We start from the raw sequence: 40,600 nt of genomic DNA, 5'->3' as shown, positions 1-40,600 counted from the left end.
CGGAAGTGCAGGCTCCACCACCGACTGCAGCGTCCCCAGAGCCAACGCCAGGAAACCCAGCACGATGACTGGGAGCCTCCCGATCCGCGGCGGGGCAACTCTTGGTTGCGAGACAGACACAGACACAGACGTCCCCTTCGAAGGGCTCGGGGAAGCCGGCCCCACGCCGGCTTCCGATGCCCTCCACCCTCCTTCGCGAGCACCCCGGTCGGCATCGTTCGCCGCAACCGCATTGCTCTGGTGCATCTGCACCAGAGCAATGCTCCCGCTGCACCAGACGCCGCTTCTCTGTACGGATCTCAGGTACCGGTGCGCTACCCAACTGGCCGAAGTCACTGCCGGCTCGACCGAGGTGCCGGGCCGGGTTCCGGCGGGCGCTTCAGCTGTCCAAGCAGCGGCCGGTAGCTCTGTCCATTAGTGGCGGGGCACGTGTCGTGGAGCTTCCGCGCCAGACTGTTCGGCGTCACTGCAGCACTCATCCAGTGCTGGCCCGTCTGTACATGCCCCGCCCGCACCCACTTGGCCACATGTGAGCCGAACTGCGCGCGTTCGAACGAACCGGCCGTGCGCACGACGAATCCTTCGCTGCGCCGGGTGTCATGCTGTTTCTGCCACAACCGCAGCAGATCTCGTTCATCACCATCCGGAAAGCGACCGCGGTACAGCACCGGCACACACGTCAGCCCCAGCAGCTGCACCCACTCCAGCGTGCTGTCCCAGTCCAGGCACACATCGTCCTGCCAGATGTTGAAGACCAGGAAGAACGAGGGAAGTTCGTCGTATACGATCGAATGCCGGGCGTACAGGTTCTCACCGCAGACCCTCATTCCGGCCGGCAGTTCGGGCCAGAGCCGGCCGGCCAGCGCCCGAACCCAGGTGCGCGAAGGATGGGACGGCGAGTCCACCGAGCGCGCGTGCACGTAACCCTTGCCGATGGTGATGTTCTCGCCGTCCATCTTCTCGGTCACGACCACCTCCCCTGCCCTCAGGGCACCCAGGTCGGACAGGTACTCGTCGTCCGCGCTCGCCCCCGGGCTGCTGGGGAGGTGCCGGGTTCGCGGGTATTTGACTCGTACTGTCATCTCACGTTCCAACCGCCGAAGAACAATGGACGGGTGCCGCCGGGTGAGCGGCAACGGCCGCCTTTGCGTCCAGCCACCTCGAGCGGGCGTTGTACGCCCACGCCGCGCGGTTCGGCTCGACGACGGTGAGGCTCTGGTACTCGTCCGGGGTGGGCCAGCGCAGCTTGGCCGCCATGGAGCGGATCGCCGCGGCAGGAACGGCGTCGGCACCGGGACGGGTGGTCTGACGTTGCAGGGAGAGGGCCAGTGGCGCATCGAAGTAGACCGCGTGCAGGTCGGCTCCGTAGCGGCCGGCGTAGGTGACCAGGACGTCCCGGGTCTCACGCAACCGGTGGGTGGCATCCACACAGATGTCCCGCCCGGCCGCCAGGTGTTCTGGGATCTGCTGCAGCACAGCCGCTTGCGCGGCCCGCCGATCCCTGCGGCGTCCGCCCTCACTGGAAAGCACCACCCCACCCGTGGCGGGCGCCCAGACCTCCCGCGCCCAGGTGGATTTACCCACGCCCGGCAGACCGACCGTGTAGGTGATCGACCCACCGGTGCTGTGCCGTTCAGCCGCTGCCAGATGAGCTGCCACCGCACCCGCATTCGTCAGCGAGCCGTCGACCAGAGCGCGGAACGTTTCCCGCCAGGCGCGGGGGCTGACGGTGGCCTGATCAGCCACCTGATCGAGGAGCCCGAAACTGCCGGGCCGGGCCGCGTCCAGTTCGTGCAGCATCAGCTCCGCGAAGTCGACGCGCTCGCGCACCTCAGCCGGGTCGTCGCAGATCCGGCCCCGGGAGTCGCTGTCCCACAACGCCATCAGGGCCACGGGTCGGTGACGTGCGTCAGTCGCAGCGCCGCTCCCGCAGCGATCCGCTCGCCCGCATACGTCCACATGTGGGCCCGGACCAGCGCGTGCACGCTCACGTACACCCCAAGGGGCAGTTCCAGCAGCACCGGGTGCGAGGCGAACAGCGTCGAGACCAGCTCGGCGCCCTCCAGGTCGTGCCCGCGAGCCCACCACCGACCCGGTCCTTCCGGCCTGGTGGTGGCCGGTTTACCCACGTCGTGCAGCAGGCCCGCGAGACGCAGGGCCACCGCGCCCGACGTCCCCATACGTTCAGCGTGTTCGGCGGTCAGGTCGTAGACCCATCGCGAGTGCTCGGCCACGTCGCCCTCGGCATGGAAGGCCGGCGTCTGCGGGCAGCCTCGCAACTGCGCCAGCTCCGGCCGGGACTCCAGCGCCAGATCGACGCCGGTCCCCCGCACCGCACTCTCGATGGCGTCCATGCCCGCTTCCACCCAACCCTGCCGCCGTGACCTCGCTTCACGGTTGCGGATCCGGCGCCGGCGATCAACCCATATTTCCCGGCGCGGCCGCACGTCTGGGCACGGCTGCACAGGCCTGGTCCCGGGCCGGGCGCTCACCGGAGAGCAGGAACGCCGTGGTGATGTCCTCGGCGCAGGTGTTGCCCAGGTAGAGGTAGTTCAGATGCCCACCCTGGTCGGCGGTCACCAGCCGGGCCCGGTCACCGAAAGCCTCCCGCAACTGCCGGGCACCGGCCAGTGGGGTGGCCGGGTCGCGGAGGTTCTGCAGGATGAGCACGTTCGAGGGGCCCTCGGCGCTGATCTGCACCGGCGGCTCGACCGGATCGCTCGGCCAGAACGCACACGGCGTGATGTTGGCCCCTGCTGCCCCGAACATCGGGAATTGCTTCCGGTCGGCCTCGACGTTGCGTTGGTAGGACTGCACGTCTTCCGGCCAGTCCGAGTCGTTGCAGATCACGTGCAACTGGCTGGCCAGGTAGTTGTCCGCCGGAACGTCACCGGCCGGGGCGGGCGTGGAGGTCGGGCCGGTCGAGGGCTGCGGCACCGGGGTGCCCTGGTCCAGGGCCTGCCACATCTTCGCCAGCTCCTCGAACTTCCAGTCGTAGTAGAGGTTGGCGAAGGTGAGCTGGCGGAACAGGTCACCGTTGAACCCCTCGGCGCTGGGCCTGCGGTCCAGATCCCCGGCCAGCTCGGAGTACTTCTTCTCCACCTGCTCGGGGGTGCGGCCCAGACCGTACTTCGGGTGCTCCGCTGCGTAGCCGGCGAAGTCCGGGAACCGGTCCTGGAAACCCTGCCCGTACAACCGGGAGAACTCGGCGTCCCAGCCACCTGGGCCAGTGGCGCTGTCCAGCATCACCCGGTCGGTGGTCTCGGGGAACAGGCTGGTGTACACCGAGCCCAGGTACGTGCCGTAAGAGATGCCGAAGTAGGAGGCCTTCTCCTCTCCCAGCGACTGCCGGATCAAGTCCAGGTCGCGGGCCGTGTTGGCGGTGGTGATGTGCGGCAACAGGCCGGCTGTCCCGGAGTCGCCGCACTTGGCAGCGATCGTCTCGGCCGCCTGCGCGGCCTCGGTGACCTCGGCCGCGTCCGCCGCGTAGGGCGGCACGTTGGAGATCCATTCCTCCGCCTTCAGCCCGCAGGTGACGGGGGTGCTGTGCCCGACCCCGCGCGGGTCCATACCGATCACGTCATAGGTCTCCAGCACGCGCTCCGGCATCCCCAACTGCTTGAGGATCGCCGGGTAGGAGAGGCTCGCGCCGCCTGGTCCGCCCGCATTGGTCAACAGGATCCCCCGGCGCTTGCCCGGGTCGGCGCTCTTCAGCCGGGACACCGCGATCTCGATCGTCTCGCCGTCGGGGTCGCGGTAGTCCAGAGGAGCCTCGAGAGTCGCGCACTGCAGGCCGTCACCGGTCGAGTCCGCCGGGCACTCACCCCACTGCAGGGGCTGCGGCTTGGCCGGCTCCGTCTCCTGGCCCGAATCGCTGCAGGCCGAGCCCAGCAGCAGTGCGGCGGCAACCATGGCTGTCGCTCTCACCTTGAGCATTCTTCGTCCCTCCGGCAGAACCGTCAGCGTTCACACGTGCCGAGGGGTCGGGCGGTTCACAACGCCCAGGGAGTGATCCAGGTCACAGCAAGCCGTGCACCCGGCCACAGACCTGCCATCGTCTAGCTGGTTGTGAGTCAGAGCCCCGACGAGGAACACCTCGTCCGCCGCATCGCCGCAGGCGACCGGCGCGCATTCGACGAGCTGTACCGGCGCACCTCGCCGTGGCTGCTCGCCCGGCTGCGCCGCCGGTGCGCCGACGACGACGTGGTCGCCGACGTCATGCAGGAGACCTACCTGGCGGTGTGGCGGGCCGCGGACAGCTTCGCCGGTTCGGCGACCTCCGGCAGCGCGCTGGGCTGGTTGTGGACCATCGCGGCCCACCGCCTGATCGATGCGCTGCGCCGCCGGGCCCGGGTCGGGCGGATGCCCGCCGTACCGGTGGCCGAGACGGTCGCCCCAGCAGCCGAGGACGAGGTCCTGGCGGGTCTGGTCGGTCACGAGATGGAGCAGGCGCTGCTGGAGCTGCCCGCCGAGGCCCGCGAGGTGCTGCGCGCGATGGTGCTCGACGGGTTCTCCGTACGGGAGACGTCGGTGCTGCTGGGCGTGCCCGAGAACACCATCAAGTCCCGGGCCCGGCGGGCCCGGAACGCCCTTCGGGAGGCCCTGTCATGACGCCCCACCCCAGTCCCGCAGTGTTGGCCCGGTACGCCGACCGGGAAGCCGAACTGCCCGAGGTCACCTCCTGGGCGGTCGAGGTGCACCTGGAGACCTGCGCCGACTGCCGGGCCGAACTGGCCACCAGCAGCGACGACCTGCTGGCGCGGATCGCCGTCAACCTGGACGCGGCCATCGCCGCAGGCCCGGCGCCCGCCCCGCAGCGCCACTGGTCGCTGGCCCTGAACCGCTGGTTCGTCTGGGCCCTGCTGCCCTGGCTGACCATGGCCCTGGTCCTTCTCGGCTGCGCGGTCCTGATCCAGCGGCTGATACCCGACTTCCCACAACCGGTGTTGCTCCTGGCACCGATAGCTCCGCTGCCCGCGGTGGCCGGAGCCTGGAGCCAGCGCTTCGACCCCGCCTGGGAACTGATCGCCGCCACCCCGACCGCCGGCCTGACCATGCTGCTGCGCCGTACGGCCACAGCGCTTGCCGTGATCGTGCCGGCATTGGCCCTGACCGGTGCTCCCCTCGCTCTGGCCCTGCTGCCGTGCCTGGCCTTCACCGCCGCCTCCCTCGTCCTCGGCGCCTTCGTCGGAGTGCGGCGGGCCGCCGCGGGGCTGGGCGCCCTCTGGACGCTGGCCGTCATCACCCCGACTGTCATGAACACCGACCTGCCCGGCGTGCTGCAGCCGGGCGCTGCACCCGGGTGGGCCCTGAGCACCCTCGCCCTGACCGGCCTGGCCGGGCTGCTCGCCACCCGGACCGACTACTTCCACCGGCTCTCCAGCACCCGCTGACCAGCCGGACATCCGCCGCTTACAAGGAGAAAACAGATGCGTACGGTGAGCGCGGCCGAAACGGCCCCCACGCTCCACCCCTGGGCCATCCACGCCGAAAAGCTGCAGGTGCGAACCGGCCGGCACCTGGCCGTGAACGAACTCGACCTGGCTCTGGGCGTCGGCGTGCACGGTCTGCTCGGGCCCAACGGCGCCGGCAAGACCACCCTCATCCGGGCCCTGGCCACGGTGCTCAAACCGGCCGGCGGGCGGCTCGAACTGCTGGGCCAGCCGGTGAACGCCAGTGCCGACCTGCGCGGCGTACGCCGCGGGCTGGGCTACCTGCCGCAGCAGTTCGGCTTCTACCCGCGCTTCACCGTGCGCGAGTTCGTCGAGTACATGGCCTGGCTGAAAGAGATGCCCAAGCAGGCCGTGCCGGGAGCCACCCAGCGGGCGATCGAGCGGGTCGGCCTGGCCGCCAAGGCCGATGCCCGGATGAAAACGCTGTCCGGCGGCATGTTACGCCGTGCCGGCATTGCCCAGGCCATCGTCAACGATCCGCAGGTGCTGCTGCTGGACGAGCCCACCGTGGGTCTGGACCCGGAGCAGCGTCTGGACTTCCGGGAACTGCTGCGTGACATCGGCAGTGACAACTGTGTGCTGGTCTCCACCCACCTGGTCGAGGACGTGGTGGCCGCCTGCACCGACGTCGTCATGATCAACGAGGGCCGCCTGGCCTTCCAGGGCACCCCGGCCGAACTGACCGCCCAGGGCGCCGAGGGTGACCCGGGCGACAGCCCGGCCGAACGTGGCTATTCCGCCCTGCTGCGACGTCACCGGGCGGCCGCCCGATGAGCCGCGTCCTGCGTATCGAACTGCGCCGCTCCGCCGCCGTCGGCTCGGCCCTCGGCCTGGCCGTGATCGGTTCGCTCGCCCTGTACTTCGCCGACGGGATCATGTTCTCCACCGGCTGGATGCACCTGGCCATGAGCCAGCGCCTGTACCTGGTGCTGTTGTGGCCGCTCATGCTGGCCGCCGGGGCCTGGCAGGCCCGCCGGGAGCACCGCTCGAACGTGAGCGAACTGTTCACCTCCACGCCCCGGCCCGTGGCCCAGCGGATACTGCCCACGCTCGGCGCGTTGGCCATCGCCGCGGTCGCCGGATACCTGGTGATGGGACTGGCCGGGGCCGCCTGGATCTTCGACACCGCGAGCTACCTACCGGCAACGGTTCTCGTGATCACCGTGATCGGCGCCCTGGCGCTGGTCGCCGCCGCCTGGCTCGGTCTGGCGATCGGCCGGTTGCTGCCCTCACCGGTCACCGCCCCGATCGCCGGCGTCACGGCTCTGGGCCTGCTGCTGGCGCTGCCGATGGCCACGGAATCATTCCGCTGGCTGGGTCTGATCATCTCACCGATGGCCGAGATGAACATGCCCGGCGACTACGCCACCGTTCCGGGCCGGGTCAGCGCCGCCCAGAGCAGCTGGCTGGTGGGACTGGCAGCCACCTCGGTCCTGCTGCTCGTCTCCCGCACCTCGCGCTCCCGGGTCGCGGCGGTGCTCCCGGTCGCCGCCGGTCTCGCGCTCTCCGTCGTCGTCATCCCGCACGAGAACCGTCTCGTGTACGACGCCGTGGACCCGGTGGCCCGCGAACTGGTCTGCGCCGAAGGAGAACCGCAGGTATGCCTCAGCCGCGCCCACGAGAGTCTGCTGCCCGAGGTCACCGCCCCCGCCCGTGAGGCCCTGGCCGTCCTGAAGAAGCTGCCCGGCGCCCCGGCCCAGGTGCACGAGGACACCTACGCCTACCCGGACACCTACCCCGAGTTCCGCACCGACACCGTCCTGCTGCACGTCGCCACCAATCGAGAAGGCCACCTGGCGAACCGGGCGAACGTGCTCACCGACGTCCTGACGGGAGCTTTCAGCGGCCCCCGCACCTGCGAGACCTACCCCTCCTCGGCCGATCAGCTGGCCGCCGCCCACTGGCTGATGGGCACCGAACCGGTTGCGCCGGAACCGGAAGGGCTGGGCCGGCCCGACCTCGGCTACGCCTTCGAGGACGTCAGCGTCGAGGCCACCAAGGTCTGGCAACACCTGAGCGCCCTGCCCGAGGAGGAAGCACTGTCCCGCGTGGCCGCCCTGCGGCAGGCCGCGGTCCAGTGCAAGCCCGCGGAAGGACTGCTGCGATGAGGGGACTGATCCTCTTCCTGCGAGCGCGCCGCGCTCCTATGGCCATGGGCACCTCCGTCTTCGTTCTCGTGGTGCTGTGGGTGCTGTGGGAGAGGAGTTCCGACAGCCCTCAGGCGGGCCTGCAGATGGTCGTCCTGAGCATCCTGCTGCTGGTGTCCGCCCTGACCATGACGCTGAGCGGCCCGGACGACGAACTGGACGAGACCGGCGCAGTGCCCTGGCCGGTCCGCCGGGCCGTGCACCTGCTCATCGTCGTGGTCCTGGTCGGTGGCCTGATGCTCATCACCCAGCTGACCGGCACCCGCTTCGGCCCGATGTCGCTGGTGCTGCGGGACACCGCCGGGCTTCTGGGCCTGAGTGCCCTGAGCGCCGCCGTCATCGGCACGGCCCGAGCCTGGTTCGTGCCGCTGGGCTGGACCATGGCCGCGGTCATCTTCCCCCGCTCCGACACCCTCCTGAGCCGCGTCCTGACCTGGCAGGCTCAGGAACCCACCAGCACGGCCGCGGCCGTCACCGCGACCGTCCTGGCCCTGGCCGGCCTGATCGCCTACACAGTGATGGGCCCGGCCCGAGGTGCACCCGCCGAAGCAGCCGCACAGTGAAGTAGACCCGTCACCGTCGAGGCGCCAACAGGACCGGCGCCGCGAGCAGGACCAGCAGACCCATCACCGCCGAGGCCAGGCCCGGGCTGCTCAGGTCGGCCAAGGGCCCGGCCAGCAGCGGCCCCAGCCCCTGCCCGGTCATCATGCCCAGCCCCAGCAACCCGAACCCCAGGGCCTGACGACCGGGCGGCAGGGCGTCCCGGAACGCTGCCTGCCCACCCACCTCGAAGGCCAGGCCGGCCCCGGCCACCGCCATCAGCAGGGCCGCCGCCCACGGCCCAGGAGCGGCGGCCAACGGCAGCAGTGATGCGCCGAGCACGACCACCAAGACCGGTACCAGCCGCTCGCGGGTGGTGGGCCGACACACCCGGCCCACCACGAACGTCCCCACCATCGCCCCGAACGGCGTTGCCCCCATCAACACGGCAGTGGCCAGTCCGCCTGCACCAGCATGGCCGGCGTAGGAAACAGCGAGCGATTCGACCCCCGCCAGCAGCGCGAACGGAGTCCACCACAGCAGCAACAGCGAACGAATCAGGCGGTCGCCGAACAGTTCTCGGTAACCGCGCAGGGTCTCGCCCGGCGACCAGGCCTCTCGAAGGCCGCTCGACCGGATCGACGGCAGTCCCAGCACGCCGACCAGGACGGCCACGCCGTGCATTCCCGCGGCCAGCACCAGCACCGCGAAAGTTCCCAGGGCCTGCAGCACCAGCCCACCCAAAGCCAGTCCGGCCAGTTGCGCCACCATCGACGTGACAGTGAACGACGATCGGCCCAGCACGTACTGATCACCCTCGAGAAGACGCAGCAACAGGGCCGATTGAGCAGCCGAGACCAGCGGATGCAGAAGGGCTCCCAGCGCCACCACCACGATTCCGGCCGCCACCGACGAGCGCGCCGCCAGAACCGCCAGCAACAGCCCCAGCAGCAGCCGGACCCCGCTGCCGGCCACGATCAGCGGCCGGGCCGACCACCGGTCAGCCAGCGAGGGCAGCAGCAGACCCCCCACGACACCCGGCAGGAAGCCCGCCGCGAAGGCTGCCGACGACCACGTCGAGGAGCCGGTGGCCTCGAAGACCACGACCGAGAAGGCCAGGATCTGCAGCGAGATGCCCAGCACGGTCAGGGTGCTGGTGGCGAAGAGCGCCGCAAAGCCCGGAGCTGAGAACACCTCTCGGTAGGTGGTGCGCTCGGCGACGGGGATGCTCATGACGCCAACCTGACAGCCGTCCGTCGACAGAGCTAATGTTTCGCCGGTGACCGAAACATCGCTGTGGATCACCGTCGGGGCCGAGGACATCGTCGCCTCCCGCTTCGCAGTCTCCCCCAGCGACGAAACCGTCCATCTGATCGCCCAGCTCGCTCGCCGGCGCACCACCGCCTCACCCCTGCTGGGCCGGTTCACGCACCGTTGGGAGACAATCCGCGACGATCCGGGGGTCCGGGCCCTGGCCGCCCTCCAGCGCGAACGCGAAGGCGTCGACTTCACCACGCCACCCCCGTCCGGGATGGGGCAGAGCATCCAGGACGATCTGGCGGCCGTGCGGGCCAGTTCTCTCACGGACGCCCGACGCGAGATTGCGTACATGACGGCCAGGGAGCCGGTGGCCGAGCAGGTAGGGGCCGTGCTGCATTCCCCCGACGTCCTGGACCGACTGGCCGATGCGATCGAACTGGCCTGGGACGTACTCCTGCGCCCCGACTGGCCGCGGGTTCTGGCCGTGCTGCAGCGCGACGTCCAGCACCGCGCCGGTCGGCTGGTGGCCCACGGCTGGAGCGCCGGCCTGGAAGACGTTCATCCGGAACTCAGGTGGGAGGGCGGCCGGATCCGGGTGCGCAACCGAGCGCAACAATCGATCGACCTGGCCGGTCGGGGGCTCCTTTTCGTGCCTTCGGTGTTCCTGGCCGAACGTCTGGCCATCAGCGTCGACGGGCCGCACCAGCCCTGGATCCGCTACCCCTCCCGCGGAACGGCGACTCTGGCCGAGACCGAGATCGCAGCCGCACCCGCAGCGGCCCTGGCCCCGCTGATCGGGCCCACCCGCGCCCGGCTGCTGCAACTCCTCGGTGACCCGGGCTCCACAACCCAACTGGCCGACGTCCTCAGATTGTCTCTGGGGGCCACCGGGGACCACCTCAAAGTGCTTTTGGACGCCGGTCTGCTCACTCGCGAGCGGGTGGGCCGCTCGGTCCTGTACCGCCGCACCGACCTCGGCGACCGACTCGCTGCAGGTACCGGGTCCGGCTGACCACCTCGACGCGGACACCGGCCTGTCCCCTTGGTGCAGCAAAACGGCCTGAAAGCTGGTTGCAGACCTGCCATCGTGGCCGCAGCACGTGTTTCGACGCTGCGTCGGAACGTGGCTCACGGGGAAGAGAATGCATCGATGCACGCCGAAACTCTGCAAAACCTCCGATATTGCGCGGAACTGTTCGGAGTCATGGCCTTCGCGTTCTGCGGGGCCTTCCAGGCGGTCAGCATGGCCGCAGCTTTCCTGCTCCGCGTCCTCGCCCTGCACGGCAACTGGCGCATTCCCAGATCCTTGCTCTGGAACGAACCGGCCCCACCGGTGACCGCCGACCACCGTCGGCGCCGCTCGCACCGTCTTCCGGTAGCGCACTGAGACCTCCTTCACCACTTCCCCCGCTTGAATAAATACAACGATCGTTTGTATAAATAGACCAGCGGGCGATCAGCCCGCACCCCTGGCCTTCGAGGAGAACGCCATGCTGTCTTCGGCCCACGAACCCGTCATCCGCGCCACCGCCCCGGTCGTGGCTGGGCACCTGGACGAGATCTCGTCCGAGTTCTACGACTCTCTGCTCAGCGAGAACCCGCAGCTGTGGAACGTTTTCAGCCGCAGCGCCCAGGCCAGCGGCGAGCAGAAGCGGGCCCTGGCCGGAGCCGTGGCCGGGTTCGCGCTCAGCCTGATCGGGGCCGGGCCGCCGATGAACACCATGTTCGAACGCGTGGCCAACCGGCACGCCTCGCTAGGCATCCAGCCGGAGCAGTACACCGTGGTCGGCCGCTACCTGATGCGCGCGGTGGGCAAGGTGCTCGGCGATGCGGTCACCCCGGAGGTGGCCGCGGCCTGGGACGAAGTCTACTGGCTGATGGCCTGCAAGTTCATCGGTATGGAGGCCCGCCTGTACGCCACGCAGGGGGTCGAACCGACCAGCAGCTTCCGCGACCACGAGGTCAGCGAGCGCATCGAAGAGGCCTTCGAGACGGTGTCTTTCGTGCTGACGCCGGTGGACGGAACCGCTGCACCGCACTTCCGGCCGGGCCAGTACGTGACCGTGGCCGTGGATCTGCCCGACGGCGGCCGGCAGCTACGGCAGTACTCCCTCTCGCAGGCCCCGGGCGCCGAATCGTTGCGCATCACGGTGCGACGGGTACGCGGAACAGACGGCAAGCCGGACGGTCTCGTCTCCGGGCACCTGATCGAGCACCTGCACGTGGGCAGCAAGCTGCCGGTCAGCCCGCCGTTCGGTAATCTCACCCCGCAACCCGGCCACGACCCGCTCCTCCTGATCAGCGCCGGGGTGGGGATCACGCCGATGGCCTCGATCCTCGGACACCTGGCCGAATCTCAGCCAGAGCGTCAGGTGGTGGCCGTGCACGCCGAGCGCAGCGCCGAACGTCATCCGCTGCGAGTGGAGATGCTGCAGCACGGTTCCCGGATCCAGGGATTCCAGCAGCAGGTCTGGTACGAGACCGGCGCAGCGGAGGGAGTGCCGAGTGCGGACGTACGTACGGGCCGGGTGCTGATCAGTGAGATCCCGCTGCCGGACAACGCGGAGGCCTATCTGTGCGGCCCGATCCCGTTCATGCGCGGGGTGCGAGCCGGCCTGCTGGAACGTGGGGTCACCGACGACCGGATCCGCTACGAGGTCTTCGGTTCCGACCACTGGCAGGAAGCCGACTGATCAGCTCAATGTTCCACCGGCGCGGGAGAGCCGGACCCGGCAGAGGTCCGGCTCGACGAAGGGATCCAGACCGTCCACACTCACCGAGGGGTCGAGTTCGGCCATCGCCCCGCGCACGATGCCCAGATGCAGCGGGCACACCACGCCGGAACGGTCGGTGGCCAGCTCCAGGAAGGGGCAGTGGTGCAGCCCGACCTGGTCTCCCGCGGCACTGAGCTCGGGCGCAAATCCCAGTTCGCCGAGCAGATCGACCAACTGCCCGACCCCGCCACCCACGTCGCCGGCCTCTTCCGCCTTCACCGCTCGCGAGCGTCCTAACTTGGAGCCCCAGGCGGCCCCCGCCTGAGCGGCCCGGCGGCTCGGCTCCGGATCGGCACCGATGTCGGCCACCAGCACCTCGGCCAGCAGCTGGTAATTGCGCGGCCCGGCCGGATCCATCCCCCGGTGCGCCTGGAACATCAGCGCCGGCCGCCCCGGACCCGAGCGGGGCACGGTGACCTGCTCGACCTGCCCGGTCGCGGTCAGCGCATCGAGGTGGAACCGCACGGTGTTCGGGTGGACCCCCAACTCGGCGGCCAGGGTGGTGATGCTCGCCGGTTCCTGACGGGCACGCAGCGAGGTCAGGACCTCGTTGCGACGGGTGCGGCTCTCGTCGGTGCGCTGCTTCTTCGACCCTGCTACGGAGCGCCCGGATGCCGTCATGAAGCGAGTTTATACAAGAATTTATTGTGATGAACCGGTTGCCTCATCGGCCTTCGCCAAGGTGCGCCGACCGGCTTCTGCGCACCTCAATGGACCATTTCGACCGAATGTTGCCATTTACTGATTTATGTTTACGCTTCAAGCAAGTCGCCGTCGACGAAAGGCATGCTCTTGCTGTCGAAGCAGAAGGTCACCGCCCTCGCCTCCGCCACTGTCCTGGCATCGCTGGCCCTGGGCACCGCAGGCGCCTCGCCGGCCTCGGCCGCGAGTGGGTGCGGCGGCTACTCCAACTCGACCACCGGCACCGTCTATCCCGGCGGGAACGCCTCACCCTGGTCGTACCTGTGGTCCCCCACCCCCGGCACCTACACGTTCTGCCTGGACGGGCCGGACGGCACCAACCTGGATCTGGTGCTCGAACAACAACCCGACCCCAGCGGTCCCTGGGTCACCGTGGCCTCGGCAACCAGTCCCGGCCCGGACGAGACGCTGACCTTCACCGACACCGCCTTCCCCAACACGATCTACCACGTCTCGGTGCGGGCGGTGCGAGGCAGCGGCCAGTACACCCTCGGCTTCGCCTTCGACCAGAACTGACCGAGCCGGGGGGTGCCTGCTGCAGCAGGCACCCCCCGGGAACTGGTGCTTCCGTGTGAACGTCATCAGCCCGCCTCCCCAGGCTGCCGATACTCCTGGGCAACATGACGACCGGCGACAGCAGTCCAGCCCAGGCGTCCCGCACCGCCGCGGCGACGTCTGCCGAGGCCGAGCGCCTGGCCGAACTGCATTCGCTGAACATTCTGGACACCCCGTCCGAGCCCGGTTTCGACGCGCTGGTGACACTGGCCTCCCAGGTCACCGGGTGCCCGATCTCGCTGGTGTCGCTGATCGACGAACAGCGGCAGTGGTTCAAGGCCAAGGTCGGCACCGACCTGTGCTCGACCGACCGGGACATCGCCTTCTGCGACCACGTGGTGCGTGACCGGGCCGAGCTCGAGGTACCCGACGCCCGCCTCGACCCGCGGTTCCGGGACAACCCCCTGGTCACCGGTCCCCCACACATCGCCTTCTACGCGGGCTTCCCGATCTCCACCAGCCAGGGCCGGATCCTGGGCACCCTCTGTCTGCTGGACACCGCCCCGCGCTCCCTGACTCCCCTGCAGCGCGACCAGATGCGCACCCTGGCCGGCCAGGTCTCCACCCAGCTGGAACTGCGGCGCGTCACGATCGAGCAGGCCGTAGAGATCACCGAACGCCGCCGGGCCGAGGCCGCGCTGGCCGACAGTCAGGCCAATCTCGCTGCGATCAGTGGGGTGACCCGCCAGATCCTGGCCGGCTCGGACGCCCGCTCGGCCATCGTGAGGGCGCTGGTCGACATCGGCGGCGCCCAGATGGCCAGCATGCTCGAACTGGGCCGGCCCGACGAGCTGGTGATCACCGGTTCCAGCGACGACGACCTGGTCGGGACCACGCATGCGTTCGGTGAGATGAAGATCGCGGCTGACGTGTGGCGCGAGGGCCGGCCCCGGTTCATCGAACGCGCCGCTGACCACCCCCTGATCAACCAGGACCTGGTGCACCGGATCGGGGCCCACTCGCTGCTGTTCCAGCCGATCAGGGCCGGTGAGCAAGTCGTCGGGCTGCTGGCGGTCAGCTGGGACCGGGTGCGCACCGACCTGAACGAGCGCCAGCTGGCGGCGGTCGCCCTGCTGGCCGACGAGTCCGCCTTCGCCCTGCAGCACGATGCCCTGCTACGCCGCTACGAGGACCTGGCCGGCACCGACCAGCTCACCGCCCTGCCCAACCGGCGTGCGTGGGAGGAACGCCTGACCGCCCTGGCCGCGAGCGCCCGCCGCACCCACACCCCCTTCGTCGTGGCCGTCGCCGACGTCGACCACTTCAAGGCCTACAACGACGCCCACGGTCACCTCGAGGGCGATGTCCTGCTGCGCGAGGTGGCCCAGGCGATCCGGACCCAACTGCGCACTGAGGACGTCGTTGCCCGCTGGGGTGGGGAGGAGTTCGCGATCGCCCTGCCCGGCTGCCAGGACGCTGCCGCCCAGATGGTCCTGGACCGGGTGCGCCGGGCCATGCCCCACGACCAGACCATCTCCATCGGCTACTGCCAGTGGGACCGCGAGACCAGCCTGGACTCCCTCATGAAGCGGGCCGACAGCGCCCTGTACAAGGCCAAGCGCACCGGGCGCGACCGGTGCGTCTCGGCCGCCCGTCTGCCTACTCCCGAGCCGACCTGAAGGTCTGCCCGATCTGCGGCTCAGCCGTTGGGCGCGAACACCGTCCGCACGTTCCCGTCGGCCTTGGCCTTGAAGATGTCGTAGCCGTGCTGGCCCTGCTCCAGCGGCAGTACGTGGGTGGCCAGGTGCTCGGTGACGATCTCGTCGCGGGCCATCCGCTCCAGGATCTCGGGGATGTACCGCTGGCCGTGCATCTGAGCACCCTGGACGGTCAGGCCCTTGTTCACCAGGGCGCCGAGCGGGAACTTGTCCACCACCCCGGCGAAAACGCCCAGCACGAAAACCGTTCCGCCCTTGCGGCAGGCGTGAATTGCCTGCCGGACGGCGGCGGGACGGTCGGTCTGCAACCTCAGCTGCTGCTTCGTGCGGTCGTAGAGGGTCTGCCCGCCCGGACCGTCGGCCTCCATGCCGACCGCCTCGATGCAGATGTCCGGCCCGCGCCCACCGGTGCGTTCCAGCAGTTCGGCCTCGACCGACGTCTTCTCGTAGTTCAGCACCTCGGCGCCGACGACCGACTCGGCCTGCACGAGACGGTAGTCCAGCCGGTCGATCACGATGACCCGCTCGGCGCCGCGCAGAATGGCTGCGCGGGCGGCCATCTGACCAACCGCACCGGCACCCCACACGGCCACGATGTCACCCGGCCCGGTACCGGCCAGATCCACCCCCGTCCATCCCGTCGCCACCGCGTCCGAGGCGAACAGGGCACGCTCGGTCGAAACGCCCTCGGGCACGGCGAATGCGCCGACGTCGGCGTAGGGAACGCGCACGTACTCGGCGTGGCTGCCGGCGAAACCACCCAGTGCGTGGGAATACCCGAAACACCCACCGGGCGTGCCGCCCCAGAGAGCATCGGTGATGGACGGGTTGGTGTTGCCGTTGTCGCACAGCGAGAACAGTTTCTGGTCGCAGTACCAGCACCGGCCGCACGCGATGAACGAAGACACCACCACCCGGTCGCCCACGGCGTGCTTGCGCACGGCGGGCCCGGCCTCGACCACCTCGCCGATGAACTCGTGACCGAGCACGTCTCCGCGCTCCATGAACGGGATGTAGCCGCCCAGAAGGTGCAGGTCGGAACCGCAGGCGGCGCTGCGCTGAACCCGCAGAACGACGTCGCCGTCGTTGAGGATGTGCGGGTCGGGCACCTCACGGACCTCGACCTCGTTCACTCCGGCCCAAGTCAGCGCCCTCACAGCCGCCCCTCCCCGCCCGAAGCCGAAGTTGCCGCGCGCAACGGCGCGTTCAAGGTCGTCGGCTCGGATGTGCCGGGTGCGGTGGCCCGCAGCACCTCACCGGTCTCCAGCAGCTGCTTGGAGCGCCGAAGAGCAGAACGAAGCTTTTGGACGGGTGTGGTCCCGTCGAGCTCGTCCGGCAGGTCGGGCACGGTGTCGGTCTGCGGATCACGCAACCGCACCGCAAGTTCCGTACCGCGCCCGCCGGGCGCGGTGGCCGTACGTGCCTCGATCGAGTCGCCCCATGCCCGCAGAGGTTCCGGCAGCACCAAAGGCCCACTGTCGTCTTTAGTTCGGTAGACCGTCACCACCATCCACCGTGACGGATCGTCCTGGCGGTCGGGAACGAGCGAGTCGCGGGAGGCGATCCGCCGCCGTACCGCGGTCGCCACCCCGGCCACCACCCCGGTCGCGCCGGCGAGGGTACCGATCTTGCGCTTCGTCCCGGCCTGGTTCGTGGCCCTGGGCTGTTCCATGTCTTCGCTCCGAAACCCGACCAGCCCGAGGCTGGTCGTCGGTGCCGCTCAAGGCCGCTGTTCGACCTTCACAGGCGTGGGCCCGACCTGCGAACCCGCTCCTGCAGAAGATTAGAAGAGCCTGACCGTCCCGCAACGGCAAAGGCAGCAGAACTGCAGCAAGCGGACCAAAACGCCGCGGCCGCCCCGAAGTATGCACTCCAGGACGGCCGTAGCGGTTCATCTCAGACCTGACGCCACTCGTCGCTGGTGATGTGAGAGCCGGCCTGCGGCCCCATCTGCAGCATGCCCCCGTCCACCGCCCACGAGGCGCCGGTGACGTAACTCGAGGCCGGCGAAGCCAGGAAAGCCACCACAGCAGCGATCTCGCGGGCATCGCCCGGCCGCCCCAGCGGCACACCCGGACGGTGCACCTGGTGCGGGTCCACATCCGTCTGGCCGGTCATCGGCGTGGCGATCTCGCCCGGAGCAACACTATTGGCGGTGATGCCGTACTGGCCCAACTCCAGGGCGATGGTCTTGATCAGGCCGCCCAGACCGTGTTTGGACGCGTCGTACGCCGACGAGCCGACCCGCGGCTGAGTCTCGTGCACGCTGGTGATCGCAATGATCCGGCCCTCACTCCCGGCCGCGACCATCCGTCGGGCCGCCCGCTGGATGCAGACGAACGCACCGTCCAGATCGGTGGCCACCGTCTGCCGCCAGGTCTCGTAATCCAGCTCCAGAAAGGGTTTACCGTCACCGGTTCCGGCGTTGTTGACGAACACGTCGACGCCACCCAGCTCGTCCGCCAGCCGGTCGATCACATCCCCGCACCCGGGCAGGTCGGCGGTGTCCAGCTGGGCCGTCACCGCCCGGCGGCCCAGCCCCCGAACCTCCTCGGCGGTGCGCTCGGCGCCTTCCTGGTCGGTGTGCCAGGTGAGGGCCACGTCCATACCGGCATCGGCCAGAGCAACGGCCACCGCCCGGCCGATTCCGGAATCACCTGCGGTCACGATGGCCCGGCGCGGTTCGAAGGGCATGATCTCGATCCTCTCCTCAGGACGGCTGCGCCCCGACCCTCCTGTGCCCCCTTCTCGATCGCAATCCGACCGGTCCCGACCGCCATTCCCAGAAACGGACATTCCTGCTAATTTCGCCTTGATCGACAAGGTTGTCGCGAGAGGTGGGAATCCCGGTGCTGAGAAGACGCGGTCTACCCGTTGCCGTAGGGCTGTTCCTGGTCACCCTTTTCGTCGGCCTCCCCGCCGGCTCGGCCTCGGCGGCGGCTCACGGCCCCTACGTCATCCAGCAGGAGGGCAACCTCAAGTGCATCGAGGTGCCCGGGGCCGGGAGCACACAGGAAGAACTGGTCCTGGTCACGCAGAACTGCTTCGGCAACCGGGTTCAGTGGCAGCAGTGGTTCTTCCACGACACCAGCAACGGCTACTACCAGATCAAGAACGTGCGCACTCTCAAGTGCCTGACCATCCGCGGTGACGTGGTGCTCTCGAGTGCCCCGGCGGTCCAGATGCAGTGCACGCTGGTCACGACCAACAGCGAATGGAAGCCGATCAACCGCAAGAGCGTCGGCGGGCTGGACCACTACCGTCTGCAGAACCGGCGCACCGGCCTCTGTCTGGACACTCTGGTGCCGGCCGGGGCAGGCACCCAGATCAAGCAGATCAGCTGCAACACCGCCTACTACTGGACCTGGCGGGCCTGAGCTCGCAGCCGCGGAGGAGCTGACCGCCCGGATCCGGACGGTCAGCTCACGCGGTCAGGACTCGTCGGCGCCCGCCTGCGCCGCGTCGGCCTCGGCGTCAGCCGCACCCACCGGCTCCCCGCCCTCCTCGGCGAAGGCCCGGTCGTTCTCGCCCAGCTCGGCGTTGCCGTCGAAACGGAGCCCGGGAGAGGCCTCGGCCCCGGCGGCCTCCGCATCGGCGACGGCATCGGCCTGGCCCACGCTCTGACCCTCGTCCTGAGGCGAGACATTTTCGGCGGCGGGTTCACTCATGGCATCCTCCGGATCAGCGGCCTTGCCGAACGGGTCATGCCCACGGTAACCGCCTGAACCCGAACCGCCACACGACGACGATCTCGCCGGCCAGGATCAGCAGGACTGGTAGCGGTAGGCCGACCTGCCCGAGGGAACGACCTTGCGGTCACGCAGGATCACCGAGATCTCCTTGCCCTGGGAAGCGCAGGCCTTGGTGTAGGCAGCCTGGCCGTTGTCGGTGTACTCGATCTCGTACACCTGGTCGCCGTAGATGTCGGTGTAGGCGTCGCACTCCTTCCAGACCTGGCACTCCTCCGCGATGGCGAAGTCGAAACCGGCTGCCTTCGCATCGCTCTGGTCCAGCTCGGCCGTGTTCTTCTGGGCGATGGCCAGGCCGGCGTCGTGGGCCCGCTCGGCCAGCAGCGCCGCGAACGCCACGTTGTCGTCCTTGCTCAGCAGGTCGTCCGAGCGGGTGTAGGTGTCGAGGTTGTCCGGCTCCACGGCGTCGAACCCGGCCGCCGCGCAGCCGTCGATCCACCCGCCCACGACCGCGGCCAGGGCCTTGCGCTTGGCCACGGTGGAGGTGTCGAGCAGGAACTCACCCCACTCGGAGTCCTCTACATAGTCCCCGCCCGCCGTCTTCAGCAACAGGTCGTCGTGGCTCCCCGTCCAGAAGTCGGCCTCGCTCGGCTGAGTCTGGAAAGCGTTGACATAGCAGACGTTGTACTTGCCCGAGGCCGGCTTCGCCTCACGGTCCCGGTCGACGATCTTCACCGCGGCCGCGGGCGTGTAGGCACCGCCGATCTGGTAGTCGAACTGCCCGTTGGCCGGAGGCAGCGTCACCTCCGTGTCCGCAGCCGCAGTCGCAGTCGCGGCTGGGGTGGTGGTCTGAACCGGCGTGGGCCGCTCAGCCCCACGCCCACCGCGGTCGCGCCAGGGATTGGCCGCACTGGCAGTGGCATACGACCCAACTCCCAGCAGCAGGACCAGGCCCGCGGCCGAGGCCACGAGGATGCGTCGGCGGTGCGTGCGCTTGTTGCTCATGCTCTTCCTACCCCAGAACACCCCGCCTCGGGCTGACCCCTGGCGACCAGTGCCGGACCGATTACGCAGCGCGTAGTTCGCCGGCTGAGCGCTCTGTAACGCACCCGAAGGTAGGAGGTCCGGTGACTGGGGAGCGTTAAATGCGGCCTAGATCAATGTTTCTGCGGCCGTCAGGCGTCGTAGGTGCAGAGTTCCCGGACACCCCTGGTCACGGCTTCTTCCAGATCGTCCTCCAGCGGAGGGAAAGCCAGGTGGTGCAGCATCAGGCCGTCGAGATAGTCCATCAGCGCGTTGCATTCGGCCGCCGGTTCGGCAGAGCCGATGCCGCTGAGCCATTCCGTGGCCCACTGACGCAGCTCACGGCTCGGCCCGGCCAGGCGCTCCTGCAGGTCGGGGCGTAGGGCCGCTTCGACGAACAGGCCGAACCGGGCCACCGTCACCGCTCGGTCGGGGCCGAGGGCACGCTGGACGTAGGCGGCCAGGGCGGCCGCGAGTTCCGCGGAGGTGGTCGGCCGGACCAGACCCGCGATCGCCTCCCAGGCATGGGCGTCCCGCTCGGCAAAGCGTTCGGCGATCGCCCCGAGCAGTGCCTCGCGCGTCTTGAAGTAGTTCGCCGTGGCCCCGGCCGGCGTTCCTGCTGCGGCATCCACGGCCCGGTGAGTCAGACCCCGTACGCCCTGACCGCCGAGCACCTCGATGGCTGCGTCGAGCAGCTCTTCGCGACGGGAGGGCACCGCGCCACCCTATAGCGACACAACAGGTGTTGTCTCATAACAACACCTGTTGTACCTTGCTGACATGACCAGACGGGCGATCGTCATCGGCGGAGGCATCGGCGGCCTGACCGCGGCAGCCGCCCTCGGCCGACAGGGCTGGCAGGTGACCGTCCACGAACGCAACCCGGTCCTTCCCGACACCGGCACCGCCCTCGGCATCTGGCCACAGGCCCTCCGCGCCCTCCACGTACTCGGCCTCGACGAGCAGATCCGCAAGGCCGGCCGACGTCAGGAAGCCGGGGCGTTCCTGCGGCCGGACGGTTCCCCCATCGCCCGGTTCGACCTGGACCGGATGCGTCGACGGGCCGGCGACGACGTCTATCTGGTGCCCCGGCCGGCCCTGCTCTCGGTTCTGCACCGCGCCGCCGTCTCGGCGGGCGCGCAGGTGTTGCTGGGGCGGCCGGTCGGCCACTTCGAAGGATTCGAGGCCGATCTGGTGGTGGTTGCCGACGGAGTGTTCAGTCAGGCCCGCGAGCACCTGTTCGGGCCGGCCCACCGGGCCCGGTACTCCGGCACCACCGCCTGGCGAGGCGTGGTCGAAGGGATGTCGACCGACAGCTTCACCGAGGTCTGGGGCCCGGGCCTGAAGTTCGGCGTCACTCCCCATGACCACGGCCGCACCAACTGGTATGCCGCCGCGACCGCAGCACCGGCATCTCAGCACCCCGGCCACGAACTGCCCACCCTGAGAGAGATGTACGAGGGCTGGGCGCACCCCGTCAGCCGTGTCCTGGATTCCGTGAAGGAGGCCCACATCCTCCGCCACGACATCTACGTGACCCCGCCGCTGCCGTCCTATGTTCGGGGTTCGACCGCACTGATCGGCGACGCCGCCCATGCCATGACCCCTGATCTGGGCCGCGGGGCCTGTGAATCAATTATTGACGCGGTCACGCTGGCCGAGTGCGTAAGCGGGGGGACGTTGTCGGCCGGGTTGGGTGTGTACGACCGCAGACGTCGCCCCACCACCCAGCGACTGGCCCGCATGGCCGCGCTCGCCGGGTGGGTGAGCCGGGTAGGTCATGGCCGGCCGGTGCGGGACGGACTACTACGGGTGAGCATGCTGGCCGGGCCCCCGAGCTGAGCCCGCCACATCCAGGCCCGCGGCTCGAAGATCCGCAGCCAGCGCCGCGTAGATGTACTCGCTCCCCCAGCGATCCCCGTCCAGGTCGTTCTCGACCAGGTGCGCCTCACGGCGCATCCCGAGCCGCTCGCAGACCCGCACCGACCCGGTGTTCTCCACATCCAGCCGGGCGTAGAGCCGGTGCACGCCCAATGTTTCGAAGGCGAACCCGGCCAGTGTCGCGGCCGCCTCGGTCGCGTAGCCGTGCCCCTGGTGACCGGGGCCGACGGTCCAGCCGATCTCGGCCTGAGCTGCGTGAGCACTGGCCAGGGTAAGACTCACCTCCCCGATGAGGCCGGGCTCATCGCGACGGCAGACAGCGAGCGACACCTTGTCCCCGTCAGTGCCCCAGGCCGTCCAGGCCGCACGCTCGGCGGCAACCTCCTCGCTGCGCTCACGTGTGTGCGCAGGCCGGTACAAGTACCGGGCCACGCCGGCCAGGCCCTGGTAGGCGTAGAGGTCGTCCGCGTCGTCGGGAGCGAACCGGCGCAGGGTCAACCGGGGCGTGGTCAACGGCAGCAGCGAAGCGATGTCCATGCGGACCTCCGGAACGCAGACGTCGGTCAGGATGCGCACGGATTTTTTCATGACGACTGCACAGGAGCCACGCCTTTTCGGCCCAGAGCTCCGGGCGTCCGGTCCGGTACCTAATTTGCCGCGGATCACGCCCAGGCAATACCGGGCGCAAGGCCACTGCCTCACCAGCAAAGGCTTTACCCAGGGCTTTCATTCACCTAACGACCGGCGGTTGACGGTCGACTTCGCCCAGGAGTTGACTGTCCACCGATCCGGAAAGTGGTTCTATCCCCTGAAGATGTGACCCGGCCCGGTGTCGAGAGTGCTCTCGATCCCCGTCCGTGGCGCAGCGCGCCCGGGACACCTTCAGGAAAGGACTCCTCGCGCCCATGCGCAGCCGACCCCGTACCTCCCCGCGCCGGCTCATCTCGATCGCCGGCATCACCGGCGTCCTGATCGCCGGCAGCGCCACCGCGTACGCGGTCAGCCCGCTCAGCAGCAGCACCAGCGTCACCGCGGCCGCTACGGGCGCGACGTACTACGTCGCCCCCAACGGCAGCGACGCTGCGGCGGGCTCCAAGAGTGCCCCGTGGAGGAGCATCGCCCGGGCCCAGACGGCGGTCAGTGCCGGCGACACCGTCTACTTCCGGGCCGGGACGTACGCCTTCACCGCGGCCACCAAGGCCTGCTCCAGCCGGACCGCCCTGGTCGATGCGATCACACTGTCCAAGAGCGGCACCTCGGCGGCACCGATCACCTACGCCGCATACCCGGGCGAGAAGCCGGTGTTCAACTTCTCGGCGATGAAGGACGACTGCCGCATCAAGGGCCTGAACGTGACCGGCAGCTACCTGAACGTCAAGGGCCTGGAACTCACCGGCGTGCGGCAGAACAACACCCTGAACCACGAGTCGTGGGGCGTGTACGTCACCGGCAGCAACAACACGTTCGACCAGCTGAACCTGCACCACCACATGGGCCCGGGCCTGTTCATCAAGAACGGCAGCAACAACCTGGTGCTCAACAGCGACTCGCACGACAACTACGACCTGTACACCTCCAACGGCGCCGGTGAGAGTGCCGACGGTTTCGGGGCGCACGTGGCCGCCAACCAGCCCGGCAACCGCTTCAGCGGCAATCGGGCCTGGAACAACTCCGACGACGGCTTCGACCTGATCAACGCCTACTCGCCGGTGACCATCGAGAACTCCTGGGCCTGGCACAACGGCTACGTGCCGGGCACCGAGACGGCCGCGGGCAACGGCAGCGGCATCAAGGCCGGCGGCTACGGCGGCATGTACCAGGCCGCCGCGGTCAAGCACACGGTGCGCTACTCGGTGGCGTTCAACAACCGCGCGGCCGGGTTCTACGCCAACCACCACCCGGTGGCGCTGAACTTCAACCACAACACCGCCTACAACAACCGGCCGAACTACAACATGCTGGGCATCACCTCCAGCGGCGCCGCCACCGGGCTCGGCAACCTGCACGACAACGTCGCCTTCGGCGGCACCCTGACCAGCAACCTGGGCGGCACCACCCAGAAGAACAACTCCTGGAACCTGTCCAAGGCCCTGACCAGCAAGGACTTCCAGAGCGTGAGCACCACCGGCTGGGACGCCGCCCGGCAGTCGAACGGAAGGCTGCCGGTGCTCACCAGCCTGCGGCCGGCCACGGGCAGCCCGCTCACCGGCACGGCCAGCGACGCCGCGACCGCGACCACCAAGAACATCGGCGCGTTCTGAGCCTGTAGATGCAGGCCCCCGCAGCGCAGTCAGCTCAGGCGGCTGCGCTGCGGGGCCGGCATCACGGACGACCAGCCTCGAGCGCCTGCTCGGAACGGACCAGTTCGAGCAGGCGACCGAGCCAGTTGCGGCCCTCGTCGCCGTGAGACACCCAGAAAGGCCCGTCAGGGCCGGTGTGCAGCAGGCGTGAGGCCCCCGTGCCGACCAGGACCGCGGCCAGATCGGGATGCTGGGCGAACTTCGCGCGCAGCAGGTCGGTCATCACCGCCAGACGCATGACTTCCCAGCCGTCGCGCAACTGCTGCCCCCGCACCAACCGCTTGGTCCCGAACGGAGCCTCGGCCGCCAACACCCGCGCCCGCACCTCGTGGTCCAGCACCGCTGTGGCCCAGTACGCGTGATCGACGCTGGGATAGGTGTGCCCGTCCACGGTGATCTCGGCGGGGAACTCATTGCGCAGGCAGAACAGTCCCGGCTCCTGCTCGTGCCCCAGAGGGGAGGGAACCTGCGGGATGTAGACGCTGGTGCCCGCCCCCTCCGGTTCCGGGACCTCGCGCGTGAGCCATGACGCCATCTCATGTTCCCGATCAGCGAAGTACTGCAGTGCCCAGGCGTGCCGTTCTTCCGTCACCACCACCCCGCCGACCGTCCGGTGCCCCGGTCCAGCGACCAGGAACTGAACCGGCAGGTCTTTGCTGTCCATGTCCCCGAGCATGTATGTGCGCAGATGCTCAGGTACAGCGTCGTAGGCCGCCCGCAGTAGGTCCTGGTTGGTCTCGCTCGGGTCACCGGCGAACCTGAGAGCCGCCTCAACGCATCGCACCGAGGAGTCGGGACGCCCGTTCAGCCGCTCGACCTCGTCCCTGACCTCACCGAGCAGCATGTCTGCGCTCATCCAGGTCTCGACGTTCGAGAAGGTCCACGACGCAAGGTGATGCGCCGACGCCCGGGCACCGTCCGGGATCTCGGTCGCCACCCACCCACTGGCCAGCTTCAGCTCGAACTCCGCCAGCGTCACCAGGTCCCAGCAGTCCACCACGCCGTCGGCGTAGATCACCAGATCGGTCAGGTAGTGATCGTCGCCGTTACGGATGAAGGCCGGCCGCCATGTCCCCTCGACCCGCTCGCCGTCTACCGTTCGCCAGGTCCGCCGGTGTTGACTCATGATCTTGAGTATGGCCCCATGGCCCCCACCGGCCGGCCCAAATCGGTACTTGCACTGCCTGGCCGGATCATTCGGCCGAGAGGCGATCGAGGCGAGCCACCCGGCGCGCCCCGGCCGTGAGCCGGTAGGACTCCTCCAGCAGTTCGGCCACCTCGTCCCAGTCCGTCCGGGCGTCCAGATCCAGCCCGATCCAGCCGGCCGGACCGAGGTAGGCCGGCACGAAACACCTCTCGTCCTGCTCCAGGGCCGGGCGGGAATCCGGTTCGCACAGCACCATCACCGACTGGTCGTGCGCCAGCCACTCCCCCGCCTGACGTACCGAGCCGCCGTAGTAGGCAAAGACTTTCGTGGTGTAGAACGCCGGGCGCCCGTGTGAGACCTTCTCCGCCGCGTCCGGGAACCGTAGGGCCAGTTCGCGCACCCGCAGCAGGAACGGGTCCGCGTCGTCGAACATCTTCGGATGGGCCACCGCCGGGCCTCAGCCGGTGAGAGTGAGGCAGAAGGGATGCCCGGCCGGGTCGAGAAACACCCGGAAGGTGGGCTGGTCGCCGGGTACGCGAGTGGCACCGGCCTTCAGCGCGTGCGCCTCTCCGGCGTCCAGGTCGTCGACCTCGATGTCGAGGTGGGCCTGCTGCGGGTGCTCCGGGTCGGGCCACTGCGGGGCGGTGTAGTCGCTGATCTGCTGGAACATGACCACGAAGCTCTTGTCGGGGGTGAGCATGGCGCCCTCCGGCCCTTCGTAGGCCACCTTGATACCGAGCAACTCGGCGTAGAAGGCCGCCAGCCCGGCCGCGTCGGGGGCGTCGATGGTGGCCGCGTACAACCCGGCCACCTCGCCCACGCCCTCCCTCAGGCACAGGTCGAAGGGGTGCCCGGCCGGGTCGGCCATGGTGATCCAGCTGGAGCCCGCCCCCAGCCGGGTGGCCCCGAGCTGCTCGGCCTTCTGCGCGGCCGCTTCCGGATCGCTGACCAGCAGGTCGAGGTGGAACTGCTGCGGGCGCTCCTGCCCGGGCCACTGCGCCGGAACGTGGTCGGGGGCCGCCTGGAACGCGACCTCGAACCCCTCCTTGGTGCGCACGGTGATCCAGTGGCTGTCCGAGGTAGCGATCGTCCAGCCGGTGAGTGAGGTGTAGAAACCGGCCAGGCCCTCGATGTCGGCCGCATCAAGAGCGACCGCCTCGACGCGCGCATTGATGGAGTTCTCCGTCATGCCGCCAACCCTATGCTCGCGCGCCCGCGCCCGCGGGGAACCAGCCGGTACTGGTTCAGCGAAAGTCTTTACGGACGATCGTGGCCGCCTCGGCGAGTCTCTCACCGATGGCGGCCACGTCGACTGCGCCTCCGGTCAGGTACACGACGGCAATGGCAGCAGGCTGCTGGCCCGGCACATCCAGCGGCACGGCGATCGAGGACAGCCCTGGGGTGACCTCGTCGTGGCTCGTCTCGTACGGCAGGGTGCCCCGGTCCCGGCCGACCACCCGCTGCACGGCCCGGCCGGGGGCACCGCGGTCGAGGGCGTGACGGGTGCCCGGGCGCTGGGCCACGGTGGCCACTGCGGCACGTGGTTCGACGCTGATCAGGGTCACGATCTCCTGCCCGTCGAGGATGGTCAGGAACGCCGTCATGCCGCACTCGTTGGCGATGGCGGTGAGCTCGGGCAGCACCGCCGTCTGCAGGTCACGCGAGACGTTGCGGGCCAGGGTGGCCAGGCCGGCGCCGAGCACCAGATCGCCGGCCGCGTCGCGGGCCACCAGACCGTGGTGCTCCAGCGTGCGCACGATCCGGTAGGTGATCGAGCGGTGCAGGCCCAGGCGGGTGGCCAGTTCCCCGATGGACAGGGCCTCGTCGGCGGCCGCCAGCACCTCCAGCGCGGCGATTCCCCGCGACAACGTCTGCAGGGGCCCTTCCGCCCGACCGTCCGCCACCAAAACTCCTCCGACCCCTTGCGCGGGCATTCCCGGAAACATAGCGTTCCCATCGGCAGGTCGATAATCGGTCTGCTCGTTCTATTATAGAACATGCCAATGGCGGCAGGGGGTCGGAATGCAGTTCCACGACAACGGCTACGTGTCCGGTGATCCCCGCCGGGAACCGGCCGCCGGCCCGGAGCGCCCGGAACGGCTGCCCGACCAGGTCGACGTGCTGATCGTGGGGGCCGGCCCGGCCGGGATGACCGCCTTCGCACAGCTGGCGCAGTTTCCCTCAGTGGTCACCCGGCTGATCGAACGCCGCCCCGGCCGGCTCGAGATCGGTCAGGCCGACGGCCTGCAGGCCCGCAGCGTGGAGTCGTTCCAGGCCTTCGGGTTCGCCAACCGTCTGATCGAGGAGGCCTACCGGATCTACTCGATGGCCTTCTGGCGCCCCGATCCGGCGCGGCCCGCCGAGATCGTGCGCACCAAGCTGGTTCCCGACGACCCCTCCGGCATCAGCGAGTTCCCCCACCTGATCCTCAACCAGGCCCGGGTGCTGGACTACTTCGCCGAGTTCGCCCACAACTCCCCCACCCGCGCCGTCCCGGACTACGGGGTCGAGTTCCTCGGGCTCGAGGTCACCGACGACGCCGTCCTGGTGCAGGTCCGGGAGGCAGGCGTCACCCGCACCGTCCGGGCCAAGTACGTTCTGGGCTGCGACGGCGCCCGCAGCCAGGTACGCGAGGCGATCGGCCGCAAGCTCGTGGGACAGGCCGCCATGCACGCCTGGGGCGTGATGGACGTGCTGGCCCGCACCGACTTTCCCGACTACCGCACCAAGTGCGTGATCCAGTCCCACGACGGCGGCAACATCCTGCTCATCCCCCGCGAGGGCGGCTTCCTGACGCGCTTCTACGTCGACCTCGGCGAGGTGGCCGAGGACGACGACGGCCAGGTGCGCACCACCCCGCTGGAGTCCGTCGTGGCGCGGGCCAACAAGATCCTGCACCCGTACACCATCGAGGTGCAGGACGTGCCCTGGTGGAGCGTGTACGAGGTCGGGCACCGGCTCACCGACCGCTTCGACGACGTCGCCCACGACCCCAAGGTCTTCATCACCGGCGACGCCTGCCACACCCACAGCGCCAAGGCCGGTCAGGGCATGAACGTCTCGATCCAGGACGGCTGGAACATCGCCTGGAAGCTCGGGCACGTGCTGGAGGGCCGGGCGCAGGAGTCGCTGCTGCAGACCTACTCGGCCGAGCGGCAGGTGGTGGCGCAGAACCTGATCGCCTTCGACAAGGAGTGGTCCACGCTGATGGCCACCCCCGCCGAGCAGATGCCCGACCCCAGTCTGCTGGAAACCTTCTACGTGCAGACCTTCGAGTTCCCAGCCGGTTTCATGACGCAGTACGAGCCCTCCGTGCTCACCGCCGAGAACACCCACCAGGATCTGGCTCTCGGCTGTCCCATCGGCAAACGGTTCAAGTCCGCGATCGTGCACCGGGTCAGCGACACCACCCCGATCCACCTGGGCCACCACGCCCGGGCCGACGGCCGCTGGCGCATCTACGTATTTGCGGACGAGTCGCGGCCCGGCAGCGGGGCGGCTCACCAGTTCGCAGGCTGGCTCGCGGACGATCCGGCCTCACCGGTGCGGGCCCACACTCCGCAGCATCTCGACCTGGACGCCTGGTTCGATGTGAAAATTGTTTACCAGCAGCAGTTCGGTGAGATCGACCTGCGCCGGGTGCCGGCCGTGTTCAAACCGGACCGCGGGCGGTTCCGGATCACCGACTGGGAGAAGGTGCACGCCACCGGCGAGGAGCACGACATCTTCACCGAACGCCGGATCAGCCGGGACGGGGCGCTCGTGGTGGTGCGCCCCGACCAGTACGTGGCCAACGTGCTGCCGCTGACCGCCCACGACGAACTGTCCGCCTTCTTCGCCGGCATCTTCGCCTGACCTCGCAAGGAGTTTCCGTGCTCGACCCTCAGCACATCGAGGCCATCGCCGACGAGCTGTTACAGGCCGATCGTGACCACACGACCGTGCCGCTGCTCACCGCCCGGCACCCCGGCATGACGATCGAGGACGCCTACGCGGTGCAGTCGCTGTGGGCCCGGCGCCGGGCCGCGCAGGGGCACCGGGTGGTCGGGCACAAGATCGGCCTGACCTCGAAGGTGATGCAGGCCGCGACCGGGATCACCGAGCCCGACTACGGCGTGATCTTCGACGACCAGGTGTACGAGAACGGCGCGGCGGTGCCGTTCGACCACTTCTCCAACGTCCGCGTCGAGGTGGAGCTGGCCTTCGTCCTCGGCCGGCCCCTGACCGGGCCGGACGTCTCCCTGTTCGACGTCCTGGACGCCACGCGGTACGTGGTGCCGGCCCTGGAGATCCTGAACTCGCACATCGAGATGGACAACCGCACCATCGTCGACACGATCAGCGACAACGCCGCCCTGGGCGCGATCGTGCTGGGCGGGCGCCCGGTGCCGGTCGACGCGGTGGACCTGCGCTGGGTGGGAGCACTGCTCTACCGCAACCAGACGATCGAGGAGACCGGCCTCGCCGCAGCTGTTCTGAACCATCCGGCGACCGGAGTGGCCTGGCTGGCCAACAAGCTCGCCCAGCACGGCAGCGCTCTGGAGGCCGGCGAGATCGTCCTGGCCGGTTCGTTCACCCGCCCGATGTGGGTGCACCGGGGCGACACCGTGCACGCCGACTACGCAACCCTGGGAGCGATCACGTGCCGTTTCGAGTAGAGCCCGACCCCACGTTCGCCGACCGGCTGGAACAGGCCGGGCGGCCCCTGGTGGGCATGTGGGTGTGCAGCAGCAGCCCGCTGGTGGCGGAGATCTGCGCGGGCAGCAGCCTGGACTGGCTGCTGATCGACGCGGAACACAGCCCGAACGGCCTGGAGTCGATCCTGGCCCAGCTGCACGCCGTCGGGCCGAAACCGACTCTGGTCCGCGCTCCTTCGGACGATCCGGTGCTGATCAAGCAGTACCTCGACCTCGGGGTGCAGAACCTGCTGGTGCCGATGGTGGACACCCCGGCCCAGGCGGCCGGACTGGCCCGGGCCGTGGCCTACCCGCCCGAAGGGATCCGCGGTGTGGGCGGGGCCCTGGCCCGGGGTTCACGCTGGAACCGGCTGGAGGGATACCTCTCCCGGGCGCGGGACACGATCTCGTTGTTCGTGCAGATCGAGAGCGCCGAGGCGGTCGCGAACGTCGAGCAGATCGCCGCCACCCCCGGCGTGGACGGCATCTTCGTCGGCCCGTCCGACCTGGCCGCCTCCCTGGGCCTGCTGGGGCAGCAGGATCATCCCGACGTGATCGAGGCGGTCGAGACCTGTATCGCGGTCGCCGACGGGCTGGGCGTGAAGGTCGGCCTCAACGCCTTCGATCCGAGCCTGGCCCGCCGCTACCTCGCTGCCGGCGCGAACTTCATCCTGGTCGGCGCCGACGTGCACATGCTCGCGAAGGGCAGCGACGCCCTGGCCGCCACCTACCTTCAGGAGGCACCGTGACCGCCCTCCCGCGTCCCAGGAAAATCATTGCGGTGCACGTGAACTACCCCTCCAGGGCCGCTCAGCGGGGCCGCCGGCCGAGCGTCCCATCGTATTTCCTCAAACCATCCTCGTCCGTGGCGGCTTCCGGCGAGGTGATCGAACGTCCGCACGGAACCGAGCTTCTGGCCTACGAGGGTGAGGTCGCCCTCGTCATCGGACGCACCGCCCGCCGGGTGGGCCCGGAGGAAGGCTGGGCGGCGGTCGAGGCGGTCACGGCCGCGAACGACTGGGGTGTCTACGATCTGCGCGCTGCGGACAAGGGTTCGAACCTGCGCAACAAGGGCGGTGACGGGTTCACCCCCCTCGGCCCCACGCTGATCCCGGCAGCCGGTCTGGATCCGGCGAACCTGCGGGTGCGTACCTGGGTCAACGGCGAGCTCACCCAGGACGACACCACCTCGGACCTGCTGTTCCCGTTCGGGGTGCTGATCGCCGATCTGTCCCAGCTGATCACCCTCGAACCTGGAGACGTGGTGCTCACCGGTACGCCCGCCGGCTCGTCGGTCGCGGTTCCCGGCGACACGGTCGAGGTGGAGGTGGACGTTCCGGGCGGGGTTTCGACGGGTCGTCTGGTCACCCGGGTGGTCGAGGGAACGGTGCCGTTCGCGGACTTCGGGGCCCAACCACGAGTGGACGATCTGCAGCGCGCCGAGGCATGGGGGTCACCGGAGGCAGCCGGGCTGCAGCCAGTTCTCACCGACGAGCTGCGCGGACTGCTGAACGAGGTCGCCGTCGCGACCCTCAGTTCCGAACTGCGCAAGCGGGGCTACCCTCACACCAGCATCGACGGCGTTCATGCCCTGACGCCGGGCACCCGGATGATCGGCACGGCCCGTACGCTGCGGTTCGTTGCCCACCGGCCGGACCTGTTCGCTTCCCACGGCGGCGGGTACAACGCCCAGAAGCGGGCTTTCGACTCGTTGAAGAGCGGCGATGTGCTGCTGATCGAGGCCCGTGGTGATGCCACCGCCGGCACCGTCGGCGATGTCCTGGCCCTGCGCGCGCACACCCTGGGCGCGGCCGGTGTGGTCACCGACGGCGCCGTGCGGGACAGCGCTGCCGTCGCCGCCATCGGCCTGCCGGTGTTCAGCCAGGGCGCCCACCCGTCGGTGCTCGGACGCCGGCACGTGCCCTGGGAGGTCGACGCCACCATCACCTGTGGCGGCGCCGCCGTCGTGCCGGGTGACGTGGTGGTGGGCGACGACGACGGCGTGGTGGTGATCCCAGCCGCGCTGCTCGACGAGGTCGTCCGGGCTGCGGCCGAGCAGGAGGCGCAGGACGCCTGGGTGGCGGCCCAGGTCGCGGCCGGCCACCGGGTCGACGGGCTCTTCCCACCCAATGCCGAGTGGCTCGAGCGGTACCGCACCGAGAAGCAAGGTGGGCTCTGAGTCCCGCCGCCCCCCTCGTCCATTGTTTGTAAGGAGTGAAATGCCCCAGCCCACACCGGACCACCTGCCCGACCGGATCCAGCACTTCATCGACGGCGCCTTCGTGGACAGCGTCGACGGCGCGACCTTCGACGTGCTCAACCCGACCACCAACGAGGTCTACATCCAGGCCGCCTCGGGCCAGCAGGCCGACATCGACCTGGCCGCCGCCGCCGCCCGCCGGGCCTTCACCGAAGGGCCGTGGCCGAAGCTACTGCCGCGCGCCCGTTCCCGCGTGCTGCACCGGATCGCCGACCTGATCGAGGAACAGGACGAGCGCCTGGCCGAACTGGAGACCTGGGACACCGGCCTGCCGATCACCCAGGCCCTGGGTCAGGCCCGCCGGGCGGCCGAGAACTTCCGGTTCTTCGCCGACCTGACCGTGGCCCAGCGCGACGACACCTACAAGGTGCCCGGGCGGCAGGTGAACTACGTCAACCGTAAGCCCAAGGGTGTGGCCGGCCTGATCACGCCGTGGAACACCCCGTTCATGCTGGAGTCGTGGAAGCTGGCCCCGGCCCTGGCCACCGGCAACACCGTGGTGCTCAAACCGGCCGAGTTCACGCCCCTGTCGGCCTCGTTGTGGGCCGGGATCTTCCGCGCGGCGGGTGTTCCGGACGGCGTCTTCAACCTGGTCAACGGTCTGGGCGAGACGGCCGGCGACGCGCTGGTCAAGCACCCCGACGTGCCGCTGATCTCGTTCACCGGCGAAAGCCGCACCGGGCAGGTCATCTTCGCCAACGCGGCGCCGTATCTCAAGGGTCTGTCGATGGAACTGGGAGGCAAGTCCCCCGCCGTCGTCTTCGCCGATGCCGACCTCGAGGCGGCTCTCGACGCAACGGTGTTCGGCGTGTTCTCGCTCAACGGCGAGCGCTGCACCGCGGGCAGCCGGGTGCTGGTCGAGCGGTCGGTGTACGACGAGTTCGTGAGCGCCTACGCCGAGCGCGCCAGGAACGTGGTGGTCGGCGACCCGTCGGACCCGGCCACCGAGGTCGGCGCGCTGGTGCACCCGGAGCACTACGAGAAGGTGCTCGGCTACGTAGAGATCGGCAAGGGCGAGGCGCGCCTGGTGGCCGGCGGCGAGCGGCCCGCGGGCCTGGAGGACGGGAACTACGTTCAGCCGACCGTTTTCGCCGACGTGAAGCCGGAGGCGCGGATCTTCCAGGAGGAGATCTTCGGGCCGGTGGTGGCGATCACCCCGTTCGACAGCGACGAGGAGGCCCTGGAGCTGGCCAACGGCGTGAAGTACGGTCTGGCCGCCTACATCTGGACCAACGACCTCAGACGCGCCCACACCTTCGCCCAGAACGTCGAGGCCGGCATGGTCTGGCTGAACTCGAACAACGTGCGGGACCTGCGCACCCCGTTCGGCGGGGTCAAGGCCTCGGGCCTGGGCCACGAGGGCGGCTACCGATCGATCGACTTCTACACCGACCAGCAGGCCGTGCACATCTCCCTGACCGACGCCCACTCCCCCCGCTTCGGCACGTCAAAGTGAGAACATCCATGAGCGAACGTATCCCGACCCCGAAGAGCCCACCGCCGGACATCGTGCGCTGCGCCTACCTCGAACTGGTCGTGACCGACCTGGCCCGGTCCCGCGAGTTCTACGTCGACCTGCTCGGCCTGGTGGTCACCGAGGAGTCCGACGAGGCGATCTACCTGCGCACGTTCGACGAGTTCATCCATCACAACCTGGTGCTGCGGCAGGGCCCGGTCGCCGCCGTGGCCGCGTTCGCCTACCGGGTGCGCTCCCCCGAGGAGCTCGACCGGGCCGTGGACTTCTACACCGAGCTCGGCTGCCGGGTCGAACGCCGCAAGGACGGCTTCGTGCGGGGCGTGGGCGATGCGGTGCGCGTGCACGACCCGATCGGCTTCCCGATCGAGTACTTCTACGAGGTCGAGCACGTGGAACGCCTGGCCTGGGCCTACCACCTGCACAACCCGGGCGCGCTGGTCCGGCTCGACCACTTCAACCAGGTGACCCCCGACGTCCCCCGGGCCGCCGCCCACCTGGTCGACCTGGGATTCCGGGTGACCGAGGACATCGAGGACGGCGAGGGCACGGTGTACGCGGCCTGGATGCGCCGCAAGCCCACGGTGCACGACACCGCGATGACCGGGGGCGACGGCCCGCGGATGCACCACGTCGCGTTCGCCACCCATGAGAAGCACAACATCCTGGCCATCTGCGACAAGATGGGGGCGCTGCGGATCTCCGACCGGATCGAGCGCGGCCCGGGCCGGCACGGTGTGTCCAACGCGTTCTACCTGTACATCCTCGACCCCGACGGGCACCGGGTGGAGGTCTACACCCAGGACTACTGGACCGGTGACCCGGACAACCCGCTGGTGACGTGGGACGTGCACGACAACCAGCGGCGCGACTGGTGGGGCAACCCGGTGGTCCCCAGCTGGTACACCGAGGCCTCGCCGGTGCTGGACCTGGACGGTGAGCCGGTGCCGCTGCAGGCTCGCACCGACTCCAGCGAGATGGCCGTGACGATCGGCGCCGACGGGTTCTCGTACACCCGTGAGGGCGATGTGGAAAAGGGCTTCAAGCTCGGCAACCAGCTCTGACAGCTCCGACTTTCTTGGAGGACGACGATGTCCGGAAGCACGACCGAGACCGACCTGCTCGACCGGGTGACCGCCGAGGGCGGGCGGGAGATCTTCGAGCCCGCCACCGGGCAACTGCTCGGCCGGGCCCCGCAGCACAGCCCCGAAGACCTGCAGCGGGCCGTGGCCGCGGCCCGGCAGGCCCAGCCGGCCTGGGAGAAACTGGGCCACGCCGAGCGCAGCGCCCGCCTGCTGCGGATGGCCGAGCGGATCGAGGCCGTGGCCGAGCCCCTGGCCCGGCTGCTGGCCCGGGAACAGGGCAAGCCGCTGAACGGGCCGAACGCCCGGTTCGAGGTGGGCGCCTGCTCGGCCTGGCTGCGGGCCACCGCCGCCACCGTCCTGGAGGACCAGGTGGTGGTGGAGGACGAGCAGCAGGTCTCGACGCTGACCTACCGCCCGGTGGGCCTGGTGGCCGCGGTGGGCCCCTGGAACTGGCCGCTGATGATCGCGATCTGGCAGATCGCCCCCGCCCTGCGGATGGGCAACGTGGTGGTGGCCAAGCCGTCCGAGTTCACCCCGCTGAGCGTGCTGGCGCTGGTCTCGATCCTGAACGAGGAACTGCCCGAGGGGGTGCTCACCGCCCTGTCCGGCGACCGCGAACTGGGCGCCGCGCTGGTCGCCCACCCGGACGTCCGCAAGATCATGTTCACCGGCTCGACCGCCACCGGCCGGAAGATCGTCGAGGCCTCGGGCGCCAACCTGGCCCGCCTCACCCTGGAGCTCGGCGGCAACGACGCCGGGATCGTCCTGCCCGACGCCGACCCCGAGGCGATCGCCGGCGACCTGTTCTGGGGCGCCTTCATCAACACCGGGCAGACCTGCGCGGCCCTGAAGCGCCTGTACGTGCACGAGTCGATCCACGACCGGGTGGTCGAGGCACTGGCCGCGGTGGCCGCCCAGATGCCGCTCGGGCCCTCGCTCAGCGAGGAGAGCGTGCTGGGGCCGGTGCAGAACTCGATGCAGTTCGACATCGTGGCCGGGCTGGTCCAGGACGCCCGCGAGCGCGGCGCCACCATCGTCACCGGCGGCGCCCCGGCCACCGAGCTGGGCCCGCTGTTCTACCCGATCACCCTGGTCACCGGGCTGGGCGACGGCGCCCCGCTGGTGGATCAGGAACAGTTCGGCCCGGCCCTGCCGATCATCCGCTACACCGAGGTGGAGGACGCGATCGCCAGCGCCAACCGCCTCGACGTGGGCCTGGGCGCCTCGGTCTGGAGCAGCGACCCGCAGCGGGCGCAGGCGGTGGCCGACCAGCTCGAGGCCGGTACGGTCTGGATCAACGGGCACGGCGGGGTGCACCCGATGGCCCCGTTCGGCGGGGTCAAGTCGTCCGGGTACGGGCTCGAGTTCGGCGTCGAGGGCCTGAAGGCGGTGGCCGTGCCCAAGGTGGTGAGTGTGCCGAAGACGGTCATCCAGCCGACGGCCTGAGCCGCAGCCGGGCCAGGAACTCCTCGAGCTGGGCGAGCTGGCGTTCCGGGGTCGCGTACCCGGGCGCCAGCACGGCCTCGATCTGCAGGCCCAGCAGGAACGAGGCGAGGGCGTCGACCGTGGCGGCCCCGGCCGCCCCGGCGACCACCTCGCCCTCGGCCTCGGCCTCGTCCAGCCGCGCCGTCATCTCGGCCCGCCAGCGCTGCTGGATCTCGGCGTGCAGGGCGGCCTTCTCGGGGGAGTTCAGGGCCTGCTGCCAGAAGTTGATCACCAGCCGGGCCTCGGCCCGGCGCTCCTCGTCCAGCGGCATGATCTCCAGGCACAGCGTGCGCAGCCCGCCCAGGCCGTGCCGGTGTGCGTCGGCCCGGTCGGCCCGGCGGTTGGTGGCGTCCACCACGTACTCGAAGGCGGCGGTGAGGGCCGCCTCCTTGCTGGGGAAGTAGTAACGCAGAGCGCCGTTCGAGGTGCCGGAGACCTCGGCGATGCGGCGGGTGGTGACCGCCTGGATGCCCTCCTCGGCGATCAGCCGCCAGACCAGCTCGACGATCTGCCGGCGGCGCTCGTCGTGGTCAACGATCTTCGGCACTACGCCGGGCCCTTCTCTTGCCTGACACCTCCGTTCCACCCTAGGCCAGCGACCCCGGGTCCGGACCGCTGGGCTACCGATCCGGGATTTACCTCGACGTAACAGCCCAGGGTCTTTATTTTGTACATCTGTTGATTTTACTTGCTCCGTAGCCCACCCCCTCCCCCGGCAGTGGTTCGCTCGCAAAGGAAATCCCCGTGACAGACCTCGCTCCACGACATCCCCTCGCCCCCGTTACGGAGGCCGAGATCCAGGCCGTCCGGGCCGCTCTCGACCACCACGAACTGCTCAGTGAAGAAACCTGTTTCGTCTACGTCGGCCTCGAAGAACCGGCCAAGGCGCAGGTCCTGGCCTGGAACGCGGACGAGAGCGCCACCCGCCGTTTCCGCGCGCTCCTCCTCGACGTGCGAACCCAGGTCTCCCGCGACGTCCTGGTCGATCTCCCCTCCGGTACCGTGGTTTCCGAGGTCACCCTCGACCCGGCGACCACCGGCCACCTGCCCGTCCTGGACGAGGAGTTCGAGCTCGTCGAGCAGCTCCTGAGCAAGGACGAACGCTGGCTGGCCGCGATCGAGGCCCGCGGCCTGGACATCGAGAAGGTCCGGGTGGCACCGCTCTCGGCCGGGGTCTACGCCGACGAGTACCCCGACGAGGCCGGTCGCCGCGTGCTGCGCGGGCTGGCCTTCTACCAGGAGCACCCGGCCGACTCCGCCTGGGCCCACCCGATCGACAACCTGCTCGCCTACGTGGACACCATGAACCACGTGGTCGACCAGGTGATCGACTACGGCGCCGTCGCCCTGCCGGCCGAGTCCGGCAACTACGACGACCCGGCAGTGAGCGGGCCGCCGCGCACCACCCAGAAACCGCTGCACATCACCCAGCCCGAGGGTTCCAGCCTCAGCATCGACGAGGACAACCTGCTCACCTGGGAGAAGTGGTCCCTGCGGGTCGGTTTCGACGCTCGTGAAGGGCTGGTCCTGCACCAGATCGGGTTCGACGAGGGCCAGGGCCCGCGCTCGATCATCCACCGGGCCTCGATCAGCGAGATGGTGGTGCCCTACGCCGACCCGGCCCCGGTGCGCTCCTGGCAGAACTACTTCGACACCGGCGAGTACCTGGTCGGCCGCTACGCCAACGCCCTGGAACTGGGGTGCGACTGCCTCGGCGAGATCACCTATCTGGACGCGGTGATCGCCGACGACCAGGGCCGGCCCAAGACCCTGCCCAACGCGATCTGCATCCACGAGGAGGACTTCGGCATCCTCTGGAAGCACACCGACCTGTGGTCCGGCTCGCGCCACACCCGCCGCCAGCGCCGGCTCGTGGTCTCTTTCTTCACCACCATCGGCAACTACGACTACGGCTTCTACTGGTACCTCTACCTCGACGGCACCATCGAGTTCGAGGCCAAGGCCACCGGAATCGTCTTCACCAGCGCCCACCCGGGCGGCGACTACCCCTACGCCAGCGAGATCGCCCCCGGCCTGGGCGCCCCCTTCCACCAGCACCTGTTCAGCGCCCGTCTGGACATGGCGGTGGACGGTGTGGGCAACCGGGTCGAGGAGATCGACGCGGTGCGCGTGCCCAAGGGCCCGGAGAACCCGCGCGGCAACGCCTTCCGCACCCAGGCCACCGTTCTGGCCCGCGAGTCCCAGGCCCGCCGCGACGCCGACCCGGGAAAGAACCGGGTGTGGCACGTCAGCAACCCCGAAAAACTCAACCGGCTGGGGCGTCCCGTCGCCTACGCGCTCATCCCCGAGGGCCTGCCCACCCTGCTGGCCGACCCCGAGTCGTCGGTGGCCGCCCGCGCCGCCTTCGCCACCCAGCACCTCTGGGTGACCCAGTACGACCCCGCCGAACGGTACGCCGCCGGGGACTTCGTGAACCAGCACCCCGGCCAGGCCGGCCTGCCCACCTACACCGCCCAGGACCGCGAACTCGACAACCAGGACCTGGTGCTCTGGCACACCTTCGGCCTGACCCACACCCCGCGTCCGGAGGACTGGCCGATCATGCCGGTCGACTACACCGGATTCACGCTGAAACCGGTCGGCTTCTTCGACCGCAACCCGACCCTCGACGTCCCCGCATCTTCCGCCGGCCACTGTGGCCCAGCGTCCTCTGGTAGTTGCCATGACTGAACTGACCGAAAAGAAGCTGACCGGCACCCTCGGCCCCGGCGCGATCGTCTTCATGGTCGTGGCCGCGGCCGCACCCCTGACGGTCGTGGCCGGCAGTGTGCCGCTGGGCATGGCCCTGGGCAACGGCGCCGGCTACCCCGCCATGTACACCGCCGCGGCCGTCATCCTCGCGCTCTTCGCAGTCGGTTTCGTGGCCATGGCCCGCCACGTGCCCAACGCCGGCGCCTTCTACTCCTACGTCGAGCAGGGCCTGGGACGAGGGGCCGGACTCGGCGCCGCGTTCCTGGCCCTGGTCACCTACACGGCCGTGCAGGGCGCGGTCTACGGCTACCTCGGCTTCGCCGTCAACGAACTGCTCGTCTCCTACGGCGTCCCCTCCCTGCCCTGGTGGCTGTGGACCCTGGTCGCGATCGCGATCACCGGCCTGCTCGGCTACCGCCACATCGACCTCTCCGGAAAGGTTCTCGGCGTCCTGCTGATCGCCGAGATCGCCATCGTGCTCCTGCTCGACCTCGCCGTGGTGGTCAAGGGCGGCAGCGACACCGAAGGCTTCTCCACCGGGGTGTTCCAGCCCGACACCCTGACCTCCGGAGCCCCCGGCATCGGCCTGATGTTCGCGATCGCCGGGTTCATCGGCTTCGAGGCCACCGCCGTGTTCCGCGACGAGGCCCGCGACCCCGACCGCACCATCCCGCGCGCCACCTACGCGGCGCTGGCCGTGATCGGCACCTTCTACTCGGTGTCGGCCTGGGCCGTGATCAGCGGCTGGGGCGAGAACGCAGCCGTGGCCGAGGCCAACGCCAACCCCGGCACCATGGTCGCCACCACCACCGAGAACTACCTGGGCTCGGCCGCCGGCGACGTGGTGCAGGTGCTGCTGGTCTCCAGCCTGTTCGCCTGCGTGCTCTCCTTCCACAACGTGCTCTCGCGTTACCTTTTCGCCCTCGGCAACGCCGCCGTGCTGCCCTCGCGGCTGGGCAGCAGCCATGCCCGCCACCACTCACCGCACATCAGCTCGATCGCCCAGACCGTCACGGCCGCCCTGCTCCTGCTGCTCCTGGCCGGGGCCGGCCTGGACCCGGTGGCCGAGGTCTTCGCCTGGCTCTCCGGCGCCGCGACCCTGGGCATCCTGATGCTGATGTTCCTGACCAGCGTGGCCGTGCTGCTGTGGTTCCGCCGGTCCCGGGCCGACACCCGCGTCTGGCAGACCCGCATCGCCCCCGGCCTGGGCCTGCTCGGCCTGGCCGTCTGCCTGGTGATCACCGTGCAGAACATGCCGCTGCTGGTCGGCGGTTCCACCACCCTGGCCGTGGTGATCGACGCGGTGCTGGTGCTGTCGGTGGTGGCCGGACTCGTCCTGGCCGCCCTTCGGCCCACGGCCAGCACCACCCTGCTCGGGAAGCTTGAGTGAACCATCGCACCGTCGCGGCCCTGGCCGCAGCGGGTGGGGCGGCACATCTGCTGATGCTGCTGCCCCACCCGGGGTTCTCCCCTCACTCCGTGCTCTTCACCGCCATGTCGCTGGCCTGCCTCACCTGCGCCGCGCACCTGTGGCGCAGCAACGAAGGACTGGGCCTGGCCGCCCTCATGGCCGCCGCGATGATCGTGCTGCACCTGGGCCACCTCTTCGCCGTGACCGCCCCTTTCGAGGCCACAGTCACCCATCACACGGTGATCCCGGTCGGCGGGCACACACACGGCGACTCGCTCGCCGTCCTGGTCCCGCTGATCCCGGAGTTCGCCGTGCTGGCCCTCACCGGGCCGCTGTTGCGGCGGCGCACGGAACTCAACTGAGAAAGA

Annotated in this window: 42 protein-coding genes (1 of these 42 cut by a window edge); 23 read left to right on the top strand and 19 right to left on the bottom strand. The window is 69.6% G+C overall.

Annotation, left to right across the window (positions count from 1 at the left end):
* Window positions 1–332: 332 nt before the first annotated feature.
* From QSK18_RS32385 to QSK18_RS32370, 4 genes are all read right to left on the bottom strand, one after another.
* On the bottom strand, window positions 333–968 hold the full coding sequence (locus tag QSK18_RS32385; protein WP_285627106.1) for an RNA ligase family protein: 636 nt from the start codon (window positions 966–968) through the stop codon (window positions 333–335).
* Between the two features lie 115 nt (window positions 969–1,083).
* Complete coding sequence (locus tag QSK18_RS32380; RefSeq protein WP_285627103.1) at window positions 1,084–1,884, bottom strand: ATP-binding protein; 801 nt, start codon at window positions 1,882–1,884, stop codon at window positions 1,084–1,086.
* On the bottom strand, window positions 1,884–2,354 hold the full coding sequence (locus QSK18_RS32375) for an HD domain-containing protein (protein ID WP_285627100.1): 471 nt from the start codon (window positions 2,352–2,354) through the stop codon (window positions 1,884–1,886). Before QSK18_RS32375 ends, QSK18_RS32380 begins: the two co-directional genes overlap by 1 nt.
* A gap of 64 nt (window positions 2,355–2,418) precedes the next feature.
* On the bottom strand, window positions 2,419–3,936 hold the full coding sequence (locus QSK18_RS32370; protein WP_352396701.1) for an alpha/beta hydrolase: 1,518 nt from the start codon (window positions 3,934–3,936) through the stop codon (window positions 2,419–2,421).
* 132 nt (window positions 3,937–4,068) lie between these two features.
* Between QSK18_RS32370 and QSK18_RS32365 the strand changes: the two genes are divergently transcribed.
* Genes QSK18_RS32365 through QSK18_RS32345 form a run of 5 tightly spaced genes read left to right on the top strand, consistent with a single transcriptional unit; the run spans window position 4,069 to window position 8,163 of the window.
* Entirely contained in the window at window positions 4,069–4,611 is a 543-nt protein-coding gene (locus QSK18_RS32365; protein WP_232813373.1) for an RNA polymerase sigma factor, read from the top strand.
* Window positions 4,608–5,393, top strand: coding sequence for a cupin domain-containing protein (locus tag QSK18_RS32360; RefSeq protein ID WP_285627093.1), 786 nt, complete (start codon window positions 4,608–4,610; stop codon window positions 5,391–5,393). The genes QSK18_RS32365 and QSK18_RS32360 overlap by 4 nt, the downstream gene beginning before the upstream one ends.
* Before the next feature lie 36 nt (window positions 5,394–5,429).
* Window positions 5,430–6,227: an ABC transporter ATP-binding protein gene (locus QSK18_RS32355; protein WP_285627090.1), complete on the top strand. Its 798-nt coding sequence runs from the start codon at window positions 5,430–5,432 to the stop codon at window positions 6,225–6,227.
* Entirely contained in the window at window positions 6,224–7,561 is a 1,338-nt protein-coding gene (locus tag QSK18_RS32350) for a hypothetical protein (protein WP_285627088.1), read from the top strand. The genes QSK18_RS32355 and QSK18_RS32350 overlap by 4 nt, the downstream gene beginning before the upstream one ends.
* Window positions 7,558–8,163 (top strand): hypothetical protein, encoded by a 606-nt coding sequence (locus QSK18_RS32345; RefSeq protein WP_285627085.1) that lies wholly within the window; start codon window positions 7,558–7,560, stop codon window positions 8,161–8,163. Before QSK18_RS32350 ends, QSK18_RS32345 begins: the two co-directional genes overlap by 4 nt.
* Window positions 8,164–8,173: 10 nt before the next feature.
* Here the strand turns inward: QSK18_RS32345 and QSK18_RS32340 are convergent, their stop codons facing one another.
* Window positions 8,174–9,373, bottom strand: coding sequence for an MFS transporter (locus QSK18_RS32340; protein ID WP_285627082.1), 1,200 nt, complete (start codon window positions 9,371–9,373; stop codon window positions 8,174–8,176).
* A gap of 46 nt (window positions 9,374–9,419) precedes the next feature.
* On the opposite strand from QSK18_RS32340, the gene QSK18_RS32335 reads away from it, so the two are divergent.
* The 3 genes from QSK18_RS32335 to QSK18_RS32325 all read left to right on the top strand — a co-directional run bounded on the left by QSK18_RS32335 (window position 9,420) and on the right by QSK18_RS32325 (window position 12,093).
* Window positions 9,420–10,412, top strand: a complete 993-nt coding sequence (locus QSK18_RS32335; RefSeq protein WP_285627079.1) for an ArsR/SmtB family transcription factor — start codon at window positions 9,420–9,422, stop codon at window positions 10,410–10,412.
* Window positions 10,413–10,550: 138 nt separating this feature from the next.
* Entirely contained in the window at window positions 10,551–10,787 is a 237-nt protein-coding gene (locus QSK18_RS32330; protein ID WP_285627076.1) for a hypothetical protein, read from the top strand.
* A gap of 103 nt (window positions 10,788–10,890) precedes the next feature.
* A complete protein-coding gene (locus QSK18_RS32325; RefSeq protein ID WP_285627073.1) occupies window positions 10,891–12,093 on the top strand; it encodes a globin domain-containing protein in 1,203 nt (400 codons plus the stop codon).
* On the opposite strand, the gene QSK18_RS32320 is transcribed toward QSK18_RS32325, so the two are convergent.
* Window positions 12,094–12,795: a helix-turn-helix transcriptional regulator gene (locus QSK18_RS32320; protein ID WP_285627070.1), complete on the bottom strand. Its 702-nt coding sequence runs from the start codon at window positions 12,793–12,795 to the stop codon at window positions 12,094–12,096. It abuts the gene before it with no gap.
* 165 nt (window positions 12,796–12,960) lie between these two features.
* Between QSK18_RS32320 and QSK18_RS32315 the strand changes: the two genes are divergently transcribed.
* Together QSK18_RS32315 and QSK18_RS32310 are read left to right on the top strand one after the other, a co-directional pair.
* Window positions 12,961–13,392 carry a hypothetical protein gene (locus QSK18_RS32315; RefSeq protein ID WP_285627067.1) on the top strand — a complete coding sequence of 144 codons (432 nt, stop codon included), beginning with the start codon at window positions 12,961–12,963 and terminating at the stop codon, window positions 13,390–13,392.
* 104 nt (window positions 13,393–13,496) lie between these two features.
* Window positions 13,497–15,050 carry a sensor domain-containing diguanylate cyclase gene (locus QSK18_RS32310; protein WP_285627064.1) on the top strand — a complete coding sequence of 518 codons (1,554 nt, stop codon included), beginning with the start codon at window positions 13,497–13,499 and terminating at the stop codon, window positions 15,048–15,050.
* A 20-nt stretch (window positions 15,051–15,070) separates the two neighbouring features.
* Here QSK18_RS32310 and QSK18_RS32305 read toward each other — a convergent pair whose 3' ends face one another.
* The 3 genes from QSK18_RS32305 to QSK18_RS32295 all read right to left on the bottom strand — a co-directional run bounded on the left by QSK18_RS32305 (window position 15,071) and on the right by QSK18_RS32295 (window position 17,783).
* Entirely contained in the window at window positions 15,071–16,246 is a 1,176-nt protein-coding gene (locus QSK18_RS32305) for a zinc-dependent alcohol dehydrogenase (RefSeq protein ID WP_285627061.1), read from the bottom strand.
* Window positions 16,243–16,761 carry a hypothetical protein gene (locus tag QSK18_RS32300; protein WP_285627059.1) on the bottom strand — a complete coding sequence of 173 codons (519 nt, stop codon included), beginning with the start codon at window positions 16,759–16,761 and terminating at the stop codon, window positions 16,243–16,245. Before QSK18_RS32300 ends, QSK18_RS32305 begins: the two co-directional genes overlap by 4 nt.
* A 224-nt stretch (window positions 16,762–16,985) precedes the next feature.
* Complete coding sequence (locus QSK18_RS32295) at window positions 16,986–17,783, bottom strand: SDR family oxidoreductase (RefSeq protein ID WP_285627056.1); 798 nt, start codon at window positions 17,781–17,783, stop codon at window positions 16,986–16,988.
* Window positions 17,784–17,938: 155 nt separating this feature from the next.
* Here QSK18_RS32295 and QSK18_RS32290 point away from each other — a divergent pair, with 155 nt between their 5' ends.
* Window positions 17,939–18,466 carry an RICIN domain-containing protein gene (locus QSK18_RS32290; protein ID WP_285627055.1) on the top strand — a complete coding sequence of 176 codons (528 nt, stop codon included), beginning with the start codon at window positions 17,939–17,941 and terminating at the stop codon, window positions 18,464–18,466.
* Window positions 18,467–18,520: 54 nt separating this feature from the next.
* On the opposite strand, the gene QSK18_RS32285 is transcribed toward QSK18_RS32290, so the two are convergent.
* The 3 genes from QSK18_RS32285 to QSK18_RS32275 all read right to left on the bottom strand — a co-directional run bounded on the left by QSK18_RS32285 (window position 18,521) and on the right by QSK18_RS32275 (window position 20,517).
* On the bottom strand, window positions 18,521–18,757 hold the full coding sequence (locus QSK18_RS32285; RefSeq protein ID WP_285627053.1) for a hypothetical protein: 237 nt from the start codon (window positions 18,755–18,757) through the stop codon (window positions 18,521–18,523).
* A gap of 96 nt (window positions 18,758–18,853) precedes the next feature.
* Window positions 18,854–19,783, bottom strand: a complete 930-nt coding sequence (locus tag QSK18_RS32280; RefSeq protein WP_285627051.1) for an endo alpha-1,4 polygalactosaminidase — start codon at window positions 19,781–19,783, stop codon at window positions 18,854–18,856.
* Window positions 19,784–19,953: 170 nt separating this feature from the next.
* Window positions 19,954–20,517: a TetR/AcrR family transcriptional regulator gene (locus QSK18_RS32275; protein WP_285627048.1), complete on the bottom strand. Its 564-nt coding sequence runs from the start codon at window positions 20,515–20,517 to the stop codon at window positions 19,954–19,956.
* 64 nt (window positions 20,518–20,581) lie between these two features.
* On the opposite strand from QSK18_RS32275, the gene QSK18_RS32270 reads away from it, so the two are divergent.
* Entirely contained in the window at window positions 20,582–21,643 is a 1,062-nt protein-coding gene (locus QSK18_RS32270) for an FAD-dependent monooxygenase (RefSeq protein ID WP_285627045.1), read from the top strand.
* On the opposite strand, the gene QSK18_RS32265 is transcribed toward QSK18_RS32270, so the two are convergent.
* Window positions 21,608–22,219, bottom strand: coding sequence for a GNAT family N-acetyltransferase (locus tag QSK18_RS32265; protein WP_352396705.1), 612 nt, complete (start codon window positions 22,217–22,219; stop codon window positions 21,608–21,610). The two genes, QSK18_RS32270 and QSK18_RS32265, sit on opposite strands and share 36 nt — an antisense overlap.
* Before the next feature lie 368 nt (window positions 22,220–22,587).
* Between QSK18_RS32265 and QSK18_RS32260 the strand changes: the two genes are divergently transcribed.
* Window positions 22,588–23,943, top strand: coding sequence for a right-handed parallel beta-helix repeat-containing protein (locus tag QSK18_RS32260; protein ID WP_285627037.1), 1,356 nt, complete (start codon window positions 22,588–22,590; stop codon window positions 23,941–23,943).
* Between the two features lie 61 nt (window positions 23,944–24,004).
* Here QSK18_RS32260 and QSK18_RS32255 read toward each other — a convergent pair whose 3' ends face one another.
* The 4 genes from QSK18_RS32255 to QSK18_RS32240 form a co-directional block, all read right to left on the bottom strand.
* Window positions 24,005–25,108 (bottom strand): NADAR family protein, encoded by a 1,104-nt coding sequence (locus QSK18_RS32255; RefSeq protein WP_285627035.1) that lies wholly within the window; start codon window positions 25,106–25,108, stop codon window positions 24,005–24,007.
* Between the two features lie 67 nt (window positions 25,109–25,175).
* Window positions 25,176–25,562, bottom strand: coding sequence for an MmcQ/YjbR family DNA-binding protein (locus QSK18_RS32250; RefSeq protein ID WP_285627033.1), 387 nt, complete (start codon window positions 25,560–25,562; stop codon window positions 25,176–25,178).
* Between the two features lie 24 nt (window positions 25,563–25,586).
* Complete coding sequence (locus QSK18_RS32245) at window positions 25,587–26,318, bottom strand: VOC family protein (RefSeq protein WP_285627029.1); 732 nt, start codon at window positions 26,316–26,318, stop codon at window positions 25,587–25,589.
* 55 nt (window positions 26,319–26,373) lie between these two features.
* Window positions 26,374–27,063 carry an IclR family transcriptional regulator gene (locus tag QSK18_RS32240; RefSeq protein WP_502894303.1) on the bottom strand — a complete coding sequence of 230 codons (690 nt, stop codon included), beginning with the start codon at window positions 27,061–27,063 and terminating at the stop codon, window positions 26,374–26,376.
* 88 nt (window positions 27,064–27,151) lie between these two features.
* Here QSK18_RS32240 and QSK18_RS32235 point away from each other — a divergent pair, with 88 nt between their 5' ends.
* The 7 genes from QSK18_RS32235 to QSK18_RS32205 are packed head-to-tail and all read left to right on the top strand — an operon-like array spanning window position 27,152 to window position 36,070.
* Window positions 27,152–28,984 (top strand): FAD-dependent monooxygenase, encoded by a 1,833-nt coding sequence (locus tag QSK18_RS32235; RefSeq protein ID WP_285627023.1) that lies wholly within the window; start codon window positions 27,152–27,154, stop codon window positions 28,982–28,984.
* Window positions 28,985–29,001: 17 nt separating this feature from the next.
* Complete coding sequence (gene hpaH / locus QSK18_RS32230; RefSeq protein WP_285627021.1) at window positions 29,002–29,787, top strand: 2-oxo-hept-4-ene-1,7-dioate hydratase; 786 nt, start codon at window positions 29,002–29,004, stop codon at window positions 29,785–29,787.
* A complete protein-coding gene (locus QSK18_RS32225) occupies window positions 29,772–30,554 on the top strand; it encodes an HpcH/HpaI aldolase family protein (RefSeq protein WP_285627018.1) in 783 nt (260 codons plus the stop codon). Before hpaH ends, QSK18_RS32225 begins: the two co-directional genes overlap by 16 nt.
* Complete coding sequence (locus QSK18_RS32220; protein WP_285627015.1) at window positions 30,551–31,984, top strand: fumarylacetoacetate hydrolase family protein; 1,434 nt, start codon at window positions 30,551–30,553, stop codon at window positions 31,982–31,984. Before QSK18_RS32225 ends, QSK18_RS32220 begins: the two co-directional genes overlap by 4 nt.
* 40 nt (window positions 31,985–32,024) lie before the next feature.
* Window positions 32,025–33,521, top strand: a complete 1,497-nt coding sequence (hpaE, locus tag QSK18_RS32215) for a 5-carboxymethyl-2-hydroxymuconate semialdehyde dehydrogenase (protein ID WP_285627012.1) — start codon at window positions 32,025–32,027, stop codon at window positions 33,519–33,521.
* Window positions 33,522–33,529: 8 nt separating this feature from the next.
* Window positions 33,530–34,603, top strand: a complete 1,074-nt coding sequence (hpaD, locus tag QSK18_RS32210; RefSeq protein WP_232813342.1) for a 3,4-dihydroxyphenylacetate 2,3-dioxygenase — start codon at window positions 33,530–33,532, stop codon at window positions 34,601–34,603.
* A 27-nt stretch (window positions 34,604–34,630) separates the two neighbouring features.
* Window positions 34,631–36,070 carry an aldehyde dehydrogenase family protein gene (locus tag QSK18_RS32205; RefSeq protein WP_232813341.1) on the top strand — a complete coding sequence of 480 codons (1,440 nt, stop codon included), beginning with the start codon at window positions 34,631–34,633 and terminating at the stop codon, window positions 36,068–36,070.
* Here QSK18_RS32205 and QSK18_RS32200 read toward each other — a convergent pair.
* A complete protein-coding gene (locus tag QSK18_RS32200; protein ID WP_285627008.1) occupies window positions 36,051–36,656 on the bottom strand; it encodes a TetR/AcrR family transcriptional regulator in 606 nt (201 codons plus the stop codon). The two genes, QSK18_RS32205 and QSK18_RS32200, sit on opposite strands and share 20 nt — an antisense overlap.
* A gap of 197 nt (window positions 36,657–36,853) precedes the next feature.
* Between QSK18_RS32200 and QSK18_RS32195 the strand changes: the two genes are divergently transcribed.
* From QSK18_RS32195 to QSK18_RS32185, 3 genes are read left to right on the top strand one after another with little or no spacing between them, the layout of a single operon-like run.
* Window positions 36,854–38,800, top strand: coding sequence for a primary-amine oxidase (locus tag QSK18_RS32195; protein ID WP_285627005.1), 1,947 nt, complete (start codon window positions 36,854–36,856; stop codon window positions 38,798–38,800).
* Entirely contained in the window at window positions 38,793–40,211 is a 1,419-nt protein-coding gene (locus tag QSK18_RS32190) for an APC family permease (RefSeq protein WP_285627002.1), read from the top strand. The genes QSK18_RS32195 and QSK18_RS32190 overlap by 8 nt, the downstream gene beginning before the upstream one ends.
* On the top strand, window positions 40,208–40,594 hold the full coding sequence (locus QSK18_RS32185; RefSeq protein ID WP_232813337.1) for a hypothetical protein: 387 nt from the start codon (window positions 40,208–40,210) through the stop codon (window positions 40,592–40,594). The genes QSK18_RS32190 and QSK18_RS32185 overlap by 4 nt, the downstream gene beginning before the upstream one ends.
* Here QSK18_RS32185 and QSK18_RS32180 read toward each other — a convergent pair.
* Window positions 40,587–40,600: the 3' portion of a hypothetical protein gene (locus tag QSK18_RS32180; RefSeq protein ID WP_232813336.1), read on the bottom strand. The gene runs 466 nt beyond the window's last position; 14 of the gene's 480 nt are visible here — the last part of the coding sequence; its start codon lies beyond the right edge, outside the window — the gene reads right to left on this strand; it ends in the stop codon at window positions 40,587–40,589. The genes QSK18_RS32185 and QSK18_RS32180 overlap by 8 nt on opposite strands.

Origin of the sequence: Kineosporia sp. NBRC 101677, assembly GCF_030269265.1 — a bacterium.
Classification (GTDB): Bacteria; Actinomycetota; Actinomycetes; order Actinomycetales; family Kineosporiaceae; genus Kineosporia; species Kineosporia rhizophila.
This window is presented reverse-complemented; position numbering and strand designations above follow the sequence as displayed.

What these genes read in the sequence shown, in the direction of transcription:
- hpaD (WP_232813342.1), top strand. Translation starts at nt 33,530, where the DNA reads ATGAGCGAACGTATCCCGACCCCGAAGAGCCCACCGCCGGACATCGTG.
- QSK18_RS32355 (WP_285627090.1), top strand. Translation starts at nt 5,430, where the DNA reads ATGCGTACGGTGAGCGCGGCCGAAACGGCCCCCACGCTCCACCCCTGG.
- QSK18_RS32235 (WP_285627023.1), top strand. Translation starts at nt 27,152, where the DNA reads ATGCAGTTCCACGACAACGGCTACGTGTCCGGTGATCCCCGCCGGGAA.
- QSK18_RS32330 (WP_285627076.1), top strand. Translation starts at nt 10,551, where the DNA reads ATGCACGCCGAAACTCTGCAAAACCTCCGATATTGCGCGGAACTGTTC.
- QSK18_RS32280 (WP_285627051.1), bottom strand. Translation starts at nt 19,783, where the DNA reads ATGAGCAACAAGCGCACGCACCGCCGACGCATCCTCGTGGCCTCGGCC.
- QSK18_RS32375 (WP_285627100.1), bottom strand. Translation starts at nt 2,354, where the DNA reads ATGGACGCCATCGAGAGTGCGGTGCGGGGGACCGGCGTCGATCTGGCG.
- QSK18_RS32270 (WP_285627045.1), top strand. Translation starts at nt 20,582, where the DNA reads ATGACCAGACGGGCGATCGTCATCGGCGGAGGCATCGGCGGCCTGACC.
- QSK18_RS32340 (WP_285627082.1), bottom strand. Translation starts at nt 9,373, where the DNA reads ATGAGCATCCCCGTCGCCGAGCGCACCACCTACCGAGAGGTGTTCTCA.
- QSK18_RS32300 (WP_285627059.1), bottom strand. Translation starts at nt 16,761, where the DNA reads ATGGAACAGCCCAGGGCCACGAACCAGGCCGGGACGAAGCGCAAGATC.
- QSK18_RS32255 (WP_285627035.1), bottom strand. Translation starts at nt 25,108, where the DNA reads ATGAGTCAACACCGGCGGACCTGGCGAACGGTAGACGGCGAGCGGGTC.
- QSK18_RS32325 (WP_285627073.1), top strand. Translation starts at nt 10,891, where the DNA reads ATGCTGTCTTCGGCCCACGAACCCGTCATCCGCGCCACCGCCCCGGTC.
- QSK18_RS32350 (WP_285627088.1), top strand. Translation starts at nt 6,224, where the DNA reads ATGAGCCGCGTCCTGCGTATCGAACTGCGCCGCTCCGCCGCCGTCGGC.
- QSK18_RS32315 (WP_285627067.1), top strand. Translation starts at nt 12,961, where the DNA reads ATGCTCTTGCTGTCGAAGCAGAAGGTCACCGCCCTCGCCTCCGCCACT.
- QSK18_RS32380 (WP_285627103.1), bottom strand. Translation starts at nt 1,884, where the DNA reads ATGGCGTTGTGGGACAGCGACTCCCGGGGCCGGATCTGCGACGACCCG.
- QSK18_RS32260 (WP_285627037.1), top strand. Translation starts at nt 22,588, where the DNA reads ATGCGCAGCCGACCCCGTACCTCCCCGCGCCGGCTCATCTCGATCGCC.
- QSK18_RS32295 (WP_285627056.1), bottom strand. Translation starts at nt 17,783, where the DNA reads ATGCCCTTCGAACCGCGCCGGGCCATCGTGACCGCAGGTGATTCCGGA.
- QSK18_RS32370 (WP_352396701.1), bottom strand. Translation starts at nt 3,936, where the DNA reads ATGCTCAAGGTGAGAGCGACAGCCATGGTTGCCGCCGCACTGCTGCTG.
- QSK18_RS32320 (WP_285627070.1), bottom strand. Translation starts at nt 12,795, where the DNA reads ATGACGGCATCCGGGCGCTCCGTAGCAGGGTCGAAGAAGCAGCGCACC.
- QSK18_RS32190 (WP_285627002.1), top strand. Translation starts at nt 38,793, where the DNA reads ATGACTGAACTGACCGAAAAGAAGCTGACCGGCACCCTCGGCCCCGGC.
- QSK18_RS32240 (WP_502894303.1), bottom strand. Translation starts at nt 27,063, where the DNA reads ATGCCCGCGCAAGGGGTCGGAGGAGTTTTGGTGGCGGACGGTCGGGCG.
- QSK18_RS32310 (WP_285627064.1), top strand. Translation starts at nt 13,497, where the DNA reads ATGACGACCGGCGACAGCAGTCCAGCCCAGGCGTCCCGCACCGCCGCG.
- QSK18_RS32345 (WP_285627085.1), top strand. Translation starts at nt 7,558, where the DNA reads ATGAGGGGACTGATCCTCTTCCTGCGAGCGCGCCGCGCTCCTATGGCC.
- hpaE (WP_285627012.1), top strand. Translation starts at nt 32,025, where the DNA reads ATGCCCCAGCCCACACCGGACCACCTGCCCGACCGGATCCAGCACTTC.
- QSK18_RS32285 (WP_285627053.1), bottom strand. Translation starts at nt 18,757, where the DNA reads ATGAGTGAACCCGCCGCCGAAAATGTCTCGCCTCAGGACGAGGGTCAG.
- QSK18_RS32250 (WP_285627033.1), bottom strand. Translation starts at nt 25,562, where the DNA reads ATGTTCGACGACGCGGACCCGTTCCTGCTGCGGGTGCGCGAACTGGCC.
- QSK18_RS32360 (WP_285627093.1), top strand. Translation starts at nt 4,608, where the DNA reads ATGACGCCCCACCCCAGTCCCGCAGTGTTGGCCCGGTACGCCGACCGG.
- QSK18_RS32265 (WP_352396705.1), bottom strand. Translation starts at nt 22,219, where the DNA reads ATGGACATCGCTTCGCTGCTGCCGTTGACCACGCCCCGGTTGACCCTG.
- QSK18_RS32245 (WP_285627029.1), bottom strand. Translation starts at nt 26,318, where the DNA reads ATGACGGAGAACTCCATCAATGCGCGCGTCGAGGCGGTCGCTCTTGAT.
- QSK18_RS32205 (WP_232813341.1), top strand. Translation starts at nt 34,631, where the DNA reads ATGTCCGGAAGCACGACCGAGACCGACCTGCTCGACCGGGTGACCGCC.